The sequence below is a fragment of the Pseudogemmobacter sp. TB195 genome, from assembly GCF_058313095.1.
Window position 1 is genome coordinate 566,256 of record NZ_JBZEGG010000001.1, and the last position, 55,744, is coordinate 621,999.

The window sequence follows — 55,744 nt, forward strand, 5'->3', positions numbered from 1 at the left end:
TGCTCAGACCCGGGCTCGACGGCTTCTCGCCGATGTCGCTCCTCGCGGTGGCGGGCATGGCGGGCTTTGCCGGGCGCGATCTCGCCACCCGCGCCGCGCCGAAGACCATGTCGAACCGGCAGCTCGGAATCCTTGGCTTCTCGATGCTCGGGATCGCTGGGCTGATCGTCCTGTTTTACACCGGCGGCGCCCATTGGCCCGACCCGACCGGAGCCGGCCTGATCTTTGGCGCCACGCTGTTCGGCCTTCTGGGCTATAATGCGCTGACCGCCGCCATGCGCACCGGCGAGGTGTCGGCCGTAACCCCTTTCCGCTATACCCGCCTCGTCTTTGCGATGATCCTTGCGGTGGTCTTCCTTGCCGAGCGGCCCGATCACCTGACCCTGCTTGGCAGTGCCATTATCGTCGCGAGCGGGCTATATACCCTGATCCGCGCACGCAAAGCCGCCACAGCGGTGTGAAAAGCGCGCGCCGGAGAGGGGCGCGCTTCTTTACTCAGCGCCCGCCATCCCCTATCTCTGCCCGATCATGCAGAAGAAACACGATCCCAATTCCAAACTCATCGCTGACAACCGCCGGGCGCGGTTCGAATATCATATCGAAAGCGACCTCGAGGCCGGGATCATCCTCCAGGGGTCCGAGGTCAAGAGCCTGCGGATCGGCGGATCGAACATTGCCGACAGCTATGCCTCGGTCGAAGGCGGCGAGCTCTGGCTGATCAACGGCTATATTGCGCCTTACAAACAGTCGAATGCCTGGGACAGCCATGACGAGCGCCGCCGCCGCAAGCTGCTGGTGTCAAAGAAAGAACTGTCGCGGCTCTGGAATGCGACCAGGCGCGAGGGGATGACCATCGTACCCTTGCGGATGTATTTCAACGAGCGTGGCATGGTGAAGATCGCGCTTGGTGTGGCCAAGGGCAAGAACAATGCCGACAAGCGCGATACCAGCGCCAAACGCGACTGGGATCGCCAGAAGGCGCGGATCATGAAACAGGGTCACCAGCTCTGATCCTGCAGAAGGGCCGATCTTGTAGCCAGCGGCCGCTTTCACACAACATTTGCCAGGATGGGAAGGTTCAGGCAGTATTCCCCCTGCCCGGTGAGCAATTTTACGCCATTTTCCGGGTGTGAGGCCGGATCACACCGGCCCTTTGCAGGGATAGTCATCATGGATATGTCACTTATCATCCAGCTCGTTGCCGGTCTTATCGGCGGCAACGCGGCCGGATCTGCGTTGAAGAACCTCAACATGGGCCCGATCCTTAATTCGGTGGTAGGCCTTCTCGGCGGCGTCGGCGGCGGGCAGATCCTGTCCATGCTGGGCCTCGGCGGTGCAGGTGAGGCTGCGGCGGCTGCGACGTCTTCCGGTCTCGACATCTCGACCATCCTCCAGAGCATTGTCGGTGGTGGTGCCGGCGGCGGCATCCTCGTGGCCATTGTGGGTGCGATCAAAAAAGCGCTGGTGAAGTAAGCCGAAGGCAGATTTTGCCTGACCGCCAGCCTTTCTGGAGTCGTGATCCTGAAACCATCCCGCCCGGATCGCCTCCGGGCGGGATTTCTTGTTCCCGGGAAATGTCCGGCGCAAAACCTGGGTGCAAAATCTGCCGGGCAAGGTCCGCCGGTCCAGGTCTGTAGCCAGAAATTCCCGGCAAAGATCACCTGCTCTGCCCTGTGCCAGGCAGAGCGGGGTTGCACGCGCATACAGGCGGGCTATAGGAAACTGACCGCTTTTGGTCCGCCTGTTGATCCGCCCCCTTTGACCTGAGGCCGCCATGTCGCTGACCCCCGCCCCGAAGGATGACCCACATACCCTGGTCTCAACAGACTGGCTTGCCAGCCATCTGAAAGACCCGGATTTGCGGCTGCTTGATGCAAGCTGGTTCCTGCCCCCGTCAGAGCGCAATGCGCGCGCGGAATATGAGGCGGCCCATATCCCGGGCGCACGGTTCTTCGACCTGGACGAAATCTCGGATCACCGCTCGAACCTGCCGCATATGGTGCCACCGGTCGAGAAATTCATGTCCCGGATGCGGGCGATGGGGGTCGGCGACGGGCATCAGGTTGTGGTCTACGATTCGACCGGTATCTTTTCTGCGCCGCGGATCTGGTGGACCTTTCGCCTGATGGGCAAGACCGATGTCGCGGTGCTGGATGGTGGCCTGCCGAAATGGCAGGCGGAAGGGCGCGAGACTGAAGACCTGCCTCCGGTGATCCGCGACCGCCATATGACCACGCAGCGTCAGAACCACCTGGTGAAAGACGTGACCCAGGTCGCCCATGCCGCGAAACTGAAACAGGCTGTGGTGGTCGATGCCCGCGCGCCCGCGCGTTTTGCCGGTGAGGCGCCGGAGCCGCGTCCCGGTCTGCGCGCAGGTCACATTCCCGGGTCGCGCAACCTGCCCTGGGGCAATCTGCTGAACCAGGATGGCACCATGAAAGACCCCGCCGTCCTGCGGATGATTTTCCAGGAGGCGGGGATCGACCTTGCGCAGCCGGTGATCACCAGCTGCGGCTCGGGCGTGTCGGCGGCGATCCTCGCGATTGCGCTGGAGCGGATCGGGCATCGCAACTGGTCGCTCTATGACGGCTCCTGGGCCGAATGGGGCATGTATGAGGATTTGCCGGTCGAGACGGGCCCAGCTGCATAAGGCAAGGCCGCCGGAACGGGTGCAATGGGGCCGGGGACCGGCCCACTGATGTGAGGAAGACATGCTTGAGGCTTTGACCCAGCAGCCGCAGGACAAGATCCTGCAACTGATCGCGATGTTTCGCGAGGACAAGCGGGACGGCAAGATTGATCTTGGCGTTGGTGTTTACAAGGACGCGACCGGGCTCACCCCGGTGATGCGCGCGGTCAAGGCCGCCGAAAAGAAGATCTGGGAAGCCGAGACCACCAAGACCTATACCGCGCTCGCGGGCGAGCCCGCCTATAATGGGGCAATCACCGCGCTGATCCTTGGCGATGGGTTTGGGGATCGTGCCGCCTCGATCTCGACCCCCGGCGGCACCGGCGCGCTGCGTCAGGCGTTCGAGCTGGTAAAGCTTGCGCGGCCCGGGGCGAAGGTCTGGCTTTCGGCACCGACCTGGCCGAACCATCCATCTATGGTGAAATTCCTTGGCCTGCCGATGGCGGAATATCGCTATTTTGACGTGAAGACCTCGGGGCTGGATTTCGCCGGTCTGATCGAGGATCTCGGCCGGGTCGCCGAGGGCGATGTGGTGCTGCTGCATGGCTGCTGCCACAACCCGACCGGGGCGAACCTGTCGCAGGCTGAGTGGGATGAGGTGATTGCGGTTCTGAAGAACCGCAAGGCGCTGCCGCTGGTCGATCTGGCCTATCAGGGCTTTGGCGACGGGCTGGATGCGGATGCCGAGGCTACCCGCAAAGTCGCAGCGGCCTTTGATGAAGTTCTGATCGCGGCCTCGTGCTCGAAGAATTTCGGCATCTACCGCGAGCGGACCGGCGTGCTGATCGCGCTGACATCAGCGGATCGCAAAGCGGTGGTGCAGGGCAATCTGAACTTCCTCAACCGCCAGAACTTCAGCTTCCCGCCCGATCATGGCGCGCGGATCGTGACCACGATCCTGGAAGATGCGGCCCTGACTGCCGACTGGAAGGCCGAGCTGGAGGAAGTGCGGCTGAACATGCTGGGCCTGCGCGAGCAGCTGGCATCCGAGCTGCGCAAGGCCACCAATTCCGACCGGTTTGACTTTGTCGCGGATCATCGGGGCATGTTCTCGCGTCTCGGGCTGTCCGAGGCGCAGGTGGTGAAGCTGCGCGAAGAGTTCGGCGTCTATATGGTCGGCGATTCGCGGATCAATATCGCCGGGCTGAACAAGGGGACCGTGCCGGTGCTGGCAAAGGCGATTGCCTCGGTTCTCTGAGCGGTCTGACAGATGTGGAAAGGGCGGGACATTGTCCCGCCCTTTTGCATTTGGCCTTGGCCGCGGTGGGGGGCTCCCCCCCACACCGTGGAGTATTTCCGTCAGGGGGGAGACCGGGGCTCAGTTCAGTCCCATTGCGTCGCGAACGGCGCGGTCAATATCGTCCTGGTTTTGCGAGGCGGGAGCGCCCTGCTGGTTCGAGCCGCCCTGGTAGACGGGCGCGTTAGAGCCGTCGAAATAGGGCACTTCTTCGGGCAGGACCGGGCGGTCGACCCCACCGATATCCGGGGAGGGGCCGAAGGATCCGCCCGCCGCGACGGTGTTTGGCGGGATCTCTTTCGGAAGCGGCATCGGGGGGACGCCTTCGTTGATCCGGATCATGACCTCACGCCAGACATCTGCGGGCAGGCCGCCGCCGGTCACGCCGGTCAGCGGGCGGTTGTCGTCATAGCCGAGCCAGACGCCAACCACGTAATCCGAAGTAAAGCCCACGAACCAGGCATCGCGCGCCGAATTGGTGGTTCCGGTTTTGCCGGCAGCCTCGCGGCCGGGGAGGCGGGCGCGGGCGCCGGTTCCGGAATTGATCACCTCGGTCATCATATAGATCAGCGCATGGGCGGCCGTTTCCGAGATTACCCTTTCGCCGATGCCGCCGCCGCTGCCAAAGAGCTCGTCATTTTCGCCCCGGAGCTTCAGCGCGCGCAGACCATAAGGCGTTACCGAAGAGCCGCCGTTCAGGATGCCGGCATAGGCGCCGGTCATCTCGATCAGCGTCGATTCCGAGGCGCCGAGCGCCAGCGCCGGACCATCGGCCATCTTGGAGGCAACGCCGAATTCGGTCGCGACCTTTTTCACGAGGTCACGCCCGACCATTTCCGAAATTTTGACCGCCGGGATATTGCGGCTTTCCTTCAGCGCCTGGACCAGTGTGATCATCCCCTTGAATTTATTGTCGTAATTCTTGGGGCTATAGGGGCCGGAGCCGGGCACATTGATCGTATAGGGGCTGTCATCGACATAATCGAGCGGGCTGTAGCCCAGATCGAGCGCCACCGCATAGACGAAGGGTTTGAACGCCGACCCGGTCTGCCGCAGCGCCTGGGTCGCGCGGTTGAAATCACCCGCACGCGGGATCGAGCGCCCGCCAACCATCGCGCGCACCGCACCGTCCGAGCTCATCACCACAATCGCGGCCTGGGCGGTCGAGCCGTCTTTGACTTTCGTATCAAAGACATATTTCAGCGCCTCTTCGGATTTCCGCTGCAGATCCTGATCCAGCGTTGTCTCGATCACCACATCTTCGGTCGTGTCGCGGGCGAGGTAATCCGGCGTGGTCTCCATCACCCAATCGGCGAAATAGCCGCCCGAGCGCTGCCGCGCGGCCTCGGTCGGGGTGGCGGGATGGGCGCGGGCCTCATCGGCCTCGGCTTTGGTCAGGTAACCCTGTTCCTGCATCAGCCCGATCACCACATTGGCGCGGTTTTGCGAGCGTTCGAGGTTGGAAGTGGGCGCCAGCGCCGAAGGGGCCTGCAGCAGGCCCGCAAGCATCGCGGCCTCGGCCGGCGTCACGGTGGCGGCGGATTTGCCGAAATAGCGCTGTGCGGCGGCTTCGAACCCGCGCGCGCCGGCCCCCAGATAGGCGCGGTTCATATAGATGCCGAGGATGTCCTTCTTAGAGTATTTCAGCTCCATCGCGATGGCATAGGGCACTTCCTTGACTTTGCGCTTGATGCCGCCACCCCGGCAATCCGCTTCATATTCGGCCTCGGATTTCCATTCCGCCGGGTTGAAGGGCACGCCCAGACACAGAAGCTTGGCCACCTGTTGCGTGATGGTCGAGCCGCCATTGCCCTGGAACGCACTGCGCCCTTCGGCAAGGTTGATCCGGATCGCGCTGGCGATACCGCGGGGCGAGACGCCAAGGTGCCAGTAGAAGCGCTTATCCTCGGTTGCGACGATGGCATTGAGGAGATGCGGCGAGACCGTATCAGCGGTGATCTGGCCGCCATAGGTCTCACCGCGCCAGGCGAATGTTTTGCCGTCACGGTCAAGCATGGTGACCGAGCCGCGTGCCCGCCCGTCCAGCAGCGCCTCAAGCGGCGGCAGCTGGCTGTAGAAATACGCGACCACCGCGCCGACAACCAATGCGCCGACGGCGGTGACACGCCAAAGCACCCCCCAGATCATCCGCCAGAAGAACAGGATGGTCCCGAGGATGAATCCATGTTTGCGCCGGGCGCGGGCCGCTTTGCGGGGTTGTTTTGGTGCCTGTTTGCGCGGGGCCGGTTTTTGTGGCGGTCTGCCTCCGCCGCCGCCCCCCCCGCCGCCACGCCCCGGGCTTCCGCCCTGGCCTCTGCCGGAATTGCCACCGGACCCGCCGGAGCCGCCCGCAGAAGAGCGGGAGGGATATCGTCTGTCTGCCACCAGAGGGCTTTTGCCCCCACCACTCGTCGCCATATGCCTGCTGCCCGCCTCGAAGCGTGTTCTTTCAGAATCCGGCAGAGAATAGCGGGTTCGCCCGGCTTTGCGAAGGGCAGGAGGAAACGATTCGAATCTATCCGCTGATGAAAAAATAATCACATGCCCCGATTAGTGCAAAAATTTTGCAACTGCACCGCAAAGCACCGGTTCAGAACACGCCGTTTTCTTGTGCTGCAACTGCAAAACCCCGCCTTCTTTTGCTCAGACGCCCGCTCGCCCCGGGCTCGCTCTCAGGAAGGGGACAGATGTGAAACTCATCATTGCGGCACTGAAACCGTTCAAACTTGACGAAGTTCGCGAAGCGCTGACCACGATCGGCGTGCGCGGAATGATGGTGACAGAAATCAAGGGCTTCGGCCTGCAATCCGGTCATACCGAAATCTATCGCGGCGCCGAATATGCAGTGAATTTCGTGCCGAAGGTCCGGCTGGAAATCGTCGTGGCCGATGCGCTGGCCGAACAGGTGGTCGAGACCATCGCGAAGACCGCCAAGACCGACAAGATCGGCGACGGCAAAATCTTTGTGCTCGATGTCGAACAGGCCGTGCGGGTGCGCACCGGCGAAACCGGCGACGACGCGATCTGAACATCGACCCGAGGGAACAGGGGAAAACAGCCAAAATGAACAAACTTGTCAAATATTCCGGTCTCGCGGCGGCGATGTCGCTTCTCGCCGGACTGCCCGCCCTGGCGCAGGACGCCACTCAAGCGGCGGGAGAGGCGGTGATCGAAGTGGCCGAGGCCGCACCGGCGCTGGATACCGGCGATACCGCATGGATGATGATTTCGACCGTCATCGTGCTCTTCATGATCTTCCCGGGCATCGCGCTGTTCTATGGCGGGCTGGTGCGCAGCAAGAACATGCTTTCCGTGCTGATGCAGACCACCACCATCGCCGCGCTGATGATGGTCGCCTATGTGGTTTACGGCTACTCCTTCGCCTTTGGTGGCGCCGAGGGCCCGTATTTCGGTGGTTTCGGCAAGCTCTTCCTGGCAGGTGTGGGGCCGGAGAGCCTTTCGGGCACCATTCCGGAATATGTCTTCATCGCCTTCCAGATGACCTTCGCTTCGATCACGCCGGTGCTGATCATCGGAGCCTTCGCCGAGCGGATCAAATTCTCGGCGGCGCTCCTCTTCTCGTTGCTGTGGGTCACCGTGGTCTATTACCCGGTCGCACATATGGCATGGGACGCGAATGGCCTCTTCTTCGGCTGGGAAGTGTTTGACTTTGCAGGCGGCACGGTTGTGCACATCAATGCCGGTATTGCGGCTCTGGTTGGCGCCATCTGCGTCGGCAAGCGCCTCGGCTATGGCAAAGAGAACATGCAGCCGCATTCGCTGACCCTGACCATGGTCGGTGCCTCGATCCTCTTCGTGGGCTGGTTCGGCTTCAACGTCGGCTCCGCACTGGGAGCTGGCACGCTGGCAGGCCTTGCGATGATCAACACTTTCACCGCAACCGCCGGCGGCATCCTCGGCTGGGTCCTGGTTGAGGCGCTGCTGCGCGGCAAGGCTTCGATGCTGGGCGGTGTCTCGGGCATGATCGCTGGCCTCGTGGCCATCACGCCGGCAGCGGGCGCAGTCGGCCCGATCGGCGCGATCTTCCTCGGCGCCATCGCTTCGGCAGCGGCCTATTACTTCGTCGCCGTGGTGAAGGTGAAACTGGGCTATGATGACAGCCTCGACGTCTTCGGCATCCACGGGATTGGCGGCATCGTCGGCGCTGTTGGCGCGGGCATCTTCGCAGCACCGTCACTGGGCGGCCAGGGTTACCCGGAAGGCCGCGGCATGGGTGAGCAGGTCTATTATCAGGTCGCAGCTGTCGGCATCACCATCCTCTACTGCGCGGTGCTGTCTTTCATCCTCTACAAGGTGGTCGGCGTTCTGACCGGCGGCCTGCGGGTCAAGGAAGAAGCCGAGCGCGAAGGCCTCGACCTCACCTCGCATGGCGAGCGCGCCTATCACTCCTGATCGGCCAGGGCGTGGGGCCGCGCGGCCCCGCCTCTGACAAAAGTCAAAGCCCGCCGGTGGTTCCGGCGGGCTTTTCCCATGTTCAGCGCGCATCTTCAGCGTGGTGATCGCCGCAGCCCCTGGACGCTCCGGCGGTCGGGAGGCGCGGCCTCAGGCCCTTTGCAGATCCTGGATCAGCGCATCAATATCGCCCCTGCGTTTGTCGAGCATCGCGCCGATTTCGGTGCGCTCCGAGGCGAGCATGTTCACGCCTTCGATGATGATGTTGAAAAAGAGATCCCGCCCGCTTTTGTTCGAGACTTGCCAGCGCACCTCGAAAGGGCTTGAGCCCTTGAGATAGGCGGTTGAGATCACCTCGAAATAGCTTTTCACCGGGCGCGCGCCGGTGACTTCAATGCGGCCTCCGATGAACTCGCGGAAGCGGCGGCCGTATTTGCGGCTGATATAGCCCTGGAAGGCCTGGGTGAAGGCCTGCATCTGGGCCTTTGACGCCGATTTCGCGGCCGGTCCAAGGGCCGACCGTGCGATCTGGGGCACATCGGCGTAATTCACGAAGAGCTTTTCAAAGGCCGGATACATCTGGGCTTCGGAGCGGCCCGAGTTGATGATCGCATTGATATCCGCGACCGCCTTGTCGATCAGCGCCTTGGCCTCGGCATCCGAGAAGGCGAGGGCGGGCATGGCCCCAAGCGCGGCCGCTGCCGCAAGGCCGGTGCCGAGGAAGTGTCGGCGCGAAAGGCCGGAAACCAGATGAACAGACATGTCAGTCCTCGCAACGTCAATCCGCATAGGGATCAATGAAATCGTCTTCATAGGGGTCGATGAAATCGCCATCATCCCCATCCGCTGCGCCCTTTGCCTTCGCAATCTCGTGGCGCCGGTTCTGCAGATACAGAAGCCGGAGCTGGGCATAGCTGTCAGCGCTGTCATATAGGATCGAATCCACCGTATCGGAATAGCGGTAGCGATCATTTAGGCGTGAAAGCCCTTCAATGGCGAGCGTCGCATCGGCATCATTGCCGTCGAACACATTGTTCAGCGGGTTCATCGCGAAATCGACCACGATCCCGACCGTATCGCGTGCAGTGGAGGGCCCTTCGATGGGCAATTCGACATAGGGCCCTTCGCCGACACCCCAGACTGCGAGCGTCTGGCCGAAATCGGCATCGGTTTTCGGCATTCCCAGCACCGAGGCCACGTCGAACAGCCCGCCGATCCCGGCGGTCGCGTTGACCGCAAAGCGCAGCGTATTTGTTGTCGCCTCGCCGATTCGGGCCTGCAGCACCTGGTTCACCACCACGCCCGGCAGATCCAGCGTATCGGCAACATTCGAGACCCCCTGGCGCAGCGGATTCGGCACCACGGTGCCATAGGCCTTTGACACCGGCCGCACGATTGCCGTGTCCAGCCCTTTATTCACCGCATGGACGCCGCGATTCATCGGCTCGATCGGGTCATAGATGCCATCCGTGCGCGGCGTCTGGGCACAGGCCGCAAGCGCGCTCAGCCCGAGGACCAGCAGGAAGGGGCGGAGAGAGAGGATTTCGGTCTGGCTGGTCACGGTCATTAACGGAATCTCAGGCGTCACGAGACACTAAACAAGGAGAAGGGTGCAGAGATATTGCGTGAGAGGCTTACGGTGTGGCAATCCTCAAGACAACGGACATTTCTGCAGCGACCCCCAGGGTGGCAGGCTTCGGCCAAAATCAGACCCTTTACTGAGAGATTTATGTGACATCTGGAGAAATGCATTGGTCAAAGACACCTCGCAATCCGGGCTGAGCGAGCTTTCCTCGGTCCGGTCCCTCTCAAAGGGGGCGTTGTCGGCGGCATTTCTCTTCTCGGTCTTCGCCAATCTTCTGATGCTGACCTCGCCGCTTTACATGTTGCAGATCTATGACCGCGTGCTGCTGTCGAGATCCGAGCCGACGCTGATCGCGCTGACGGTGCTGATGGTCTTCCTCTTCGCGGTGATGGGGCTTCTGGACCATGCCCGCGCGCGCATCCTGGCCAGGATAGGGGCGCGGTTCCAGGAGGCCCTGGACAAGCGGGTGCTGGCAGCCTCGTTTCGCAGGCTCTCGGTTGCGCCGATGGATACCGAGGCTCGCGCTGCCCAGTCGGATCTGGAGGCGATTGCGCGCTTCTGGGCCTCGCCGCTTCTGCAGGGCCTGCTGGATCTGCCCTGGACCCCGATCTTTATCGCCGCCCTGTTCATTTTTCATCCAGTGCTGGGCTGGTTTGCGGTTGGCGCGGCGATCCTGTTGCTCTTGCTGGCCTGGGCCAATCAGCGCGCCACCGATACCATCACCCAACAGGCCACGCTGGCCAGTTTCGCCGCCGACCGCCAGGCCGAGAACCTTAAATCCGAATCCGAACTGGTGCGGTCCCTCGGGATGAGCGGCAATGCCTTTACCCGCTGGTATCACCTGCGCAGCCGCGCGCTGATCCGGGGGATGGAGCTGGCGGATCGCTCGGGCGGCTATTCGGTTCTGACCAAAACGCTGCGGCTGTTCCTGCAATCGGCGATCCTTGGCCTTGGCGCCTGGCTCGTGCTGAAAAACGCGCTGTCGCCCGGGGCGATGATTGCGGCTTCGATCCTTTTGGGGCGGGCTTTGCAGCCGATCGAACATACCATCGGGCAATGGCCGATGCTGGCCAGAACGCGGGCGGCGCGCGACCGGCTGGGCAAGCTTTTATCCGAAGTGCCGCGCGAGGGGAGCCGCACCGCCTTGCCGCGTCCGACAGGGCGGATCGAGGTTTCGGGTCTTGCGGTTCTGCCGCCTGGTGATCCGCGTCCGGTTCTGCGGGGCGTGTCTTTCCGGGTCGATCCCGGTCAGGCCATCGGGGTGATTGGCCTTTCGGGCTCGGGGAAATCCTCACTGGCGAGGGCACTTTGCGGGGTCTGGCCGCCTGCAGCGGGGTCGCTCAGGCTCGATGGCGCGACGCTGGATCAGTATGATCCCGATGTGCTGGGGAGCTATATCGGCTATCTGCCGCAGCGGGTGACGCTGTTTGACGGCACCATTGCCGAGAATATCTCGCGGCTCGATGAGAATGCCGATCCCGCTGAGATCGTGGAAGCAGCGAAGAAAGCGGCGGTGCATGATCTGATCCTGCATCTGCCCAGGGGCTATGACACCCCGGTGACCAGCATGGGCGGCCAGTTGTCAGGTGGCCAGATCCAGCGCATTGGCCTCGCGCGGGCGTTTTACGGCAATCCGGTGATGCTGGTGCTGGATGAGCCGAATTCCAACCTCGACAATGACGGCTCGCTGGCGCTGAACCGGGCGATCCGGCAGGCGAAAACCGATGGCTGCGCGGTATTCATCATGGCGCACCGTCCGGCGGCGATCCAGGAATGTGACCTGCTGATGCTGATGAAAGACGGGATGGTGCAGAATTTCGGTCCGCGCGATCAGGTGCTGCGTGAGGCGGTGAAAAATGCCGGCGATATCACCCGTCCTGCGCAGGGGGCCCAGACCCCCGCCAGCCAGGGAGGCGTGCAATGAGCCGCTCTGCCCCCGGCAGCTTCCCCGGCCTGCGGCAATGGCCCATGCACCGCCCGCTGACCATCGGCTTCGCAGCCCTTATCGCGCTGATCGGCGGTTTCGGCGTCTGGGGCGCTATGGCAAGCCTTTCCGGCGCTATCGTCGCCAGGGGCCAGATCGAGGTCGAGCAGAACCGTCAGGTGATCCAGCACCCTGATGGCGGGGTTGTGGCCGCGATTGAGGTCACTGAGGGCAAGCGGGTCGAGGCCGGCGATATACTGATCCGGCTGGACGGAACGCTTTTGCACAGTGAATTGGCGATTGTTGAAGGCCAGCTTTCCGAGGTGATCTCACAACGGGTGCGGCTGGAGGCGGAGCGTGACAATATTGCGGTGCTGGACTTCCCCGAGTCGCTGCGGGAAGAGGCGAAGACCCGCCCTGAGATCCAGGGTCAGATCGACGGCCAGATCAGCCTCTTTGAGGCGCGCCTTGCGACTTCGGCGAAAGAGGCAGAGCAGCTGGGGCGGCAGATCGGCCAGATCGAGGCGCGGATCACCGGCATCGATGCACAATCCGAGGCGATCCGGATCCAGCTTGACCTGATCCGCCAGGAGCTGACCAGCCAGAAGAGCCTGCTGGATCGCGGGCTGACCCAGATGGCCTCGGTGCTTGCACTGCAGCGCGAAGAAGCACGGCTTCTGGGCCAGACCGGGGATCTGATTTCGACCCGCGCCCAGGCCGAAGAGCGTATCACCGAAATCAATGTGGTGATCGGCAGTATCGACATCCGCCGTCGTGAAGAGGCGACCGACCGGCTGCGCGAGATCGCTCCGATGGAGCTGGAACTGGCCGAACGGCGGCGTGCGCTGCGCGAACAGGTGGCCCGGCTTGATATCCGCACGCCGGTTTCCGGGATCGTGCTGGGGCTTGGCGTGACCACGCCGCGGGCGGTCATCAGGGCGGCAGATCCCCTGCTCTATATCGTGCCGCAGGATCGCCCGCTGGTGATCGCGGCTCAGGTCTCGCCGATTGATATTGACCAGATTCATGTCGGCCAGCCGGTGGAGCTGGTGTTCTCGGCCTTTTCTTCGCGCACCACGCCGCATCTGTTGGGCAAGGTGACGGTGGTATCGGCCGATGCTTTCAGCGACCAGACGACCCATGCCAGTTTCTACCGGGTCGAAATCGTGCCTGATGTCGGGGAAATGGACAAACTGGAAGATCTGCAGCTGATGCCCGGCATGCCGGTCGAAGCTTTTATCCAGACCGATCCTCGCACCCCGATCGGCTATCTGGTCAAACCCTTCATGGACTATTTCAATCGCGCATTCCGTGAGAGCTGAGCCGGAGTTTTACCAAAACTCCGGACCGGAGCCTGCACAGGCTCCGGCACGATTTCTTGTAAGAAATCGTTTCCGACGCGCCCGGCTTGTCGCCCGGGCGGCCTGCGGATAGGCTCGGCCGCGACATTGATCAGCGGAGAATCCCATGTCCATCGAAGCCCGCCTGAAAGAGCTTGGCGTCACCCTTCCTGACGCGCCTGCCCCGGTCGCGAATTACGTGGGCTTCGTCCAGACCGGAAATCTCGTCCATATTTCGGGCCAGATCAGCGCCGATGAAAACGGCCCGATCAAAGGCAAACTGGGCAGTGACCTCTCGGTCGAACAAGGTGCGGCTGCCGCGCGTCGCTGCGCGATTTCGCTCCTGTCGCAGGCAAAAGCGGCCTGTGGTGGCGATCTGAGCCGTATCACCCGGCTGGTGAAACTGACCGGTTTCGTCAATTCCACCGCCGATTTCACCGATCAGCCAAAGGTGATCAACGGTGCCTCGGATTTCATGGTTGATGTGCTGGGTGACAAAGGGCGCCATGCCCGGGCTGCGGTCTCTGCAAACTCGCTGCCGCTTGGCGTGGCGGTCGAGATCGACGCAATTTTCGAGATCGCCTGATCATGACACGGGTCCCTCTGCCGCCGTCATTGCTTTGCCTGCCGGTCGCGCATCGCGCCTTGCATGATCGCAGCAGGGGGATCATCGAAAACTCTCCCGCCGCCATAAGGGCGGCCATCCGCGCCGGCTATGCGATCGAGATCGACCTGCAGCTGTCACAGGACGGCGTGGCGATGGTGTTCCATGATGAGGACCTCGACCGTCTGACGCATGAGACCGGGCCGCTGAATGCACGCAACGCGGCTGATCTGGCCCGGATCACGTTGAAAGACAGCGAGGACAGGATCCCGACCCTTACTGAAGTGCTTGATCTTGTTGCGGGACAGGTGCCGCTCCTGATCGAGATCAAAGATCAGACCCTGACCATGTCTGCCACCGACGGGCGGCTTGAGGCCGAGACGGCGCGGTCGCTGGCTGATTACCGGGGCGATGTGGCGGTGATGTCCTTCAACCCGCATTCCATCGCCCATATGGCGCGGCTCGCGCCGGGGATCGCGCGGGGGATCACCACCTCGGCCTATGACACTGAGGACTGGGCGCCGCTGGACCCTGTCATTTGCGACCATCTGCGCGAGATCCCGGATTTCACCCGCACCGGTGCGTCCTTTATCAGCCATGAGGCCGCAGATCTGTCGCGCCCGCGCGTGGCAGAGCTGAAGGCGCAGGGCGCGGCGATCCTGTGCTGGACCATCCGGTCACCCGAGGCCGAGGCAAAGGCCCGTGAAATCGCGCAGAATATCACCTTCGAAGGGTATTCCGCGCCGCTTCCGGCTTGATCTGCCCCCTGGGTGACCCATCTAAACCAGACACCTGCTCCCCGCGCCGCAAACAGGATCGCGATGGCCGATATTACCCTCGCCGAAAGCCTGACCGAAATCCCTGCTGCCACCTGGGATGCGATTGCTGCGCCGGAACAGGCGGATGGCCGCCCCATCGACCCTTTCACCACGCATCGCTTTCTGATGGCGCTGGAGGCTTCGGGCTCGACCGGGGGGAAGACCGGCTGGCTGCCAAAGCCCTTGATTCTGTCTGATGCCGGGCGCCCGGCTGCACTTATGCCGCTCTGGCTCAAGACCCACAGCCAGGGGGAATACATCTTCGATCATGGCTGGGCCGAGGCCTATGAGCGCGCGGGCGGCCGCTATTACCCGAAGCTCCAGGCGGCGGTGCCCTTCACCCCGGTCAGCGGCCGACGGTTTCTTGGCCCCGACCAACACCGCGAGGCGCTGGCCGAAGCCGCCATTTCGATCACCGCCGGCAATCAGATTTCTTCGCTGCATGTCACCTTCTGCACGCCTGAAGAGGCGCAGGCGCTGAGCGGATTTCAGGGCCTTATTCCCCGCAAGAGCCAGCAATTCCATTGGTTTAATCGAGGCTATGCCACATTTGAAGACTTCCTGGCCGATCTGTCCTCGCGCAAGCGCAAGATGATCCGCAAGGAACGCGAGGCGGCGCGCGCCCATGGCCTTACCATTCGGGCGCTCAGCGGCGATCAGATCCTGCCCGAACACTGGAGCGCGTTCTGGGCCTTTTACCAGGATACCGGCGCGCGCAAATGGGGCCGCCCCTATCTGACCCGCGCCGCCTTTACCGCCTTTCACGACACGATGCGCGACGACATGTTGCTGGTCCTTGCCTTCGATGGCGCGACACCGGTGGCCGGCGCGCTGAATTTCATCGGGCGCGACGCGCTGTTCGGGCGCTATTGGGGCGCGCTCGCAGAGTATCCGGCGCTGCATTTCGAGCTCTGTTACTATCAGGCCATCGATTATGCCATTGCGCAGGGGCTGCAACGGGTCGAGGCCGGTGCTCAGGGCGAACACAAGCTTGCGCGGGGGTATCTGCCCCAGGAAACCTGGTCACTGCACTGGATCACCGATCCCGGGTTTCGTCGGGCGGTCGCCGATTTCACCAGCCGCGAATCGCTTGCGCTGGATGAAGAGATCGGGATCCTTACGGAATACGGCCCCTTCCGTCGCAGCACCGGGGACGAATAGCCTGCCATTGATCTTCAGTTTCAGGAGGGGCCCGTTGCCATGACCGCATTGCTTACGCAGCAAGAACGCCAGACGCTGCTTCCCGATCTGGATGCGACGGGCTGGAAGGCGGCGCCGGACAAGGATGCGATCCGCAAGATCTGGAAATTCCGCAGTTTTTCAGAGGCCTGGGGCTTCGTGACCCGCGTGGCGCTAGCGGCGGAACGTGCGAACCACCATCCCGACTGGTCGAACCGCTACAATATCGTCGATGTCACCCTGACGACCCATGACGTCAATGGCCTGAGCGCGCTGGATATCGACCTGGCGAAGCGGCTCGACCGGCTCGCCCCCGGCGCCACGATCATGGAAGACCATGGTACGCCGATTCTCTGCCTGTGTGAGGTGAGGGCGCAGGGCCGCTGAAGCCCGGGCCTTTCGATTTCCGCCCGATCTTCGCGAGGGCGGGCGGGTGCCCCTGAAAGGCACCCGCGTAAGGGATCAGACCTCTGCCAGCAGCGCTTCGCCGCCCGAGATCTCGCATTGGCCCGGCGAGGCCTCAAGATGCAGCACCTTCACCACGCCATCTTCGGCCAGCAGCGCGTAGCGTTTGGAACGCCCCAGCAGACCGGCGGGCGGCGCGTCGAATTCCAGACCGATCGCTTTGGTGAATGCCCCATCCGCATCACCAAGGAAGATCAGCCCCGCCTTGTCGGCTCCGGTCGATTTCGCCCAGGCATCCATCACGAAAGGATCATTGACCGAGACGCAGATGATCTCTGCCACGCCTTTGGCGGCGAATTTTTCGGCGGTGCGGATAAAGCTCGGCACATGCGCGGTGGTGCAGGTGCCGGTAAAGGCGCCGGGCAGACCGAAAATCACCACTTTGCGACCTTTGAGCTTCTCGCCCAGATCCACCGCTTCCGGCCCGTTCGCACCCAGTTTCAAGAGCTTCGCTTCGGGCAGTTTCGCCCCGACAGTGATTTGCGACATTACGTGTCTCCTCGCGCGTTGCGCCTGTTGCCCGGGAAGTTATAGGCTGTGTCGCGTAACATTCCAGAGGGGGCGGAATATGCGGGTGGTGATAGTTGGCGCGGGCCAGGCGGGTGCGGCGCTGGCGGCGAAATTGCGCAGCCTTGGCGCTGATGGTCCGATCACGATGATCGGCGACGAATCCGCGCCGCCCTATCAGCGCCCGCCGCTGTCGAAAGCCTATCTGATGGGCGAGATGGAGCAGGAGCGCCTCTGGCTGCGCGGCCCGGAATTCTGGCAGGAAAACAACATCAGGCTGCATCTCGGCGCGCCCGTGACCGCCATCGACCGCGCAGCGAAAACCGTGACGGTCGGGGCCGAAACTATCCCATATGACCAGCTGGCGCTGACCACCGGATCCAGCCCGCGCCGCCTGCCCGCTGCCATCGGCGGGGATCTGGACGGCGTCTTCACCGTGCGCAATCTGCGCGATGTCGACCGGATGCGCGCCGAATTCACCGCCGGCCGCAGCCTCGTCGTGATCGGCGGCGGCTATATCGGGCTCGAAGCGGCGGCGGTTGCCAAAAAACTGGGCCTCACCGTCACCCTGATTGAGGCAGCACCCCGCATTCTTGGCCGCGTCGCCGCCGCCGAGACCGCTGATTTTGTCCGCAAGACCCATAGCGGGCAGGGCGTTACGATCCTTGAGGAAACCGCACTTGACCGCATTCTTGGGGACAGGGCGGTCACCGGCGTCCTGTTGAAAGACGGGCGCGAGATCGCAGCCGATTTCGTTGTGGTGGGGGTGGGCGTCTCGCCCGGGGCCGAGCTGGCCGAGGCCAGCGGCATCGCGCTGGACAACGGTATCGCAACCGATGAATTCGGTCGCACTTCGGACCCGGCGATCTGGGCTGCGGGTGATTGTGCCTCCTTTCCCTGGAGAGGCGGCAGGATCCGGCTGGAATCGGTCGGGAATGCCATTGATCAGGGCGAAATCGTCGCGGAAAACATGCTCGGCGCCGCAAAGGCCTATCAGGCAAAACCCTGGTTCTGGTCGGACCAATATGATCTGAAACTGCAGATTGCCGGGCTGAACATCGGCTATGACCGGGTGATCACCCGCGAGATCGGCGGCATCTCGCATTGGTATTACCGCGGCGATGACCTGCTCGCGGTCGATGCCATGAGCGATGCGCGCGCCTATATGGTCGGCAAGCGGCTGATCGAATCGGGCAAATCGCCGGCGCCGGAGGTGATCACCACCGCACCCGATCTGAAGGCCTTGCTGAAATAATGCGCATCATCGGAGGCGCGCGGCGCGGGTTGCAACTTACGGATATCGGGCAGGGGGATGTTGAGGCGCATCTGCGCCCCACCTCCGACCGTGTCCGCGAGGCGATTTTCAACCTGCTGCTGAATGGCGGCTACGGCAATCCGGTCCAGGGCGCGCGGGTTCTTGACCTTTTCGCGGGCACTGGCGCGCTCGGGCTTGAGGCATTGTCACGCGGCGCGGCGCAGGTCGCCTTTGTCGATGACGGCGCGGCGTCCCGCGCGCTTTTGCGCAAGAATATCGAAAAGATGCAGGCGATGGGCGTCACCGATGTCTGGCGCCGCGATGCGACAAAGCTCGGCGCCAATCGCGGCCCCGGCTATGGTCTTGTCTTCCTCGATCCGCCCTATGGCAAAGCGCTTGGCGAGGCCGCGCTCGCCTCGGCGCTGGAGGGCGCGTGGCTGACCCCGGGCGCGATCATCGTCTGGGAGGAAGGCACCGCCCCCGCCCCGCCCGGGGCATTCGGGCTGCTCGACCAGCGCCGCTATGGCGATACCTGGATTACACTGCTGCGTGCCCCCGGAGTGGCCTGAGCGTTACCGCTATCACACAATCCCGATCTGATCTCGCGCGGGCGCTGTTCGCACGGGGTCATGGGTGATAGCGCCGGGCAGAGATTGCCGCCCCCGCCAGAACCGGAGCACGACATGACCCCTCCCGCTGCTGTACTCTTCGATTGTGACGGCGTGATCGTTGACAGCGAAGGCCCGACTTTCGAGCTGATGCTGGCCGAGTTTGCCAGCTGCGGCTTTCATCTGACACTGGAAGAGCTCGAGCGCGATTATATCGGCGGTACCGTCGAGGATGTCGCAAGCCGCGCCCGTGCCAATGGCGCCGTTCTGCCCGACAGCTGGGTCGCCGATCTCTATGCCAATATGTATGCCATGCTCGAAGCAGGGGTGCCGCTGATCCCGGATATTATCCAGGTTTTCGACCGGCTGGATGCGGCGGGCATACCCTATGCGGTCGGCTCTAATGGATCACCCGAAAAGATGCAGATCACCCTGGGCGCGCGAGGTCTTATCCCGCGCTTTCGCACCGTGCTGTCGGGCCAGGCCATCGGCAAACCAAAACCGCTGCCCGATCTCTACCTCGCCTGTGCAAAAGCCTGCGGCGTGGCGCCAGAGGCCTGTGTTGTGATCGAAGACAGCCCGGCCGGCGCCCGCGCCGCCATCGCCGCAGGCATCCCCTGTCTCGGCTTTGCCGCCCATGGCGAAGACACGCCCCCCGCCAGAGGGCTCAAAGCCCTGAACGTGCCGCTCTTCCACTCCATGAAAGACCTGCCCGGCCTTCTCGGGCTTTAACCCCCGGCTTCCCCCTGTCCGAAATGGTCCGGCAGTGTGGGGGCTGCGCCCCGACCCGTTACTGCGCCCGCAAATCGCGCAGCACATCCGGGCTGGCATAGCCATCCGCGACCATCCCGCCTGCCTTTTGCCAGGCCTTGACCGCGGCCACGGTCTTTGGCCCGATCCGTCCGTCAACACCGCCCGCGTCATAGCCGGCAGCAGTCAAAAGCTGCTGGACCTCTTTGCGCTCGTCCAGTGTCAGCGCCTTCCAGTGACGTGGCCAGGTGGTCGCAATGGGCGGGCCGCCCGCGATCCGGTCCGCCAGATGGCCAATCGCGATCACATAGGCATCGGCCGGGTTGTAGCTTTCGATCGCCTGGAAATTCGGCCAGATCGCGAAAGCCGCGCCCCTGGCTCCGGCAGGCACCAGGATTGACACCCGCGCGCCCTCTGGCCAGGGCCCCGCCACCGGCTTCACCCCAAGCGCCGCCCAGTCCGCTGCCGGCTTCACCACCCGCTCTGAGGTCAGGTCGTAATCGAACCCCTCGGGCAGCTGCACCTCCATCCCCCAGGGGACGCCCGTCGCCCAGCCATGCCGGCTGAGGTAATACGCCGCCGAGGCCAGGGCGTCGGCGGGATCATCCGACCACAGGTTCCGGCGCCCGTCGCCATCGAAATCCACCGCATAATCGCGCCAGGAGGTCGGCATGAACTGGGTATGCCCCATCGCGCCCGCCCAGCTGCCCTGCATATCGGGGCGGGAGACCTCGCCCGCCTCAAGGATCTTCAGCGCCTCAATCAGCTGCGCGCCGAAAAACGCCTCGCGCCGCCCGTCATAGGTCAGCGTCGCCAGCGCCGAGATGGTGTCGGTCTTGCCGCGAAAGGTGCCGTAAGAGGTCTCAAGCCCCCAGACCGCCAGCACAATCTCTTTGCGCACGCCGTATTTCGCTTCGATCCGGGCCAGCAGTTCCGCATGTTTCTCAGCCGCCGCCCGGCCCATCGCCACCCGCTCGTCGGAAACGGCGATGTCGAGATAATCCCAGATCGTGCGGGTGAATTCATTCTGGTTGCGGTCGCGGCGCAGGACATCGGGCAGGAACTCCGCCTCGCGCATTTCGCGGTCCCAGACCGCCGCCGGAACACCGGCCTCCAGCGCCTTGCCGCGATAGGCGCCAATCCAGGCGCGGAACCCCGCGGCACTTTCGCTTTCGCGCCCCACGGTTATGCTGCCCTCCGTGTCTTCGATGGTCTGGGCGTGAACCGCCGGCCCCATGGCGGGAGGCGCCAGCATCAGCGCCGACGCAAGGGCGAGCCGTTTCATTTCCGCCGCCTTACCACCCGACGCTTTGCCGCCTCGGCCGCCCGCGCCTTGCCAAGCGCGCGTTTCGGCGCGCGGCCCCGGCCCTTCGCGGCACGCCCCGAAGGCAAAGCGCGGTCTTCCAGTTCGACAAGTTCAAGGATCAGCCCGCCGGTCACCGGCACGGCCTCGGCCAGGCGCACTTTGACCTTCTGGCCGATGCCGATGGTCAGGCCGGTATCGGCCCCCATCAGGGTCTGGCTTTCGGGGTCGAAATGGAAGAATTCGCGCCCGACTTCGCGGATCGGAACCAGCCCGTCGGCACCGGTCTCGTCAAGCTTCACGAAAAGCCCGAAACGCTGCACCCCGGCGACGCGGCCGGTAAAGACTGCGCCGACCCGGTCCGACAGATAGGCGGCCAGATAGCGGTCGACCGTGTCTCGCTCGGCCGCCATCGAGCGGCGCTCGGCATCCGAGATCAGCTTGCCGGTCTCGCCGAGGTTCTCCATGTCGAAATCCGACAGGCCATCGGGTCCGAGGCCCAGCCCCCGGATCAGCGCGCGATGCACGATCAGGTCGGCATAGCGGCGGATGGGCGAGGTGAAATGCGCATAATTCTTCAGCGCCAGCCCGAAATGGCCGAAATTCTCGGGCGCGTAATAGGCCTGGGTCATCGAGCGCAGGGTCGAGATATTGATCAGCTCGTCAAACTCCGAGCCTTCGGCCTGTTTCAACAGCTGGTTCAGATGCGAGGTTTTCAGCACCTGGCCCTTGGCCAGCGTAAAGCCGGAGCTTTCCGCCACTTCGCGAAGGCTTTCCAGCTTGTCGGGCGAGGGTTCCTCATGAACGCGGTATAGCAAAGGCTGCTTCACCCGCTGCAATTCCTCGGCGGCGGCGACATTCGCCATCACCATGCATTCTTCTATCAGCTTATGCGCGTCGAGCCGGTCCTTGAAATCGACCGACAGAACCTTGCCCTCGTCTGACAGAACGATCTGGCGTTCGGGCAGATCCAGATCCAGCGGCTGGCGCAAGGCCCGCCCGCGTTTCAGCGCGTCATAGCAGGCGTAAAGCACTTTGAGCTGCGGCAAAAGCGCCCCGGTCGCGGCATCGGGCTGGCCGTCGATTGCGCGCTGAACCTGGCCATATTCCAGGCTGCCCTTTGACCGCATCACGCCCCGCGTAAAGCGATGCGCGATCTTTTGCCCCGAGGAATTGACCCGCATTCTGACCGCCATACAGGGGCGGTCGACATGTTCGTGCAACGAACACAGATCGCCCGACAACGTATCGGGCAGCATCGGCACCACGCGGTCGGGGAAATAGGTCGAATTGCCCCTGCGCCGCGCCTCACGGTCGAGGGCTGAGCCCGGGCGGACATAATTCGCCACATCGGCAATCGCGACCCAAAGGACAAAGCCGTCCGGATTGCCCGGCTCGTCATCAACCAGCGCCAGCACCGCATCATCACGGTCGCGCGCGTCCTGGGGGTCGATGGTGACAAGGTCAAGATCCCGCAGATCTTCGCGATGCGCCATGGTAAAGGGCGGCGCGTTATCGGCCTCTTCCACTGCCTTGTCGGGGAACTGATCAGGAATGCCGTGCTGATGGATCGCGATCAGCGACACCGCGCGCGGCCCCGCCGGATCGCCCAGCCGCGCCAGGATCTTCGCCTGCGGCAGACCCATGCGGCGTGGGCCTGTGGCCTCGCCCTCGACCAGTTCGCCATCTTTCGCGCCCATATCGCCATCGGGCAGGACCCGCCATTCCTTGTCCTGGCCCTTGTCGATTGGCACGATCCGCCCGCCTTCGGATCCTTTGCGGAACACGCCCAGCACCTTCAGCGGGTTCGACCCGATCCGCCGGATCAGCCGCGCCTCCCAGACGTAATCGTCCAGATCGACCTTCGCGAGCCGGGCCAAAATCCGGTCGCCGGCGCCCAGAGTGGGATCGCCCTTTTTCGCGATGATCAGGATACGGCCGGTATCGGGATCGATGCCTTCCTCCATCGCTTCGGCGAAAAGATCGCCTGCCGCATCGGGGGGCAGCACTTTCAGCAGCGCGACCGGCGGCAGCTCGCCTTTCGGCAGGAAGCGGCGCGCGCGTTTCGCGAGATCCCCCTCGGCCTCCATCTCGCGCAACAGGCGTTTCAGCTCGTTGCGCTCATCGGCCTTCACGCCGAAAGCTTTCGCGATGTCGCGTTTCGACGACAGGCCGGGATTATCGGTGATCCATTGACGGATCTGCTCTTTGGACGGGATCTGGCTCATGTCTCAGACCTAGCACGCGCCTTGCCAGCCGGGAAGCGGATGCTTGACAGGCTGCGCCTTCCTGCGCTTATGCGGGCCAGTCCGCAGCCCCCCCGCTGCTGCGGCCCCCGCCGCAGGAGGTCGATATGGCGCCGAAAAAGCCTCAGGAAAAGACACCGGAAGAGCTGTTTCTGCAGCCGCTGGCGCGTCTTGCGGGTGAGGATCCGGAGATAGAGGCGCTGGTCTTCTGGGGCGATGCCGATGGCTGGCCGGCGCTGCCCTCCGAGGCGCTGGAAAGCGAAGAGATCACCTTCTGGGCCGAAGGGCTGATCCCCGAGGGCTTTCACCTAGAATGGCGGGTGATTGCCGGGCCGGATGGCACCAGCCCGGATCACATCCGCCTTTACGCCTGGGAAACAGGCGAGGCACCGCCCGAAGGCGACGCACCGGTCCTTGCCCGGGCCAGCTGGCCCGCATAGGGCTCAACTGCGGCGCGGATGTCCGCCGACAAAGACGTAATAGGTCTTGCCGCGCGCCACCGTGATCTCAAGCCCCATCTCAGTGATATTGGGGTTGAGCAGATTGACCAGATGCGACGGCGAATTCAGCCAGAGCCGTGCAGGCGTCGCCGAATTGGGCGCGGAACTGCTGGTCGCGAGGTTCTCGGTCGCGGTCTTCAGCCCGTAGCCCGCCCGTTTCAGCCGCGTCTTCAGCGACGAGCCGTTCGAGCCGCTATGGCTCATGAAGGCATTCACCGCCATGTCACAGGCGTGCCCCCTGGCGGCACGGTCAAGGGTTCCGTTGAGGCGCAGCGGCCCAAGCCCCCGTTCCGCGCGCAGCCCATTGACCCAATGCGCGAATTCCTGGCGGATTTGCTGCCGCTCTGACGCGGCCGTGCAGGCGAGCACGGGAAAGGACAGCGCAAGAAAGGCGGCCGTCAGAGACGGCAACAAAGAAAGGTTCATAGCAGCAGCATCCACGTTCCAGAGAAACATCAGACTGGATCAGCCCCCGCTGATCCGCTTTTGTCATCTATGGCAAAGATCGCTGAACTAAGGCGATACAAAGAAAAAAACCGGGCGCGGGGCCCGGTTTTTCGCTCGATTCAAGCCAATTGCTGCGCGGATTGCGGCTCAGCGACGGCCTGGCTCGTCATCTTCGTCCTCATCCTTGTCGCCCGAGGGCAGCGAGAAGAAGCTGTCGGCATCCGAGAAGTCCTTCTCTTCCGCCTCGTCCTCTTCGACGGGCTGCTCCTCGCCAAAGACCTCGAGCCCGGTAAGGGCGGTCTCGACCCGCGCCACCGGCTCCATGCCGAGGCTCTGCTCGGTCGAAACCAGTTTGCGACGCTCGTCATCCGACATCACGCCGCCCTCGGCTGCCTTGCGGCGGACGGCCTGCTGCACCGCGGCGTCCAACTCGGACTGGCGGCACAGACCAAGCGCGACCGGGTCAACCGGGGTGATATGCTGGATGTTCCAATGGGTGCGTTCGCGGATCGACTGGATCGTCGGCTTGGTGGTGCCAACGAGCTTGCCAATGGCGCCATCCGAGAGTTCCGGGTGGAACTTGACCAGCCAGAGGATCGCCGCCGGACGGTCCTGGCGTTTCGAGAGCGGGGTATAGCGCGGGCCACGGCGCTTTTCCTCGCCCAGAGCGGCGGCGTTGAACTTGAGCTTGAGCTTGTAAAGCGGATCTTTCTCGCCACGGTCGATCTCGACCTGTTCAAGCTGGTTATTGGCGATCGGGTCAAACCCTTTGACGCCACCACCGACATCACCATCGGCAATGCCCTGGACCTCAAGCTCATGCATGCCGCAGAAATCGGCGATCTGTCTGAAGGTCAGGGTCGTGTTGTCCACCAGCCAGACGGCGGTCGCGCGGGCCATAATCGGCTTCGACATAGGACTTCCTTTCAGCTGCTGCCCTGTTTGCAGGGCTGGCCTTTACAAATCTCTCCCGCGCCGGGAAAACGGCTGTGAACCTTTGGTTCACGTTCTCCGATGTCGGGGAATTACCCTGCCATATAGTGCGATTCCTGCGAGAGGGAAAGTAAAATTGCTGCGGATCCTGTCGCTCGTTGCCTTGTGCCTGCTGGCTGTCTCTCCGGCGAAAGCCGAGGGCGAGAGGGCGGGCGATTTCGACTATTACGTCATGGCGCTGTCCTGGTCCTCTGGCTGGTGTGAGGCCGAAGGCGATGCGCGCCGCGATCCGCAATGCGATATCGGGCGTGGATTGACCTTTGTGCTGCATGGGCTCTGGCCGCAAAAGGAAAAGGGCTGGCCATCTTATTGCCGCACGGTGGAGCGTGATCCGACCCGGGCGGAATCTGCGTCTATGGCGGATGTGATGGGCGGTGCGGGCTATGCCTTCTACCAGTGGAAAAAGCACGGACGCTGTTCGGGACTCGCGCCGCGCGATTACTATGCAAAGGCGCGGGCGGCTTATGAAAAAGTCAAAATCCCGCCGGTCTTTGCGCGCATGTCAAAGACACTGAAAGTGCCGGCCGAGGTGATCGAGGGCGCCTTTCTTGAGTCAAATCCGGGGCTGAAACCCGATCAGGTCACCGTCATCTGCCAGGGCGGTGCCATCCGCGAGGTTCGGATCTGCCTGACCAAAGACCTCGCGCCGCGCCGCTGCGGCGAGGACGCGATCCGTGACTGCCGGCTGAAAGACGCGGTGCTCGACGCGGTGCGCTGAAAGGCGTGATCCGGACGCCCCCGGCGAGAGTGTTTAAGTCAGGAGGAAGCCGCATTCTCCTGATCGAAATAGTCCCGCCGAAGGCGCAGGGTTCAGCCCGCGCCCGGATCAGGAATTCTCGACCTTCATCACGATCTTCCCGATATGGCCGGGGGATTCGATCCGCTCATGCGCCTTTGCGGCGTCGCTAAGCGTGAATTCGCTGTCGAGCACCACTTTCAGCGCCCCCCGGGCGATCATCGGCCAGACCTCGCGTTCCAGATCGCGCGCGATCCGGGCCTTGGCGATGTCGCTTTGCGGGCGAAGGGTCGAGCCGGTGATGGTCAGGCGGCGCATCATCACCTCGGCGAAGTTCACCTCGGCTTTGGCGCCTTGCAGGAAGGCGATCTGCACGATGCGGCCATCATCGGCGAGGGCTTTGATATTCCTTGGGATATAGCTGCCGCCGATCATGTCGAGGATCACATCGGCCCCGCCGATCTTGCGCATTTCCGTCACGAAATCGCGGGTGCGGTAGTTGAAGGCAGCCTCGGCGCCGAGATCGAGACAGACCTGGGCTTTCTCATCACTGCCCGCGGTTGCGAATACCCTCGCTCCAAGCGCGCTGGCAATCTGGATCGCGGTGGTGCCAATCCCCGAAGTGCCGCCATGGACAAGGAATTTCTCGCCCGGCCTGAGCCCGCCGCGCATGACGATATTCGACCAGACGGTGAAGCAGGTCTCGGGCAGGCAGGCGGCCATTTTCATCGACATGCCGGCTGGCACCGGCAGGGCATGGGTCTCGTGGCACAGCGCATATTCTGCGTAGCCACCGCCCGGGAGCAGCGCGCAGACCGTCTCGCCGATCTTCCAGCGCGAGACGCCGGGGCCGGTTTCAACCACCGTGCCCGAACATTCCAGCCCGGGCAGCGGCGAGGCATTCGCGGGCGGCGCATAGGCGCCGGCGCGTTGCAGCGCATCGGGGCGGTTTACCCCGGCATAGGCCACCCGGATCACGATCTGGCCATGGCCCGGCACCGGCACCGGCAGAGTACAGGGTTGCAGCACATCCGGGCCGCCGGGGGCGACGATCTCGATGGCCTGCATGGAATCAGAGAGTTTGTCGGAAAGGGGCATGGGCTTGCTTTGTCTTTGCGGGCAGGGATGCTGGGGGCGGATCAGAACGGGCGGGGACCTTTGCCGCCCTTTGCCTCCTGGCCCGGCAGATCATCGGGCAGGACGGGAGGGCGGATCCGGCCGAGGAATTTCAGCGGTCCCCCCATCAGTGCCTTGCCGATCGGGTTGCTGGCAAGGGCTGCTTTCGCTTTCTCGAACTGCATCACATTTTCGATGCGGCGGTCGAGGAAGTCGCGCGTTGCCTGAAGGCCGGTGCTGTCATCGCCCAGCCAGAACAGAACCGTCGCCGCATAGACCGCCGAGAGGCTGAGGCGTTTCGTGTACCAGTTCAGATCATCCGATGTATCGCCAAGCGCGGTCCAGATCGCATCCGCCGTGCCCCAGATCGCGCGGCTTCCCTCCGCACTGTATTGGGGCAGCGCGAAAAGGGTGGTGCCCCGCCGGACCGCCTCGCGATCCGCGATCTCCAGCCGCAGGAGCACCGCCCGCGCCACCCGGTCGCGAAACCTCAGCGCGGCCAGATCCTCTTCGGCAAGGATCCGCGCCATCTCGCGGTCGCCCCGCATATGCCAGGCCAGTGCCAGATCGACCCCGCCGCGCGGGAAGAGCGCGGCCGCAAGGCCCGGCGCCACGCCCGAATCAGCCGCCGCCGCCTTCAGCGTGGTCTCGGACCAGCCATCGAACGCCACATGCGCCAGGGCCGCATCCAGCAGTTTTTCCCTTGCAATCGCCGCTTCCATCATCGTCTCCGCAGGTCGAAAGGTGGACAGGAGCCCCTGCATCTGTTATGCGCGCCGGGCCTGCACAAATATGTGCAACTCTAGCTTAGGAAGGTGGTGACAACCACATGCAGGTCAGCGTCCGCGACAATAACGTCGAACAGGCACTCCGTGCTCTGAAAAAGAAGCTGCAGCGCGAAGGCGTTTTCCGTGAAATGAAGCTTAAGCAACATTTCGAGAAACCGTCGGTTAAGAAAGCTCGCGAGCAAGCCGAAGCGATCCGCCGTGCGCGTAAACTCGCGCGCAAGAAAGCGCAACGCGAAGGCGCACTCTGAGTTTTACCGCGAGGTAGCTTTGAGGCGTTTCCCGATCTGGTCCTTCCGGTTTTCCAGAGGATCAGACAGGGACGTGAACACTGGGGCCGTTCGGTCCTTACAAGGTCAACCCCCGCCCTCGTGGTTGGGGGTTTTCCTTTTTCGGGTCTCTGAAAGGCCAGGTCCCAGAGCTGTTGTCCTCCAGGGGATCACGAAACCCGCCGCCGAAATACAGAAGAGACCGTTGTTTCCGGCGACGTTCAGCAAATCCATGATCGTGTCGCCGCCCGCGTCGGGCAGGACAGAAGCTTTTTCGCCGGGCTGACGTGCAAAAGCCACGGGTCACAACCGCCCCGCGCCATCGAAAACGGCCCGCGAGAGGCGGGCCGTTCTGTCAGATCAGGCTTTCGATTTCAGCTCGACCAGGATCGCCTGAAGCAGCTCTGCCTCGGTGGGCGCGGCCGGCGCATCCGGGGCCGCTTCTTCTTTCTTCTTGCCAAGTTGCGAGACGCGGTTGATGCCTTTGACCAGCAGGAAGACCACCCAGGCGATGATCAGGAACTTGATCACGGCATTGATGAAGCTGCCGATTTTGAACTGCGCTTCGCCGAGCCCGAAGCTGACATTCGAAAAGTCGATGCCGCCGACGATCAGACCGATCAGCGGATTGACGAGGTCATCGACCAGCGAGGTGACGATGGCGGTGAAGGCTGCGCCGATGATGATACCGACGGCCATGTCGATGACATTGCCGCGCGAGATAAAGGCCTTGAACTCATTGAGCATCTGACTGTCCCTTGTTTCCTCCGGCTCTTGCGCCGGTCCGCTTCTCTGCGCTTCACGCACAGTTACCGCAGGAATATCGCACATAAATTGGGGCTTACCCACTGGGAAAAATTGCCTATCTCTTAGCAAAACAGCCGCAGGAGGCCACATTGTCCACACTTTCAGCTTTTCCGGTGACGGCGCGCTGGCCCGCCCTCAATCCCGAGGTGATCCAGCTTTATTCGCTGCCCACGCCCAACGGGATCAAGGTGTCCCTGATGCTTGAGGAGACCGGCCTGCCCTATGAGGCGCATCTGGTCGATTTCGGGAAAAATGACCAGCTCAGCCCGGAATTCCTGTCGCTGAACCCGAATAACAAGATCCCGGCGATGATTGACCCGCATGGGCCGGGGGATAAGCCGCTGCCCTTGTTCGAGAGCGGGGCGATCCTGCTCTATCTTGCCGAGAAAAGCGGGAAATTCCTGCCCGAGGCCAAACGCTGGCAGGTGATCCAGTGGCTGATGTTTCAGATGGGTGGGCTTGGTCCGATGTTCGGCCAGCTGGGCTTTTTTCATCATTTCGCGGGCAAGGAGATCGAAGATCCGCGCCCGAAGGAACGTTACCGTGCCGAGGCAGAGCGGCTTTTGAAGGTGCTCGACCAGGCGCTTGAGGGGCAGGACTGGCTGGTTGGCGACTATACCATCGCCGATATGGCAATCGGGCCCTGGCTCAATACGCTGAAAGGCTTTTACAAAGCCGCCGAAATCGCAGGCTGGGCGGATCTGAAAAACGTGCCGGCCTATCTGGACCGGATCCTTGCGCGTCCGGCCATGCAGCGTGCCATGAATATCCCCGCCCGCGGGTAAGGGCAGCGGGTGGGGTTGCCCCCGCCCGTGCATTCAGCAGGGCTTTTTCCAGCCGTCGATCACCAAAATCGCCTCTTCTGCGGTCTCGACCATGCGGAAGAGGTCGAGATCTTCCGGAGAGATCACCCCCGCATCCGCCAGTTGGCTCCAGTTGACCACACTTTCCCACCAGCTCTTGCCAAAGAGCAGGAAGGGCACGGGCTTCATCCGATGAGTCTGGATCAGGGTCAGCGCCTCGAACATTTCGTCGAGCGTGCCAAAGCCGCCGGGGAAAACCACGATGGCCTCGGCCCGCATCAGGAAATGCATCTTGCGGATCGCGAAATAGTGGAAGTTGAAGCACAGATCCGGTGAGACATAAGCGTTCGGCGCCTGTTCATGCGGCAGCACGATATTGAGGCCGATGGAATGGCCCCCGGCATCTGCCGCGCCGCGATTTCCCGCCTCCATCACACCCGGCCCGCCGCCGGTCACGATCACGCCTTTGCGCCCGTAAGACCCCAGGCTGCGTTCGGTCATGATCTTCGCGAAACGGCGCGCCTCATCGTAATAGGGCGAGAGATCGGCCAGCGCTTTGGTCTTTGCCTGATCGCGATGTTCCGGTGCGGGAATGCGGGCCCCGCCGAACAGGACGATGGTGGTCTCGATCCCGCGTTCATCCATGATCAGCTGCGGCTTCAGCAGTTCCAGCTGCAGCCTTACCGGACGCAGATCTTCGCGCGTCAGAAAATCCTGGTCGGCAAAGGCCAGCCGGTACGCCGGGGCGCGGGTCTGCAGCGTATCGGGGCATTTATCTGCCGCGACCAGATCCTGGCCACTGTCCCGGAACGGATGATTGCGCGACTCGTCGTTCATGATACCTCCCACCAGTCACCGGGCCGATTGCGTGACCCGGATACAAGCCTTATAGCCCCATGGACCTGAACAAAACCCTGTCACGAACGAAGCCTGCCAGAACAAAACTGTCCGAATAAATCTGCCCGAGGAGATCCACATGTCGAACGCCGCGCTGGAAACCGCAATCGAGGCCGCCTGGGAGGCGCGCGATACCATCACCCCGGCCACGAAAGGCGAGGCGCGTGATGCGATCGAGGCGACACTGGAATCGCTCGACAAAGGCCAGCTGCGGGTGGCCGAGCGCCAGGCGGATGGGGTCTGGCATGTGAACCAATGGGCGAAAAAGGCGGTCCTGCTGGGGTTCCGTCTGAAAGATATGGAGATCCATGAGGGCGGCTCGCAGGGCGGCACCTGGTGGGACAAGGTCGACAGCAAGTTCAACGGCTGGGGTGAGGCGGAATGGAAAACCGCTGGCTTCCGCGCGGTGCCGAACTGCATCGTTCGCCGTTCGGCCTATATCGCGAAAGGCGTGGTGCTGATGCCGTCTTTCGTCAATCTCGGCGCGCATGTTGACGAGGGCACCATGGTCGACACCTGGGCGACCGTTGGCTCCTGCGCGCAGATCGGCAAGAATGTGCACCTGTCCGGCGGCGTTGGCATCGGCGGCGTGCTGGAGCCGATGCAGGCCGGCCCGACCATCATCGAGGATAACTGCTTTATCGGCGCGCGGTCCGAGGTTGTCGAGGGCTGCATCGTGCGCGAGGGCTCGGTCCTCGGCATGGGCGTCTTCATCGGGAAATCGACCAAGATCGTCGACCGTGAGACCGGTGAAGTGATGTATGGCGAAGTGCCGGCAGGATCGGTCGTGGTCGCGGGCTCGCTGCCCTCGAAGAACGGGGTGAACCTTTACTGCGCGGTGATTGTGAAACGGGTGGATGCGCAGACACGGTCCAAGACCTCGATCAACGAGCTTCTGCGCGACTGAGCCGCAGGTGAACAGGGGCGCGGGTCGGTTTCTGATCAGAAACCGGCCCAAATCCTTTGAAGGATTTGGGGGCGCGACATGGAAGATGTTGAGAAGCCGGTAAAAGAAAAGCGTCCGCAGCAGGTCTATTCGCTGGTGGTCGAGGTTGGTCGCAAGGCCGGCGATGGTCTCCCGGAGAAAGCGACCGGTGCGGCATTGCTGTGCTATGCCTCGGGTGTGGATGAGGCAGAGGCGGTGCGCGAGACGGTGGCGATCCTGAAGGAAGCCGATCTCTCACCGCTGGAAGTCCAGGGGCTTGGCACGCTTGAAGAGCGCCGGGCCGCCGGGGATGAGATCGGCGAGGACGAGGTTGTGCTGATGGAGCGCGCTCTGGCCGAGAATTCGGTGATCGTGGCGCAGATGACGCCGTTCTTCGACTGACCTTATTCGCCCGGTTGAAAACACAATTGCGGGGGCAGAAGAGGCGCCTTCCGGGCGGGGCTGTGGAAGGGGAAATGTCGCGGCCCGCGACCCGCTGACCTGGCTTGCCGCGCGCTGGATCCAGGGTCGGGGCAGGTCAGTGCCGTCTCGCCTTGCTGAGCACAGCATCGCTTTCCCCCTCTCTGAAGATCAGCAAGGGTCAGATCGCAGTGCCCGTCTCTGTTCTGTCTCCGGGGAGGCTCTAGACGTCGCTGGCGGGAATATTACGCCAGAAGGAAAAGGCTCAGCGCAAGGCCCGGCCTTTGATGATGGCATCCTTGCCGAAACGGGCGCGGATCGCGTCGGCCGCATGTTCCGCCTTTGCGCGCTGGGCGGCAGTCGGGTCGAGAAGGTCGGGGCTGCGGTCGGCCTCAGTTCCGGGGCAGAGATCTGCAAGGCCGGTGCCGATCAGGCGGAACGGGCCCCTGACGCCCGCGCGGTCGAGCAGATCGCGCGCGGTGCGGTAGATGCGGTCGGCAAGCTGGGTCGCGTCTGACAGCGCCTGGCGGCGGGTGACAATCTGGAAGTCACCCTTTCTCAGCTTGAGCGTGACGGTGCGGCCGGCGAGGTCCTTGGCTTTCGCGCGGTCCGAGACCTGTTCGGCAAGCCGCCAGAGATGGCCGTCGAGCAGATCTGCATCGGTGGTGTCCTCAAAAAATGTGGTTTCCTTTGAGATGGATTTCAGACCGGTATCGCGGCTGACGCGGCGATGGTCTTCGCCCCGCGCCAGGTGCCAGAGGCGTTCGCCCATCTGGCCAAATCGCAATGCCAGATCGCGGCGGTCCCAGCGGAGGAGATCGGCAATGGTTCTGACCCCGGCGGCCTCAAGCGCGGTCCGGCTCGCGGCGCCGACACCCCAGATGATGCCAACCGGCTTTGGCGTCAGGAAAGCCTGGGTCTCGGCCCGCCCGATCACCGAAAAGCCGCGCGGCTTATCGAGATCCGAGGCAATCTTGGCCAGAAATTTGTTATGCGACAGGCCGATCGAGCCGGAAACGCCGATCTCGTCCTCCATCCGCTTTGTCAGCCGCGCGAGCAGCACGGCAGGCGGCGCGCCATGCAGCCGCGCGGTGCCAGAGAGATCGAGAAAGGCCTCATCCAGCGACAGGGGTTCAATGTCGGGGGTCAGCTCTTCCATCATGGCGCGGATCTGCCGCGACGCTTCGGCGTAATGCGCGATGCGGGGGGGTACCACCACGGCCTCGGGGCAGAGCTTCAGCGCCTGGAACATCGGCATGGCCGAGCGCACGCCTTTGATCCGGGCAAGATAGCAACAGGTCGAGACCACGCCACGCCTGCCGCCGCCGACGATCAGCGGCTGGTCTCGCAGCGCCGGATTGTCGCGTTTTTCAACGCTGGCGTAAAAGGCGTCGCAATCCATATGGGCGATGGAAAGGTGGTCGAGCTCGGCATGGGCGATGACCCGGGGCGAGCGGCAGGAGGGGCAGCGGCGGCCACGCCCCACCAGGCCCGGTTGGTCGATACCTGGCTGTCCTGGTTCGAATCGGGTCAGGCAATCGCGGCAGAGGGCTGGCATAATAGCGGGGATCATACCCGGAACGTCGGCCTTGGAACAGAGGTGGCGGTCCCGGTTCGGCCTTGGCGGGCAGGGGATTTGCTGTCTGGGGCCTGATGGGCGGTGATTTATGGACAGTGGCGGGAAAACCCTGTATGGCGCCCCCAGGCCTGTCTGCTCCGGGCCGCGACCGGGAGGGTTGCGGCGGTGCTCTGGGCCTTCTTTCTGGCTCATATGCGGGGGCGGCTGGCCCCCTGACAGGACAAATAATGACGATTGATTCTATCGCAGGCCCGCTTAAAGCGGCGCTGGCAGCCAAGGGCTATTCCGCGCTGACCCCGGTGCAGGAGGCTGTGCTGGCCCCCGAACTGATCGGGCGCGATCTGCTGGTTTCTGCACAGACCGGGTCGGGCAAGACAGTGGCCTTCGGCCTGGCCATCGCGCCCGAGGTTCTGGGCGGCATCGACCGGCTTCTGCCGCCGGAAAAGCCGCTGGCTCTGGTCATCGCGCCGACCCGCGAACTGGCGCTTCAGGTGCAGCGCGAACTGGTCTGGCTGTATGAGGGCGCGGTCGTGGCCTCTTGCGTGGGCGGGATGGATTACCGCACCGAACGCCGTGCACTTTCCCAGGGCGCCCATATCGTGGTCGGCACTCCGGGCCGGTTGCGCGACCATGTCGAGCGCAAGTCGCTTGATCTGTCGGAACTGGCGGCGGTCGTCCTCGATGAGGCCGATGAGATGCTGGATATGGGCTTTGCCGAGGATCTGGAATTCCTGCTGGGCGGTGCCCCGGAAGAAAAGCGCGTGCTGATGTTCTCGGCCACGGTGCCGAAAGAGATCGCCTCGCTTGCCGCGACCTATCAGCGCGAGGCGCGCCGGGTCGAGGTGAAATCTTCGGCCAGCCAGCATGCCGATATCGAATATCGCGCGATCTCGGTGTCGAACCGCGACAAGGAACCGGCGATCTTCAATCTTCTGCGCTGGTATGATGCGCAGGTGGCGATTGTCTTCGCCAAAACCCGGGCCAATGTGAACCACCTGCATGCGCGGATGGTGAACCGGGGCTTCCCGGTGGTGGCGCTTTCGGGCGAGCTGTCGCAAAGCGAGCGGCTGCATGCGCTCCAGGCGCTGCGCGACGGGCGCGCCCGCGTCTGCATCGCGACCGATGTGGCGGCACGCGGCATCGATCTGCCGGGGCTGGATCTGGTGATCCATGCCGATCTGCCGACCAATCCGGAAACATTGTTGCACCGTTCGGGCCGGACGGGCCGCGCCGGGCGCAAGGGGACCTCGGTCCTTGTGGTGCCGCAGGCCGAATTCCGCAAAGCGAACCGTATCCTGCAAGGCGCCAAGCTGGTCGCCGAATGGGGCAAGGCGCCGGGCGCTGATGAGGTGCAGTCGCGCGAGGATGAGCGTCTGATCTCGGACCCGGCTCTGACCGAGGCGCCGGGCGAAGAGGCCGGGATCGCGGCTGATCTGCTTGAGGCACATGGCGGCGAGGCAATCGCTGCAGCTTTTGTGCGGCTGTGGCGCGCCAAGCGTTCGGCTCCGGAAGAGCTGGTCGAAGACCTGCCGCCCCCCGCCGCTTTGCCGCCGCGTGAGCGGGGCGAGTTCGGGCCATCGGTCTGGTACAAGCTTTCGGTCGGGCATGAGGGCCGGGCCGAAGCGCGCTGGCTCCTGCCGAAAATCTGCGATGCCGGCGGTATTTCGAAAGACGGGATCGGCGCGATCCGGGTGCAGCAGGATGTGACCTATGTGCAGATCGCCGAGCAGCTGGCCGGGCGGTTCAAAGAGACGACCGAGATCGAGCCGGGTCTTACGATGGAGCGTGTCGCTGAGGCGCCGGAATTCGGGCCGAAGGGCCGGGTGACCGGTGGCCGGCCCGAACGCGCCCCGCGTGAAGGCAAACCGGCCTGGTCGCCGCGCCCGTCGCGTGGCGAGGGCGAAGAAGAGGCGCCGCGCCGTCCGCGCGCCCCGCGTGAGGCAGCTGAAAGCGGCGAAGCACGCAAGCCTTGGGCAAAGCGTGAGGATGGCGATGCGCCCCGTAAGCCCTATGCGCGCCGTGAGGACAGCGATGCGCCGCGGAAACCCTATACGCGCCGTGAAGACGGTGATGCGTCGGCCAAACCGCGCTGGACGCCGACCGAGGGCGAGCGCCCGATGCGCGATGACCGGCCGTCAAAGCCCGCACCGCGCTCAACCGGGTTCAAATCGCATGGTGGCAGCCCGGATCGCCCGGCGCGCTCTACCGGCTTCAAGAGCCATGCCGGCGCGCCGAAGGGCCGCGACTCTTATGCGGGCCGCGATGAGGCGCCGCGCAAACCGCGCGCCGAAGGGGGCGCCGAGGGCCGGCCTTTTGAGAAACGGGACGGCAGCAAGCCTTACGCCGGGAAATCCGCAGCGGCAAAATCGGGTGATGCGAAACCGGCCTATAGCAAAGGCGCACCGCGCGCGGCCGGCAGCAAGCCCTTTGGCGCGAAACCTGACGCAGGCAAGGGCTTTGCGCCGCGCAAGCCTGCGGCGCGTCCGGCAGATGCCACCGATACCTCAAAGCGTTTCACCCCTCCGAAACGCCCGCGCAGCTGAGCGCAGCGCTGACCGATGCCCCGCTAGGGCAACATGATATGACGGCCCCTCGCTTTCTCAGCCAGGGGCCGTTTGTTTTGCCCCCCGCAAACCGGCTGCTGGTGACGCTGGGCTGATTGGCGTTCGCCCGGACCTGCGACACAGAATTTACGTCACCCGCTCATCCGGGTGCCGGGGTATGCGTTTTCGGCAGGAAACCACTCTGCTGCCAGGCCGAGCAGCTGGGAGTAGCTCAGAGGTTTTTCCAGCGCGAGGGTGACACCTGCGGCTTCGAGGTCCCGACATTCGGACCCCAGCGTCGAGGCGGTGATGCCGATGATCTGAACATTTTTGTCAGTCTTGCGGATTTCTCTCACGATTTCGCAACCGGTACTGCCCGGCAGCAGCTGGTCGACGAGGATCAGATCGTAATTCCCGCGCGCCCACATATCCAGACCGGCTGGTCCGGTCTCGGCCCTGTCGACCAGGTGAAACAGCCGTCGCAGCCTCGTGCGGGTGATCTCGCCGACAAGGCGGTTGTCCTCGATCAGCAGAACCTTCCGGGCAAACCAGCGCGGTGCGCCGGCAGAATTGGCCGGGTCTTCTTCGCAAAGTGTCCCTGGCATCTGGGTCGGGGTGGGGGCAGTGACACTGCGCACCGGGTGGCTCAGCACGAAATGGGCGCCCCTGGGTGTTTCAAGCAGGTTCAGCTCGCCACCGAACAGAGTGATGGCCTTGCGTGCGGTATAAAGGCCAAGCCCGGCGCCGCCACGCCCCGGGCGGTGTTCGGGCGGCGTGCTGAAGGGCTCGAACATCCGCGCGCGTTCTGCAGCTGCGATGCCGATGCCATTATCGGCGACCTGCCAGGTGAGCATGACCTCGGCACCAGCCCCGCGACCTGCAATCACGCTGAGGCGGATTGCCGAGCCTTTCGAATGCAGGATCGCGTTGTGAAGTAATTTTGAAAGCGCAATGAAAACCCGCGCGAAATCGCCGCGAAACTGCAGATCGGCGCTCTCCGTCCGGCTGGCCTCAATTGTAATGCCATGGGTGCTGGCGACCGGCGAGAAAATCTCAAGCAGTTGGGATATCAGGTCGATGGGCGTAAAGCTCTGCCCGACGGGAAGGGCTGAGGCGCCAGAATCTGCCCTGAGATCTTCGATGATCGAGCTGATCCGGTCCATCGTTTGTTCAAACCCTTCTCGAACATCTTCCCAGAGCGCGCCGTTGCGCAGCTCTTCGGCGAGCATCGAGAGGATGGCGATGGGGGTGCGCAATTCATGTGCGGCAAAGGAGAGCAGCCTTTCCTCGCGCAGGACGGCATCTGCCAGCAGCCTTTCTGCACGTTCGGCCAGTTCTTTTTCATGCGAAAGGCTGAAAAGCGCGAGCCAGGCGGTTGGAAGGGTCTTCTCCAGCACCCGCGCTTCGAAAAGCTGCGACCCGCTGACCTCGCGGCGCGTTTCACCAGCGGGTTTCATCTGCAGGCGAATTCTGACCGGCGCGGACTGTGCTCCCTCTGGCTTTTGCAGCTCGCGCAGCAAATCGAGCAGCCCGCTCGAGGCGCTTTCATGGAAGATTCGATTGAAGCTGACCGGTGGCCCGCGCTCTGCCGAAAAGGCGGATCCGAAGGGGAAATGCACTATCTGCTTTTCCAGGTCGAGCAGAACGAGCCAGCTGGTCGAATCGCGGTTGAAGGCTGAGATCACCGCGGGCGGAGGGTCGCCGGCCCGGCGCACGAGAGTGCCGCCGCTGCGTCGGCTGGTGCGCATGATGCTGAAAGGAAGCGCCAGCAGAAGCGCAATGAGACCCGGGTCGCCTGTCGGATCGCTGAGCAACCAGCCGCAAAACAGCGGTGTCGAGAGGCAGAGCAGCATTCCCATAAGGGTCAGCGCTGTGAAACGCCGCATCAGAAAAACTGTGAGCAGCGCGGGCACCAGCAACAGGGTGAGGAAGCCGGAGGACGTTTCAGCAGCGACACGGTTGCCGGTAATGATCCCGTAGCCCAGCATGGCGGCTATGGCGAGAAAAACCGGGGTCAGTTCAGATGGCGCCATTTCCTTGCGGTCACTGGCGATGGTTACGGCAAGCCCGAAGAGGAGTGTAATGCCGGTTGTGAGGGCGGCGAGCGCTGCGGCCAGCAGGGCGCGTTCGGCCGAGAACGGGGAGCTGAGGCCCGGCAGCACCATGGTTGCGATAAGCCAGAACCCGGTCGTATAGACCGAACAGGCGAAAATCAGATGAATAGGGTGGATCAGTACTTTTGAAGTGGCGACGGCCTGCCAGCTGAGCACCTGCCGCGAGGCGCGGGCCAGCAAGGCGAGCAGGGCGCCGCCCCCCCAGCAGAGTGACGTCATGACAACGGGCTCGCCGGTACCGGTGCCAGCGGGCAGAAAGAGACTGCTGAATCCGAATGCAGGCTGCAAGAGCAACGCAGCTATGAGGACGAGCACCAGGGTGATCCGGCCGCCAAACCTGTCCATCGGCAAGAGTGCCGTGAGGATACCTGTCAGGACAGCGCCAAAAACTGCGGTTGCGAGTGGCTGCACGGTCGGTTGTTTGGCGAGCGGGGTCAGGATCTGACCCGCCGCCGGTATGAGGGTCAGGCAAAAGACCGTGGCCGGGCGCCAGCTCCCTTCTCCCTCACTATGTTTCCGTTTCTGGTCCATTGCGGGGGTCCTCGCCGTCAGCCGGTGGTGATCAGACGGTAGATCGCGGGCGCAAGCAGCAGGATCAGCAGCGGGGGCACAGTGAAGATCATTGTCCCGAGCCTCATCTTGGTTGGCAGCACATTTGCTCGCTCTTCGATCTGACGCACCCGGCGGTCGCGCAGATCGGCGCTGAACACCCGCAATGTATGGGCGACCGGCGTGCCCATCGTGCCGGATTGCACGATGATGGTGGCGAGCTGACGCAGATCATCATTGCCGGTCTCGAGGGCGAGCCGGCTCCAGGCATCCTGTCTCTCGGCTCCAGCGGTCAGCGCCTCGGTCAGCGCCTGGAGACGGGCGGAAAGATCGGGGTGTACCGGTTCCAGTTCTTCGGCGACGCGCAGCAATGCGAGATCGGTGGTCTGCCCGGCCTCGACGCAGACGAGCATGAAATCCAGCGCATCCGGCAGCGCGATGGCGATCCGCTTTTTCCAGGCCTTGCGCCTTCTGTCAACGATGAGGGTGGGCAGAAAATAGCCCGCGAGAAAGGCGCCCACCAAAGCGATCGCCTTTTTCACCGGGGTGAGTTCGCCGAGGGGCCCGATAAGGACCAGAGACGTCGCAACCAGGGCGACCAGCAGGACCGTCAGCCCGATTTTAACCAGAGTGAAATAGCGCGCGGCCTCGGGATGGCTGAAGCCGGCCTGGAAGAGCTGACGCCGCAGCTCGGCCGCATTGCCGGAGAGTGGCGCGGGGGCGGCCGGATCGCTCAGCTCCCTGGCGCGGAAGGCGCTTTCCGGCAGGCGGCTGACCACCAGCATGGCCAGTGAGAAAAGCGATCCGCCGAGTGTGAAGGCACCGAGGAAAAACAGGGATGAGGTCATTTCCGGTATCCGCCTGCCAGATTTCTGAACTGCCGTGTGATTCCACTTGGACCAGCCAGCGCATGAAGAGAATGTTGAGAAAGAGCAAAGTCCCCACCAGGCCCAGCATTGGCAAAAAGAAAGGTTTGTCAGATATTTCCGAGAAATAATCGGGATTCACCATAAGAAGCATCCCGGTTGCGCCCAGCGGGAAAAAAGACAGGAACCGCCCGGACCATTTCGCTTCCGAGGTGATGGAACGCACCTTGCGGTGCAATTGCTGTCGCCCGCGCGCGATGGCGGCGAGCCGGTCCAGCACTTCGGCGAGATTACCGCCGGTGTTGGACTGGATCGCAACTGCCGCCGCGAAAAAGCGCAGGCCCTGACAGTCCGTTCTGTTTGCCATGTCGCGCAATGCGCTCACCGGTTCCTGGCCATAGCTGATCCGCGCCGAGGTTTCAGAGAACTCTTCCGCAATCGGGCCGCTGAGCTCTTTCCCGGCGGTCTGAACAGCCGGACCCACCGGCTGGCCCACCCTGAGCGAACGCACGATCAGATCCATAGCTTCGGGAAGGGCTTCCTCGATGGCCAGGGCGCGACGGTGGATCAGACGCCGGACCTGCAGGATCCAGATGGTCACGGCGAGGATCAGGCCGCAGGCAACCCCGATCGCGAGCCCGAGTCCAAGGATGACATGCGCCAGCAATGTCACAACCGTGGTAACCGTGAGGACGAGGATCAGGGCGAGATCGCGGGGCAGCACATCTGCTCGCCCGCCGGCGGCCGCACCAGACAGGCCCAGCCAGTTTTTGTGCAACCCGTCCCGGCGGAGTGCGATGGCATCGGCCGCTTCCAGCAGCGGGTCCTCGCTGCGGACCTGCCCCGAGAAACGCCGGATCGCCATAAGCCGCCTGCGCCGTGGGCCAAGCTCCGAAATCTGCCACAGAGCCAGCAGGAGGAGGCCGCAGCCGAGGGTCAGGATCAGGCCGAAGGTCAGGGAAAGGGACATGGTCATACCCCGTAGAGATCAGGGGGAAGGGAAATCCCCCAGCGTCGGAAGCGGTCGGACCAGGCCGAGCGCACCCCCGACGAGCCGTAACCGCCCTCGACCCTGCCATCCGGGGTGACGCCGGTATGCTCAAAGAAGAAAAGCTCCTGCATGGTCATAACCTCGCCTTCGCAGCCGGTGACTTCTGTGATGGAGGTCACTTTGCGGCTGCCGTCTTGCAGCCGGTTGACCTGCACGATCAGATTGACCGCGCTTGCGACCTGGCGCCGCAACGCGCCGAGCGGGATCTCAACGCCCGACATCGCGACCATGTTTTCCAGCCGGCTGGTGGCGTCACGGGCGGAGTTGGCGTGGATCGTGGTCATCGAGCCATCATGACCGGTATTCATCGCCTGTAGCATGTCGATCACCTCATCGCCGCGGGTTTCGCCCACGATGATCCGGTCGGGGCGCATCCGCAGGGCATTTCTCAGGCAGTCGCGCTGGGTAATGGCGCCTTTGCCTTCGATATTCGCGGGCCGGCTTTCCATCCGGCCGATATGCGCCTGCTGCAATTGCAGCTCTGCGGTGTCTTCGACGGTGATGATCCGCTCTCGCTTGCCAATAAAGGCCGAAAGCGCGTTCATCAGCGTGGTTTTCCCCGATCCCGTGCCGCCCGAGATCACGATATTCAGCCGGCAGGCGACGGCGGCCCGCAGGTATATGGCCATCTTATCGCTCATGGCGCCAAGAAAGGTCAGCTGTTCGAGGCTCAGCTTGTCTTTGCGGAACTTGCGGATCGAAACCAGCGTGCCGTCCAGCGCAATCGGCGCGATGACCGCATTGAGCCGCGACCCGTCAGGCAGACGGGAATCGACATAGGGCGTTGATTCGTCGAGCCGCCGCCCCGCCATGCCGACAATCTTTTGCAGGATGCGCCGCAGATGCGCCTCATCCTGGAATTGCACATCGGTGATCTCGAGCAGACCACCTTGTTCTACGAACACCTGTTCCGGCCCATTGATCAGAATGTCGGAAACCGTCTCGTCATTGATCAGGATTTCAAGCGGGCCAAGGCCCATCACCTCATAATAGAGGTCTTCGACCAGTCCATCCCGTTCCGACCGGCTGACAGCGACGCTTTGTGACGGGATCAGTGCTTTGAGGACCGCGGCGATTTCGGCCTTAATGTCGTCCTCAGAGGCCTGCACCAGCGCGGAAAGGTTCAGGATTTCCAACAGTTGCTGATGTGCCTGCTGCCGGATTTCGGCAAGCTTCCGGCGCCGTTGCCTGGCTGTAGTAACGTCAGGCGAGGGGATGGGCTCGGCTTCGGCTATCCCTGACAGGGGAAGATTCTGTGCGGCGACCGGCGTGGTCTCGCCGAATTTGCTCTGGCGGAATTTGTCGAACATCAGGCGGGTCCCGTTTCATTCAGATGACGGCGCCCGATCTTTGGCGCCAGGAGTTCACCGAGGCCGAGGATCCCCTTGCGCAGCGGATTGTCCGGAGCCGCCCGCCACAGGGGAGTGCCGGAATTGCAGGCCGCCCCGACCTCAGGACCGCCATCGGGCAGAAGGCGGAAGAAGCCTGCGCCGAGACCGGTTTCAAACCCGTTTCGCGAGGCGGTCCAGCCCGCATCGGGCCGGGCCGGCACCATGTTCAGCAGATGAAAGAGCCGGCCATCGGCGAGTCTTTCGGACCGCAGCAGGGCGAGCAGCCGCGCCATATTCTGGGCCGAGCGCACATCGGCCCGGCTGGTGGTGAAAATGGCGTCAGCCTCGGCCCAGGCGGTTCCGCTCCAGTCGGTGATCAGATGTGGCAGATCGAGAAGGATCAGATCGGCACTGTCGCGGGCAAGCGCGAGAATGCGGCGCAGATCCCGTTCTGAAATCCCATCGACCGGCAGGATTTCCGCAGGGGCTGTGAAGACCCGCAGATGGTCAGAATGACGCAGCAGACAGGACTGAAAGGAGTCGTAGTCCAGCGCCGAAAGCTGCCGATAGGCGTCGGTCACCCGCGAATTTGCCGGCAGATCAAGATAGGTGCCGACGTTTCCGAATTGCGGATTGAGGTCAATCAGACAAATTTCCGAAGGCGGAGACAGGCGAGAGAGCTCGATCGCAAGGTTGACCACTATCGTAGTGGCGCCGACGCCGCCGGCAACCGGCTGAAAGGCCAGAATTCGGCAAGGGTGCTGCGGCAGCTCGGGCGCGGTGAATGCCTTGATCTGCGGCGCGGCATTCACCGACTGCCGGCGCAACAGGCGGCTCACCAGGGTTCTGCCGGTCTGGGGCGCAACCTCATCCGGGCGTCGGGCCGAATCTGGCGAGGGTAAGGTTTCATCGCGCGCGATGCCTGGAAGGTCAGCTTCGTGTTCAGCGCGACGATCTGGCGGGGCGAAGGGGGGGCCGTAATGGATTTGCATCTCGGGGATTTGTGGCAGGGTCAGCCTCGCGCCGGGTGGCAGCAGCAACGCAAGTTCACAATTGAGGCTGGCCGCAGCCTGCAAAACACCGGTCACCAGTTTTGGCGCGGCCGATTTGCCGGTATCCGGGGCGAGGATGATCTGGTCGAAATCCTGCGCTTCTGGCTGATGCAGCATTTCCAGCGCCTCGGTCAGGCTCAGATCGGAACGGATGGCATTCGCCGGCAGATGCACAAGCCAGGCCGACATCCGTAAAAGCGCATCGAACCCGTCGCAGATCGCACAGATCCTGAGCGGCGCGTCGTCTTCAGCTGTTGGGGCAGGATCCTCTGTCAGCATGGCACATCCATCACCGACCGTGCTCCGCCACGCACGATGGCGGTCTGGCACCTTGCGCGGGCCGAGACCTGCGCGATCCCGTCGGTCTGTCCCTCGCGTACCACCAGTGGCAAAGTTGCCAGATCGGCCGGGCCAACCACAAATTCTTCGTGCTCAAGGCTCAGCTTGCGCGCTGCGGGCAGGATGCTGAACACGCCTGAAGACGATGCCTCCACCACACGCATCGCGTCCTGCGAGGCGCCTTCGAGCATCATTTTATCGGCCAGCGGCCCCTCGCCGCTGTTGCCCGGAAGCGCGAGGATCCGCAGGGCCGAGCCGATCATCCGCGTCTCGGTGGTGCCGCCACCGATATTGCGGGTCCATAACAGGTCGACGGGATCACCCGGTTTCAGCCGATCAATAAAATCCAGCAGATTTTGTGCCTTGATGGCGATGGCCCTGGCATCGCCGGAGAGAATAAACCCGTAATCAGGGCCCCCGGCAGATGTGGCAATATCGCCATTCAGGACGAGCGCCCCCTGACGCATTGCGGCCAGCGCGATAAGGCCGCCCTCACTCGGGGGAGGGAGCTTTTGCAACACATTGGCCGGAAGGAAGCTGCCCGGCATCCTGACCGGCAGGAAATCTTCCTGGCTGAGGATACTGCCCGGGGCGAGGTCGCGGGCCGGTACCGGCACCTGCACGGTGTCACCAAAGGCGCGCAGGCTGACCCTGGCGGTGGCGAGTTCCGTTTCCAGCGCGCGTGAATACTGAAACGTCCCGAAACCCGCGGCCACAGAGAGCAGGATGCCAAACAGGATAAGCATCAGAATCCTGACTTTCACGGTATGTCCTCCCCTCCTGGCGGCAGGTCGGGCACTGGCCCTTCCTCGCGGCCGATTTCATACACCGCATCCGAGATGATGCCGCGCAGACCGAGCGTGACCTGATCCGCGCCGCCCGAACTCAGCCAGATGCCTATAAAGGTTGTAAGCGCCGCCGCTGCCACGCTGAGGAGCAGCCAGTCGTCACGCCCGGTGCCGGTTTCGAGCCGGAGGAAGAGATGGAGCGGATACATGCCTGCCGGCCCTTGCTGAAAATCAGGGGCATTGTGCAAGCCAGAGCGTTTAGAATGGGTTTATGCGGGATCTGTTCTTTCAGCGCAGAGAAGGATCGCGCCAGACCTCCTGTCCCCGGAACAGGGTCAGAAGGACGCGGGTGGCAGAAATCCGCGCGGGCGCACAGCTGAAAATATCCTGATCCGTCACGATCAGATCGGCAGAAAAACCCGGAGAGAGCCGGCCGCTATAGTCGTCACGCCAGGAGGCGCGGGCGGCGTTAATCGTATAGCCCGCTACACATTCGGTCACACTGAGCGCCTGAGCAGGAAGGAAGGGCGGGCCGGGATGATCCTGGGCGCGTGGCTGGCGGGTAATGGCGGTTTCGATGATCTCGAACGGGTTCAGGGTCGAGACCGGCCAGTCCGACGACATGGCGAAACTGGCTCCCAGATTCACCATGTCGCGAAACGCATAAGTCTGCGACAGGCGCGCGGGCCCGATCATGTCGAGCGCGATATCGGGGATCTTCGGGTCGAATCGCGCCCAGAGCGGCTGAATATTCGCCATTGCGAGCCGCGCGAGGCGGGGGAAATCGGCGGGGGCCACCAGTTGCAGATGAGTGATCTGGTGGCAGGCGGGCCAGGGTCCATTGGCGGCCAGCGCCGCTTCCAGCCCGTCCAGCGCGCGGGCGCAGGCGGCATCGCCAATCACATGGACATGGATCTGAAAGCGCGCGGCATCCAGTGCTGTCATCAGCGCCAGCGTCTGATCATGGCGGAACATGCAGGGCGCAGTGCCGCCCTCTGCATCGGCATAGGGGACGAGGCAGGCGGCGGTTCGGTTCTCGAACACGCCGTCCATGAAGAACTTCGCGGCATTGATGTGGAAATCGGGGCCTGGATGGGCGGTGCGCAATGCGCTCAGCCGTGCCAGTGCGGTTTCCGGCGTATCGGCCTCGGAGACATGGGCCGCCCCGGCGACGCGCAGGGTGAGGAGGTTTTCGCGCGCGGCACGGGCATAGATCCGCGCCTCGATCGCGGTGATTTTGGCGTCGATCACGCCGGTGATGCCATGGCGATTGGCATGGGCCTGGCCTGCCATCAGCCCGGCGAACAGCTGGTCATCGGTGAAACCGGGCAGGCGTTCCAGCGCCCAGGGGATCGCTTCTTCATGCAACATGCCGGTGGCCTGGCCGGTCGCATCCCGCAGGATATGGCCATTGGGCGGATCGTTTGTGTCATCGGTGATCCCGGCGATCACCAGCGCGGCAGAGTTGAAACAGGCGGAGTGGAAGCTGGAATCATAGATCAGCGCCGGGCGGGAACCGGTCAGCGGATCAAGCCAGGTAGTGGTCAGGTTGTGATCGCCGAAAAGCCCGGGCTGCCAGCCTGCACCGACCAGCAAAGGCAGGTCGGGATGAACTGCGGCATGGCTGCGGATCAGCTGTGCCAGCATGTCGAGGTCTTCGGCCTCGTAAAGCTGTGCGGCGGTGGCGAGATCGGTGCCGCCGGAGAGAAGATGGGTATGGGCATCCTGAAACCCCGGCAGGACGAGCCGCCCGCCAAGATCGGTGATCCGTGCTCGGGGGTGGGCGAGGGCGGCGATGTCATCGCCTCCGACGGCTGCGATAATGCCGTCGCGGATCAGGATCGCGCGCGCCTGCGGCAAAGCCGGGTCCATCGTATGGATGCGGCCATTGATCAGGAGGTGGTCACTCATAAAGGCTCCAGTCGCTGGCCGGCAGCACATGGGCGGGCTGGTCGACATCGCGGGTCCAGGCGAAGAGGCTGAGGAAGGGCAGGGCCCCGGTCAGGGTCGCATGCGGCTTTAACGCCGGGTTCCAGACCGGCTGCAGCGCGGGAAGCGTGCGGAAGACTCCGTCAGGGGTGAAACGCCAGCGATGCGGGCCGGTGAGCGGCAGGTAAAGCTCGGGCGCGGGATGGGCATGATCGCGGTAGAGAATGCCGGGCGCGACAATGAAAAGGCCAAGGTCGAAATCGCTGGCTGTCCAGGGCGCGGCCGCGCCGATCAGCGAGCAAAAGGCATGCGAGCGCGCAAAATGTGGCCCGATCTGATCGGGCGGATAGGCGTCATAGGTGATCCAGGTCAGATCCCCGGTCGCGGCGGCGATGGCGGCGGCCAGTGTCGGGTCGATGGTTTTTGCGGCCTCCAATGCGGTATCCATATGGGTTTCGACCACCAGGTTTGCGCGCCCGGGGCGTGGGTCTGGCTTTTGCAGCAGGGCGGGGGCGAGAAGCGTTCGGGTCTCGGCAATCCCCGGGCCGGAAAGGGCGGCAAGGCAGCGGTCTGTCTCGGCCATGAGATGCGCGAGGCGGGCGGCGGCATCGGGCGCGGGCGGGGCGGGTGGCGCGAGCCCGCGATCCGCCATGACGCGGAACGGCTCGACGGCATCGGCGGTGGCCGCCTCGCGGTAAGCCTCGAGCTGGGCGGTGCTCAGCGCGCCGGTTGCGTGGAGCGCCATCGCCGCGCCGTAGCGGCGGCGCCCGGAGCCGGGCGGGCCGGCGGGCTCAGTCAGCGCAAGCCAGAGCACGCTGGTTCTGAGATCCATCATCCGTTGGCCCTGTACGCGAGCCGCTCCTCAGCGAGGCGGCGCCTTTCGGCCCGGCTCATCAGCCAGCCGGCAATGGCGACACAGATCCCCACAATCACCACGATCAGCGTGGCGAGCGCGTTGATATCGGGCGTGACGCCCAGCTTGACCTTGGACCAGATCAGCAAAGGCAGCGTGGTCGATCCCGGCCCCATCACGAAGGTGGTGATCACCACATCATCAAGCGAGATGGTGAAGGCCAGCAGCCAGCCCGACAGCAGCGCGGGCGAGATCACCGGCAGGGTCACGTCCTTCAACACCTGCCAGGGGCGCGAGCCGAGATCCATCGCGGCCTCTTCGATCGAGCGGTCCATCTGAATCATCCGCGAATGGACCACGGTGGTGACGAACACCATCGAGAAGGTGATATGCGCCAGCGTGATCGTGGTGAACCCGCGCTGCCCCGGCCAGCCGATCCAATTCGCAAGCAGCGTGAAAAAGATCAGGAGCGAGATGCCGGTGATCACCTCGGGCATGATCAGGGGGGCGGTGACCATGCCGGAAAACGCGGTGCGGCCCCGGAATTTGCGAAACCGCGCCAGCGTGATCCCGGCCATGGCACCAAGCACCGTCGCGACCGAGGCCGAGATCAGCGCGATCTGCAACGAAAGCCAGAGCGCGGCGCCGATCTGGCGATTGGAAAACAGCGAGACATACCATTTGGTTGAGAACCCGCCCCAGACCGTCACCAGCCGGCTTTCGTTGAAGGAATAGATGATCATCGAGAGGATCGGGATGTAGAAAAAGGCGAACCCAAAGCACATCACGGTGATCAGAAAGACGGGGCGGCGGGTCATGGGCGCTCCTCCGCCCGGCCCTCGGCTTTTTGCTGATAGCGCGAATAAAGCATGGTCGGCCCGACCATCAGGATCAGAAGCGCCACGGCGACGGTCGAGGCCATGGGCCAGTCCCTGACCTGCGCGAATTCATCCGAGATGATGCGGCCGATCATCGGCGAAGAGGGGTTGCCGACGAGGGCGGGGATCACCAGCTCTCCCGCTGCCGGGATGAAAACGAGCATGGCGCCCGCGATGATGCCCGGTATCGATTGCGGCAGGGTGACATCGCGGAAGACCTGGAAAGGCCTTGAGCCGAGATCCATCGCGGCCTCGTCCAGCACCGGATCGAGCCGTTCGAGATTGGCGTAAAGCGGCAGGATCATGAAGGGCAGGTAGCAATAGACCATGACGAGAACCACCGCGAAATTGCTGTTCATCATCGGGATCGAGGTCAGCGCGTAAGATTGCGGGGTGAGGAGATTCCAGATGTCGGTCAGGAGCCCGTTGAACCAGGAATTCCGCCCCATCATCCCCATCCAGGCGTAGACGCGCAGCAGGAACGAGGTCCAGAAGGGCAGGATCACCAGCATCAGAAGAATATTGCGCCAGGATTTCGAAACCCGCGTAAGGCCGAGCGCCATCGGATAGCCGATCAGCAGGCAGATCACCGTGGCGACGGCGGCATTCAGCAGCGAGGTGATAAAGGCGCGGATATAGAGGGTTTCGGTGAAAAGCCGCGTATAGCCTTCAAAATTAAGGATCGGGTTCTCGCCGCCATAGCCAAAAGGCGGCGCGGTGGGGGTGCGGGTCGCGAGGCTCATCGCCACAACAATCAGGAAGGGGATCAGGAAGAAGACGATCAGCCAGAGATAGGGGATGCCGATGATCAGATCGCGCCAGCCGCGGCGGTGGAACCAGGAGGCGAGGGATTTCATGGCAGGCCTCGTGTTCTGGGGCTCGCGGGGGGGGGCTGCCTGCCCCCCGCACCCCCCGGGAGTATTTGTGTCAGGAGGAAGGGGGCGGCTTTTCGCATAGCGTCAATCCGTCAGGAGGATGGCTGAGGCAGGCTCGAAGGACAGCCAGACGCGGTCGTCCCAGTCGGCGGGGCGTCCGGATTCCGAGGCGCGCCGCGCATTGACCGTATGGACCGAGATCAGATCGCCCCCCGGCAGGATCACCCGGTAGAGGCTGTCCTTGCCGAAATAGGCGAGGTCTTTCACCTGACCTTCGACCACATTGACGGCATCGGGGCATGTTTTCGAGATGGAGACTTTCTCGGGGCGCAGGGCTACGGTGACGTTCTGGCCCTCGGTCAGGCCGGGGAGGGATCGGGCCGCAAAGGTGCCGCCCATGGCGGGGATGTCGATCTCGGTGAGATCGCCGGTCAGGCGGATGACGCGGGCCGGATAGGTCGAGATCGCGCCGATAAAGCCGGCAACAAAGCGGGAATTGGGGTATTCGTAAATCTGGTTCGCCGGACCGACCTGTTTGACCTCGCCCTTATCCATCACCGCGATACGGTCGGCGAGGGTCATCGCCTCTTCCTGATCATGGGTGACCACGACAAAAGTGACGCCGGTATTCTGCTGGATCGACATCAGTTCGAACTGGGTATGTTCGCGCAGTTTTTTGTCGAGCGCCGCGAGCGGCTCGTCGAGCAAAAGCACCTTGGGCTGCCGCGCCAGCGCGCGGGCCAGGGCCACGCGCTGGCGTTGTCCGCCGGAAATCTGATGCGGTTTCCTTTTGGCGAAAGGCGTCAGCTGTACCAGCGCCAGCATCTCTTCGACCCGGGCGGCACGCCGGGCGGCGGTCATTTTTTCGTGCTTCAGCCCATAGGCGATGTTTCTTTCGACGCTCATATGCGGAAAGATCGCATAGCTCTGGAACATCATATGGACCGGGCGATCCCAGGGCGGCGTATTGGCCATATCCTGGCCATCGATAAAGATACGCCCCGATGTCGGGGTTTCGAAGCCCGCCAGCATCCGCAAAAGCGTGGTCTTGCCGCAGCCGGAGCCGCCGAGCAGGGCGAAGATCTCGCCCTTGCCAATGGTCAGACTGACGTCACGCACCGCCTCGAACTGGCCAAAGCGTTTGGAGACGCCCTCGATACGGATGAAAGGGGCGTTTTCCGACAGGACAGGCTCTGACATGACGGGCCTCGCCTCAACTGCCACTCTTGATCGTCTGCCAGGCGCGGTTCAGGTCGCGCTCCTGGTCTTCGGTCATCGGGCGTGTGGTGAAGAGGCGCGAGAGGGTCTCGTCATCGGGATAGATCGCCGGGTCGCTGGCGATTGCGGGATCGACCAGCGGCGTCGCCGCCTTATTGGCATTGGCATAGCCGGTGAAATTGGTGCAGGCCGCCGCCACTTCGGGCCGCAACAGATAATCGAGCAATATGTAGGCATTTTCCACATTCGGCGCATCGGCCGGAATGCCCCAGAGATCGAACCAGGCCGGCGCGCCGGTTTCGGGAACGAAATAGGCCAGCTCCATTTCGATCCCGGCTTCGGCGGCGCGAGCCTTGGCGACAGCGTAATCACCGGACCAGGAATTGATCACGCAAAGCTCGCCATTGGGGATCGCGTTGAGGTAATTCGCATTGTCAAATGTGGTAATATATTTCCGGATCGGCGCAAAAGCCTCGGTCATTTTCGCATATTCGGCGGGGCCGGCAGTATTGGGGTCGAGGCCCAGATATTTCAGCATCATATAGCCGGCATCGCTTGGGCTATCGAGAACCGAGATGCCGCAATCGGCCAGTTTCGACGCATTCCCGGGCTTGAACAGAACATCAAGGCTGTTCAGATCAGCATCCGGCAGCCGCGCGCGTACCATCTGCATATTGTAGGCCATACCGACCGATCCCCACATATAGGGGACGCCATGGACCTGCCCGGGATCGTAATCTTCGATGATCCTCAGGATGTCGGGGTCGAGATTGCTCCATCCCGGCAATTTGGAGCGGTCGAGTTTCTGATAGACACCGGCCGCCACCATCCGCGGATAGGACATGCCCGATTGCAGCACGAGGTCATAACCGGTGCCGCTGACCAGCATTTTGGCATCCACCTCTTCGGCGCTGGCATAAAGGTCATAGGTGACCGAGATTCCGGTTTCGGCCTCGAAATCGGCAATTGTGGTTTCGCCGATATAATCCGACCAGTTATAGACATTGACTGAGCCGGCGCTCGCGCGGGCCGGGCGGATGAAGGGCGCAGACAGCGGCCCGGCAAGAACGGCACCGGAAAGGGCGGTAAGTGCGTGGCGACGGGTCAGCTTCATCTTAGTCTCCCTGGCGTTTTATTGTCTGATTTTTAAGAAAGCCTATGCCCGGCTTGCCTTTGCACAAAGCAAATCCTTGTTGAGGGCGCGCATTTCACCCTCTGCGGGTGCGGCGCTGCGGGTCATCACCGGAAGCAGGCGGCGCAGCTGATCATGATGGCGGCGCAACCCGTATTCGAGGTCCGAGAGGTGGAAGCCTTCGAAATTTTCAGACCGCATTGATTCGTTCGACCAGATCGACAGCTGCTGATCTTCGGCCGAGGTGTCGCGGTCGATCCGCTGCGCGAGATAGCGGGCGACGCGGGTCTGGCGGTCTTCATCGGCCAGGCGATACTGGCGGCCGGTCAGGAGCGTTTTGCCCGGTGACAGCGGCAGGTCATGGTAGAATTGCGCGCTTTCCGGCGTGAAGGCGATCACCGTATTGGGAAAGAGGCCGTAATAGGCCCAGTTCCGTCGCAGATGCGGCGGCAGATCTGCACGCTGCGGCGAATGCCTGACATAGTTCTTCACCGACCAGCTCCGGCCCGGGCGGTCGCCGTAAAAGCCGTAACTGATATGCAGGCCGCCGGGCAGGTAAAGGTCGCGGTAATCGCGGCCATAAAGATCCTGCAAAGACGGATGGGCGAGGGCGACGTGATAGCCCTCATTGTCCACATCGCGCACCGATTTCCAGTTCACTGCAAGCTCCGCCGACCAGCCGGAGATATCGAGCGGCATCAGTCTCTCGGCCCCCCAGTCGGCGAAATCGGACGCATAGGGCGCAAGGAGGTCACGCACCGCCGGCTGAGGTCCGGGGCGAAAGCGCAGGAACAGGAAGCCTGCGAAAATCTCCAGCTCCAGCGGTTTCAGCCCGAAGGCGGATTTGTCCAGGCCATCGCCGAAGGTTTCGGGGCGCGAGACGCCACGAAGCGTGCCGTCAAGGTTATAGACCCAGCCATGGAAGGGGCAGACCAGCGCGCCCCGGCACTTGCCCTGCGCGCCATCCACCACCCGCGCGCCGCGATGGCGGCAGAGGTTCATGAAGGCGCGGACCTCGCCCTCCTGGCCCCGGATGATCACTGCACGCTCGCCCAGAAGGTCAAAGGAGAGCCAGTCGCCCGGTGCCGGGATGTCGGAGATATGGCCCGCGACCTGCCAGTGGGTCAGAAAAATCTCTTCACGTTCCAGATCGAACAGGGCCTGGGAATGATAGGTCCAGGCGGGCAATCCGCGCCGGTCCCAGCCTGTCGGGATCGGGTCAGAGCGCAGCGGAGTATCGGGAAATATGGTCATGCAGCCCCCCTCTTGCCGCCGGTCGCCATGGCCGCCAGCACCCATTGGTGGAAACGGTGGATCTCATATTCTTCGGGCATCAGCGTGCCGCGCGTGAAGGCGGGCGAGGCGATGCCGCGCTGGTTCATTTCGGAGGCGGCGCCGTCCTGCTCCATCACCAGTTTCGCGAAAGCCGCGATGGCAGCGGCGTCAAAACCGGGCTGTGCCAGTGTTTCGGGTGGGAAATACCACTCCGCCACCAGCCTTGTGCGGGTGGGCGAGACCGGCTCCAGCCGCACGGCGCGGACATAATCGACATGCGCGACGATATAGGTCGAGGGCCAGAGTGTGACGAAGGTATAGCCGCGCGCGCGTTCCTCAGGTGTCAGCCCGGGAAAGACCGGCCCGCAGGGCGCGCCCGAAGGTGTCCAGCTTTCTGCCCCTGCTTTGAGGTTCGGGCTGACGGGCCGATCCGGCGTCCAGTCCCGCGCCTCATTCGCGCCCATGATGCCCTGGCGGTAGACCGGCACCATGTCGCAGAGTTCGGGATGGATGCCGGGGCAGTGGAGGCATTCCGAGTAATTCTCCCAGAATGCCTTCCAGTTGCAGTCGAGGTCCGAGACCCAGCGATGCCCGGTGACAAGCCCCGCCATTGGCCAGTTGTCATAGGTTTCCAGCGGCATATCGGCAGTCAGCGGGCCGGGATCGGAGGCGAGGTTCAGGAAGATGAAGCCGTTCCAGATCTGCACGGCGACCGGCTTGAGCGCGTGGTCTTCCTTGCGGAAATCCGAGGTTGGCACGGCATGGGCGGTCGAGACAAGTCGCCCGTCTTTGGCGGCATAGGCCCAGGCGTGATAGGGGCACGTGATCAGCTTGCTGAAGGACCGCTCTTCCCCCTCGCGACACAGTTCAGACCCGCGATGGCGACAGCTGTTGTGAAAGGCCGAGACGCTGCCGTCAGGCGCCCGCGCCAGCAGAACCGGGGCTTCTCCCACTCTGGTTCCGCGCATGGTGCCGGCGGGCAGATCGGCCAGTCGCCCGATCATCACCCATTCGTGCGCGAAAATCGTCTCCATTTCCCGGGCGAACCACTCGGGAGCGATCCAGGCGGCGCGGGGGAGCGTTTCGGGGCAATGGCTGAGGCGGGGGCTGTCGGGATGGGGGCTTTGGGCGATGTCATGCGGCATCAGAACCTCCCCGGTGGGGTGGCACGGCGGCGTTCGGGGGCGAAAAACGGTCGGGTGGTTTTGGTAACGGGCAGCATAAGCTTTTGATATTGCAGCTCGCGCAGCGCGTAGATTTCGACCCAGAGATACTCGCAACTGGCATGACGCGCCTCGACCTGGGCGATGGCGATGTTGCGTTTTAATGTCGGAGACCAGCAGGCGGCGGTGATGAACCCCGCCTCGCGGCGCTTGTCGAAGTAGAGGATCGCGCCCTCGGCACTGATATTACCGGGGATGTCGAGCCCGACCAGAGCCCATCGCGATGATCTTCCGTCGCGCTCGGCCATCAGGGCGCGGCGCCCGGTGAAATGCCCTTTATCCCAGGCGATCATCCAGTCGAGGCCGATTTCGAACGGCGAGCGCGCCCGGTCTTCGCGCACCGCATGCTGGACAGGGACGAAATCCATGCCGGTGGTGATGAACCCGGCCTCGAGCCGCGCCAGCATCACCGCCTCGGACCCGACCGGTATCAGCCCGTAAAGCCCGCCCGCCTGCATCAGGTGATCCCAGAGCGGCAAAGCGAGATCGGGGCTGATCCAGAGCTCATAGCCCAGATCGCCGGTAAATCCGGTGCGCGAAATCATCACCTCGCCGGACCGGAACGGGAAAGTCGCCAGCCGGAAGGGTTTCAGCGCCTGGATGTCAAACCCGGCCTGAGCCAGCACGGTCGCCGAAACCGGCCCCTGCAGCGCCAGCGCGGCGAGATCTTCGGTCTCGTCCCGGAGCCGCACCTCCAGACCCCAGGCGCTGTCGAGCAGCCAGGGCAGGTGGCGTTCCTGGCAGCACAGCCGGAAATCATCAGGCCCAAGGCGAAAGACGGTGCCATCATCCATCACCTTGCCCAGATCGTCACACCAGGCGGTATAATGCACCTGACCCACCGCCAGCCGCCCCACATCGCGCAGCGTCAGGCGGTTGAGATAGACCACCGCATCCGGCCCGGTGATGCGGTATTTCACCATGGGCGAGATATCATACAGCGTCGCCGCATTGCGGATCGCGGTATGTTCCATGGTGCTGTCGCCGAAACAGGTGGCGGTCATGTAACCGGCCCAGGGCGCCCAGCCCTGTAAGCGGTTCGCGGCTTCGGTGCGCGGATGGAACGGGGTCTGCGCCAGCGGGGTGGTGAAATGAGTCAATGCGCTCATGCTTTCGCCTCCAGCACGGCGTCGGCGGCGTTCCGGCCGGAGGCGCCCGACATGCCGCCCGGATGGGTTCCTGCGCCGGTGAGCCAGAGCCCTTTCAGCGGTGTTGCATAGCGCGACAGCGGCGCGATCGGGCGGTTGAACAGCATCTGTTCAACCGCCAGCTCGCCATGATGCCAGTTGCCACCCGCCATGCCGAACTGTCGTTCGATATCATAGGGCATCAGGATCCCGGCGCGGGTGATCAGCGCGCTGATCCCTGGCGCCGCCTCCTCCAGCCGCGCGATGCAGGCCTTGAGCATCGCCTCACGCGCCGCGTCTTCGCCCGCCCTTAGCGCATGGGGGGCGAATTGCACATTGGCCGACAGAAGATGCGGGCCAGTGCCGCCGGAAAACGCCGTGGGGATCACGACTTCCATCACCGGGCGGTCAGGCACCTCGCCATATTTGACCGGGTTGAAGGCGGTTTCAACCTCATGCTCATCTGCGGACAGCAGCAGGCGGGAGCGCAGGTCGGCGCCCTGAAAATCCGGGCGGGCGGAAAGCGCGAGATGCAGTTTTGCGGTGCCGCCCCGCGATTTCTGATGGCGCAAAGCGGTGACAAGGCCGGTGTCGAAATGCTCTGTGCCAGCGAGGGACAGGATCGTCGCCTTTGGCCCGATCGCCGAGACCACCACCGGCGCGCCAAGGGTTTCGCCGCTGTGAAGGATCACGCCGGTGACGCGATCATCGGCGATGCTGATCCGGCTGACGCGGGAATTGCTGCGCAGCGAAACACCTGCTGCGGTCGCTGCATTTGTCATGGCCATCGCCAGCGCGGGCATCCCGCCTTTGGGTAGCCCGAGTGCCCCCTTACGTCCCGCGATTTCTCCGGCCAGCCGATCCAGAAGCAAAATCAGTGTATTGGGAGAGCGCGGTCCCGCCCAGGTGCCCAGCACGGCATCGAAACACAGGGCGGCGCGCAACCGGGGATCTGTCAGTTCATCCTGAGCCACATCATGGGCGTTGATCAGGATCACCCGCAGCAATTCGCGAAAATCCTTCGTGCCGAGCGCGCGGATACCGATCAGGTTCTTTGCAAGCCTGGCCCAGGAATTGCCGCCGGCCTGCAGGCGCGGCGGCGCCATCCGGCGGAAAGGCTCCAGCGCGGCAGCAAAGGAGAGGAGGCGCTGGTAAAGCGCCTTCCAGATCGCCGCGTCAGGGCCCTCGGTCAGTGGCCCCCGGATCACCAGGTTGCCGTCGCGCCCGATCACTGTGGTCGCAATATCTGTGGCCTCCCATGTGAGGCCGTGGCGCGACAGATCCATCGCGGCCTCGACCCTCGGGTCGATCTGCCAGACGAGATGCGCCAGCGAAGGCGTCAGGCCGGGCGCCAGATCCGGAAGCGCACGGATGCCGCCACCGGGCGTGGCCTCGGCCTCG

The 55,744-nt window shown here is 63.4% G+C and carries 52 protein-coding genes and 1 pseudogene (2 of these 53 only partly in view); 23 read left to right on the forward strand and 30 right to left on the reverse strand.

Annotation, left to right across the window (positions count from 1 at the left end; translation table 11 throughout):
* The 5 genes from AC4FS3_RS02660 to AC4FS3_RS02680 all read left to right on the forward strand — a co-directional run.
* Nucleotides 1-461: the 3' portion of a DMT family transporter gene (locus tag AC4FS3_RS02660; protein ID WP_491019245.1), read on the forward strand. Its footprint begins 421 nt before the window's first position; the window shows 461 of its 882 coding nt (coding positions 422-882); its start codon lies off the left edge, out of view; its stop codon occupies nucleotides 459-461.
* 67 nt (nucleotides 462-528) lie between these two features.
* Nucleotides 529-1,011: an SsrA-binding protein SmpB gene (gene smpB, locus AC4FS3_RS02665; RefSeq protein WP_198835398.1), complete on the forward strand. Its 483-nt coding sequence runs from the start codon at nucleotides 529-531 to the stop codon at nucleotides 1,009-1,011.
* A gap of 159 nt (nucleotides 1,012-1,170) precedes the next feature.
* Complete coding sequence (locus AC4FS3_RS02670) at nucleotides 1,171-1,473, forward strand: hypothetical protein (RefSeq protein ID WP_491019246.1); 303 nt, start codon at nucleotides 1,171-1,173, stop codon at nucleotides 1,471-1,473.
* A gap of 301 nt (nucleotides 1,474-1,774) precedes the next feature.
* Nucleotides 1,775-2,650, forward strand: coding sequence for a 3-mercaptopyruvate sulfurtransferase (gene sseA / locus AC4FS3_RS02675; RefSeq protein WP_491019247.1), 876 nt, complete (start codon nucleotides 1,775-1,777; stop codon nucleotides 2,648-2,650).
* A 61-nt stretch (nucleotides 2,651-2,711) separates the two neighbouring features.
* Nucleotides 2,712-3,887 carry an amino acid aminotransferase gene (locus AC4FS3_RS02680; protein WP_491019248.1) on the forward strand — a complete coding sequence of 392 codons (1,176 nt, stop codon included), beginning with the start codon at nucleotides 2,712-2,714 and terminating at the stop codon, nucleotides 3,885-3,887.
* Between the two features lie 120 nt (nucleotides 3,888-4,007).
* On the opposite strand, the gene AC4FS3_RS02685 is transcribed toward AC4FS3_RS02680, so the two are convergent.
* Nucleotides 4,008-6,344, reverse strand: coding sequence for a transglycosylase domain-containing protein (locus AC4FS3_RS02685; RefSeq protein WP_491019249.1), 2,337 nt, complete (start codon nucleotides 6,342-6,344; stop codon nucleotides 4,008-4,010).
* A 271-nt stretch (nucleotides 6,345-6,615) separates the two neighbouring features.
* Between AC4FS3_RS02685 and AC4FS3_RS02690 the strand changes: the two genes are divergently transcribed.
* Nucleotides 6,616-6,954 carry a P-II family nitrogen regulator gene (locus tag AC4FS3_RS02690; protein WP_112310129.1) on the forward strand — a complete coding sequence of 113 codons (339 nt, stop codon included), beginning with the start codon at nucleotides 6,616-6,618 and terminating at the stop codon, nucleotides 6,952-6,954.
* A 35-nt stretch (nucleotides 6,955-6,989) separates the two neighbouring features.
* Nucleotides 6,990-8,339, forward strand: coding sequence for an ammonium transporter (locus AC4FS3_RS02695; RefSeq protein ID WP_491019250.1), 1,350 nt, complete (start codon nucleotides 6,990-6,992; stop codon nucleotides 8,337-8,339).
* A 150-nt stretch (nucleotides 8,340-8,489) separates the two neighbouring features.
* Here the strand turns inward: AC4FS3_RS02695 and AC4FS3_RS02700 are convergent, their stop codons facing one another.
* Together AC4FS3_RS02700 and AC4FS3_RS02705 are read right to left on the reverse strand one after the other, a co-directional pair.
* Nucleotides 8,490-9,101, reverse strand: a complete 612-nt coding sequence (locus AC4FS3_RS02700; protein WP_283176431.1) for an MlaC/ttg2D family ABC transporter substrate-binding protein — start codon at nucleotides 9,099-9,101, stop codon at nucleotides 8,490-8,492.
* A gap of 16 nt (nucleotides 9,102-9,117) precedes the next feature.
* Complete coding sequence (locus AC4FS3_RS02705) at nucleotides 9,118-9,906, reverse strand: MlaA family lipoprotein (RefSeq protein WP_491019251.1); 789 nt, start codon at nucleotides 9,904-9,906, stop codon at nucleotides 9,118-9,120.
* Between the two features lie 184 nt (nucleotides 9,907-10,090).
* Between AC4FS3_RS02705 and AC4FS3_RS02710 the strand changes: the two genes are divergently transcribed.
* The 6 genes from AC4FS3_RS02710 to AC4FS3_RS02735 all read left to right on the forward strand — a co-directional run bounded on the left by AC4FS3_RS02710 (nucleotide 10,091) and on the right by AC4FS3_RS02735 (nucleotide 16,176).
* Nucleotides 10,091-11,848, forward strand: a complete 1,758-nt coding sequence (locus AC4FS3_RS02710) for a type I secretion system permease/ATPase (RefSeq protein ID WP_491019252.1) — start codon at nucleotides 10,091-10,093, stop codon at nucleotides 11,846-11,848.
* Nucleotides 11,845-13,170 carry an HlyD family type I secretion periplasmic adaptor subunit gene (locus tag AC4FS3_RS02715; RefSeq protein ID WP_491019253.1) on the forward strand — a complete coding sequence of 442 codons (1,326 nt, stop codon included), beginning with the start codon at nucleotides 11,845-11,847 and terminating at the stop codon, nucleotides 13,168-13,170. The genes AC4FS3_RS02710 and AC4FS3_RS02715 overlap by 4 nt, the downstream gene beginning before the upstream one ends.
* A gap of 145 nt (nucleotides 13,171-13,315) precedes the next feature.
* A complete protein-coding gene (locus tag AC4FS3_RS02720; protein WP_283176427.1) occupies nucleotides 13,316-13,774 on the forward strand; it encodes a RidA family protein in 459 nt (152 codons plus the stop codon).
* A 2-nt stretch (nucleotides 13,775-13,776) separates the two neighbouring features.
* Nucleotides 13,777-14,550, forward strand: a complete 774-nt coding sequence (locus tag AC4FS3_RS02725; RefSeq protein WP_491019254.1) for a glycerophosphodiester phosphodiesterase family protein — start codon at nucleotides 13,777-13,779, stop codon at nucleotides 14,548-14,550.
* Nucleotides 14,551-14,613: 63 nt separating this feature from the next.
* Entirely contained in the window at nucleotides 14,614-15,771 is a 1,158-nt protein-coding gene (locus AC4FS3_RS02730) for a GNAT family N-acetyltransferase (protein WP_491019255.1), read from the forward strand.
* A 39-nt stretch (nucleotides 15,772-15,810) separates the two neighbouring features.
* Nucleotides 15,811-16,176, forward strand: coding sequence for a 4a-hydroxytetrahydrobiopterin dehydratase (locus tag AC4FS3_RS02735; protein WP_491019256.1), 366 nt, complete (start codon nucleotides 15,811-15,813; stop codon nucleotides 16,174-16,176).
* A 75-nt stretch (nucleotides 16,177-16,251) separates the two neighbouring features.
* Here AC4FS3_RS02735 and AC4FS3_RS02740 read toward each other — a convergent pair whose 3' ends face one another.
* The gene (locus tag AC4FS3_RS02740) at nucleotides 16,252-16,743 is read right to left on the reverse strand and encodes a peroxiredoxin (RefSeq protein WP_491019257.1); all 492 of its coding nucleotides are present in this window, start codon (nucleotides 16,741-16,743) and stop codon (nucleotides 16,252-16,254) included.
* A 79-nt stretch (nucleotides 16,744-16,822) separates the two neighbouring features.
* Here AC4FS3_RS02740 and AC4FS3_RS02745 point away from each other — a divergent pair, with 79 nt between their 5' ends.
* The 3 genes from AC4FS3_RS02745 (at nucleotide 16,823) to AC4FS3_RS02755 (ending at nucleotide 19,356) form a co-directional block, all read left to right on the forward strand.
* Nucleotides 16,823-18,016 carry an NAD(P)/FAD-dependent oxidoreductase gene (locus AC4FS3_RS02745; RefSeq protein ID WP_283176424.1) on the forward strand — a complete coding sequence of 398 codons (1,194 nt, stop codon included), beginning with the start codon at nucleotides 16,823-16,825 and terminating at the stop codon, nucleotides 18,014-18,016.
* Nucleotides 18,016-18,585, forward strand: a complete 570-nt coding sequence (rsmD, locus tag AC4FS3_RS02750) for a 16S rRNA (guanine(966)-N(2))-methyltransferase RsmD (protein ID WP_491019258.1) — start codon at nucleotides 18,016-18,018, stop codon at nucleotides 18,583-18,585. Before AC4FS3_RS02745 ends, rsmD begins: the two co-directional genes overlap by 1 nt.
* 114 nt (nucleotides 18,586-18,699) lie before the next feature.
* Nucleotides 18,700-19,356 (forward strand): HAD family hydrolase, encoded by a 657-nt coding sequence (locus AC4FS3_RS02755; protein WP_491019259.1) that lies wholly within the window; start codon nucleotides 18,700-18,702, stop codon nucleotides 19,354-19,356.
* Nucleotides 19,357-19,414: 58 nt separating this feature from the next.
* Here AC4FS3_RS02755 and AC4FS3_RS02760 read toward each other — a convergent pair whose 3' ends face one another.
* Both AC4FS3_RS02760 and rnr read right to left on the reverse strand, forming a co-directional pair.
* Nucleotides 19,415-20,659, reverse strand: coding sequence for a lytic murein transglycosylase (locus AC4FS3_RS02760; protein WP_491019260.1), 1,245 nt, complete (start codon nucleotides 20,657-20,659; stop codon nucleotides 19,415-19,417).
* The gene (gene rnr, locus AC4FS3_RS02765) at nucleotides 20,656-22,905 is read right to left on the reverse strand and encodes a ribonuclease R (protein ID WP_491019261.1); all 2,250 of its coding nucleotides are present in this window, start codon (nucleotides 22,903-22,905) and stop codon (nucleotides 20,656-20,658) included. Before rnr ends, AC4FS3_RS02760 begins: the two co-directional genes overlap by 4 nt.
* A 125-nt stretch (nucleotides 22,906-23,030) precedes the next feature.
* On the opposite strand from rnr, the gene AC4FS3_RS02770 reads away from it, so the two are divergent.
* On the forward strand, nucleotides 23,031-23,363 hold the full coding sequence (locus AC4FS3_RS02770) for a hypothetical protein (protein ID WP_491019262.1): 333 nt from the start codon (nucleotides 23,031-23,033) through the stop codon (nucleotides 23,361-23,363).
* A 3-nt stretch (nucleotides 23,364-23,366) separates the two neighbouring features.
* Here the strand turns inward: AC4FS3_RS02770 and AC4FS3_RS02775 are convergent, their stop codons facing one another.
* Nucleotides 23,367-23,849: a CAP domain-containing protein gene (locus AC4FS3_RS02775; protein ID WP_491019263.1), complete on the reverse strand. Its 483-nt coding sequence runs from the start codon at nucleotides 23,847-23,849 to the stop codon at nucleotides 23,367-23,369.
* 168 nt (nucleotides 23,850-24,017) lie between these two features.
* Complete coding sequence (locus AC4FS3_RS02780; protein ID WP_283176419.1) at nucleotides 24,018-24,785, reverse strand: DUF1013 domain-containing protein; 768 nt, start codon at nucleotides 24,783-24,785, stop codon at nucleotides 24,018-24,020.
* Nucleotides 24,786-24,939: 154 nt separating this feature from the next.
* Here AC4FS3_RS02780 and AC4FS3_RS02785 point away from each other — a divergent pair, with 154 nt between their 5' ends.
* Nucleotides 24,940-25,581 (forward strand): ribonuclease T2 family protein, encoded by a 642-nt coding sequence (locus tag AC4FS3_RS02785; RefSeq protein ID WP_491019264.1) that lies wholly within the window; start codon nucleotides 24,940-24,942, stop codon nucleotides 25,579-25,581.
* 108 nt (nucleotides 25,582-25,689) lie between these two features.
* Here the strand turns inward: AC4FS3_RS02785 and AC4FS3_RS02790 are convergent, their stop codons facing one another.
* Nucleotides 25,690-26,697 (reverse strand): NAD(P)H-quinone oxidoreductase, encoded by a 1,008-nt coding sequence (locus AC4FS3_RS02790; protein WP_491019265.1) that lies wholly within the window; start codon nucleotides 26,695-26,697, stop codon nucleotides 25,690-25,692.
* Nucleotides 26,698-26,738: 41 nt separating this feature from the next.
* Nucleotides 26,739-27,437 (reverse strand): COQ9 family protein, encoded by a 699-nt coding sequence (locus AC4FS3_RS02795; protein ID WP_491019266.1) that lies wholly within the window; start codon nucleotides 27,435-27,437, stop codon nucleotides 26,739-26,741.
* 107 nt (nucleotides 27,438-27,544) lie between these two features.
* Between AC4FS3_RS02795 and rpsU the strand changes: the two genes are divergently transcribed.
* Nucleotides 27,545-27,751: a 30S ribosomal protein S21 gene (rpsU, locus tag AC4FS3_RS02800; RefSeq protein ID WP_082400860.1), complete on the forward strand. Its 207-nt coding sequence runs from the start codon at nucleotides 27,545-27,547 to the stop codon at nucleotides 27,749-27,751.
* 378 nt (nucleotides 27,752-28,129) lie between these two features.
* On the opposite strand, the gene mscL is transcribed toward rpsU, so the two are convergent.
* Entirely contained in the window at nucleotides 28,130-28,516 is a 387-nt protein-coding gene (gene mscL, locus AC4FS3_RS02805; protein WP_092899989.1) for a large conductance mechanosensitive channel protein MscL, read from the reverse strand.
* Nucleotides 28,517-28,665: 149 nt separating this feature from the next.
* Here mscL and AC4FS3_RS02810 point away from each other — a divergent pair, with 149 nt between their 5' ends.
* Nucleotides 28,666-29,361: a glutathione S-transferase N-terminal domain-containing protein gene (locus AC4FS3_RS02810; RefSeq protein ID WP_491019267.1), complete on the forward strand. Its 696-nt coding sequence runs from the start codon at nucleotides 28,666-28,668 to the stop codon at nucleotides 29,359-29,361.
* A gap of 33 nt (nucleotides 29,362-29,394) precedes the next feature.
* On the opposite strand, the gene AC4FS3_RS02815 is transcribed toward AC4FS3_RS02810, so the two are convergent.
* The gene (locus tag AC4FS3_RS02815; protein WP_491019268.1) at nucleotides 29,395-30,216 is read right to left on the reverse strand and encodes an LOG family protein; all 822 of its coding nucleotides are present in this window, start codon (nucleotides 30,214-30,216) and stop codon (nucleotides 29,395-29,397) included.
* 139 nt (nucleotides 30,217-30,355) lie between these two features.
* Between AC4FS3_RS02815 and dapD the strand changes: the two genes are divergently transcribed.
* Nucleotides 30,356-31,183, forward strand: a complete 828-nt coding sequence (gene dapD, locus AC4FS3_RS02820; protein ID WP_092899983.1) for a 2,3,4,5-tetrahydropyridine-2,6-dicarboxylate N-succinyltransferase — start codon at nucleotides 30,356-30,358, stop codon at nucleotides 31,181-31,183.
* A 78-nt stretch (nucleotides 31,184-31,261) separates the two neighbouring features.
* Nucleotides 31,262-31,603 (forward strand): DUF8846 family protein, encoded by a 342-nt coding sequence (locus AC4FS3_RS02825; RefSeq protein WP_092899981.1) that lies wholly within the window; start codon nucleotides 31,262-31,264, stop codon nucleotides 31,601-31,603.
* A gap of 283 nt (nucleotides 31,604-31,886) precedes the next feature.
* Here the strand turns inward: AC4FS3_RS02825 and AC4FS3_RS02830 are convergent, their stop codons facing one another.
* Nucleotides 31,887-33,179, reverse strand: a complete 1,293-nt coding sequence (locus AC4FS3_RS02830; protein ID WP_491019269.1) for a DNA polymerase IV — start codon at nucleotides 33,177-33,179, stop codon at nucleotides 31,887-31,889.
* Nucleotides 33,180-33,427: 248 nt separating this feature from the next.
* Between AC4FS3_RS02830 and AC4FS3_RS02835 the strand changes: the two genes are divergently transcribed.
* Nucleotides 33,428-35,743 carry a DEAD/DEAH box helicase gene (locus tag AC4FS3_RS02835; protein ID WP_491019270.1) on the forward strand — a complete coding sequence of 772 codons (2,316 nt, stop codon included), beginning with the start codon at nucleotides 33,428-33,430 and terminating at the stop codon, nucleotides 35,741-35,743.
* Nucleotides 35,744-35,895: 152 nt separating this feature from the next.
* Here the strand turns inward: AC4FS3_RS02835 and AC4FS3_RS02840 are convergent, their stop codons facing one another.
* From AC4FS3_RS02840 to AC4FS3_RS02920, 17 genes and pseudogenes are all read right to left on the reverse strand, one after another.
* Nucleotides 35,896-38,388 carry a hybrid sensor histidine kinase/response regulator gene (locus AC4FS3_RS02840; protein ID WP_491019271.1) on the reverse strand — a complete coding sequence of 831 codons (2,493 nt, stop codon included), beginning with the start codon at nucleotides 38,386-38,388 and terminating at the stop codon, nucleotides 35,896-35,898.
* Between the two features lie 17 nt (nucleotides 38,389-38,405).
* A complete protein-coding gene (locus AC4FS3_RS02845) occupies nucleotides 38,406-39,254 on the reverse strand; it encodes a type II secretion system F family protein (protein WP_491019272.1) in 849 nt (282 codons plus the stop codon).
* A 223-nt stretch (nucleotides 39,255-39,477) separates the two neighbouring features.
* A pseudogene (locus AC4FS3_RS02850) lies at nucleotides 39,478-40,248 on the reverse strand (type II secretion system F family protein); the annotation flags it as partial.
* Complete coding sequence (locus tag AC4FS3_RS02855) at nucleotides 40,245-41,633, reverse strand: TadA family conjugal transfer-associated ATPase (RefSeq protein ID WP_491019273.1); 1,389 nt, start codon at nucleotides 41,631-41,633, stop codon at nucleotides 40,245-40,247. The gene AC4FS3_RS02855 and the pseudogene AC4FS3_RS02850, both read right to left, overlap by 4 nt.
* The gene (locus AC4FS3_RS02860) at nucleotides 41,633-42,985 is read right to left on the reverse strand and encodes a CpaE/TadZ family protein (RefSeq protein ID WP_491019274.1); all 1,353 of its coding nucleotides are present in this window, start codon (nucleotides 42,983-42,985) and stop codon (nucleotides 41,633-41,635) included. The genes AC4FS3_RS02855 and AC4FS3_RS02860 overlap by 1 nt, the downstream gene beginning before the upstream one ends.
* Nucleotides 42,979-43,809 carry a Flp pilus assembly protein CpaB gene (gene cpaB, locus AC4FS3_RS02865; protein WP_491019275.1) on the reverse strand — a complete coding sequence of 277 codons (831 nt, stop codon included), beginning with the start codon at nucleotides 43,807-43,809 and terminating at the stop codon, nucleotides 42,979-42,981. The genes AC4FS3_RS02860 and cpaB overlap by 7 nt, the downstream gene beginning before the upstream one ends.
* Complete coding sequence (locus AC4FS3_RS02870) at nucleotides 43,806-44,042, reverse strand: hypothetical protein (protein WP_491019276.1); 237 nt, start codon at nucleotides 44,040-44,042, stop codon at nucleotides 43,806-43,808. Before AC4FS3_RS02870 ends, cpaB begins: the two co-directional genes overlap by 4 nt.
* Before the next feature lie 79 nt (nucleotides 44,043-44,121).
* Nucleotides 44,122-45,744 (reverse strand): amidohydrolase, encoded by a 1,623-nt coding sequence (locus tag AC4FS3_RS02875; protein ID WP_491019277.1) that lies wholly within the window; start codon nucleotides 45,742-45,744, stop codon nucleotides 44,122-44,124.
* Entirely contained in the window at nucleotides 45,737-46,597 is an 861-nt protein-coding gene (locus tag AC4FS3_RS02880; RefSeq protein ID WP_491019278.1) for a dimethylsulfonioproprionate lyase family protein, read from the reverse strand. The genes AC4FS3_RS02875 and AC4FS3_RS02880 overlap by 8 nt, the downstream gene beginning before the upstream one ends.
* A complete protein-coding gene (locus AC4FS3_RS02885; RefSeq protein ID WP_491019279.1) occupies nucleotides 46,594-47,433 on the reverse strand; it encodes an ABC transporter permease subunit in 840 nt (279 codons plus the stop codon). The genes AC4FS3_RS02880 and AC4FS3_RS02885 overlap by 4 nt, the downstream gene beginning before the upstream one ends.
* Nucleotides 47,430-48,350, reverse strand: coding sequence for an ABC transporter permease (locus AC4FS3_RS02890; protein ID WP_491019280.1), 921 nt, complete (start codon nucleotides 48,348-48,350; stop codon nucleotides 47,430-47,432). Before AC4FS3_RS02890 ends, AC4FS3_RS02885 begins: the two co-directional genes overlap by 4 nt.
* A 102-nt stretch (nucleotides 48,351-48,452) precedes the next feature.
* Entirely contained in the window at nucleotides 48,453-49,568 is a 1,116-nt protein-coding gene (locus tag AC4FS3_RS02895) for an ABC transporter ATP-binding protein (RefSeq protein WP_491019281.1), read from the reverse strand.
* A 13-nt stretch (nucleotides 49,569-49,581) separates the two neighbouring features.
* Nucleotides 49,582-50,700, reverse strand: coding sequence for a polyamine ABC transporter substrate-binding protein (locus tag AC4FS3_RS02900; protein WP_491019282.1), 1,119 nt, complete (start codon nucleotides 50,698-50,700; stop codon nucleotides 49,582-49,584).
* 42 nt (nucleotides 50,701-50,742) lie between these two features.
* Nucleotides 50,743-51,972 (reverse strand): aromatic ring-hydroxylating oxygenase subunit alpha, encoded by a 1,230-nt coding sequence (locus AC4FS3_RS02905; protein WP_491019283.1) that lies wholly within the window; start codon nucleotides 51,970-51,972, stop codon nucleotides 50,743-50,745.
* A complete protein-coding gene (locus tag AC4FS3_RS02910) occupies nucleotides 51,969-53,138 on the reverse strand; it encodes an aromatic ring-hydroxylating oxygenase subunit alpha (protein WP_491019284.1) in 1,170 nt (389 codons plus the stop codon). Before AC4FS3_RS02910 ends, AC4FS3_RS02905 begins: the two co-directional genes overlap by 4 nt.
* Nucleotides 53,138-54,325 carry an aminomethyl transferase family protein gene (locus AC4FS3_RS02915; protein ID WP_491019285.1) on the reverse strand — a complete coding sequence of 396 codons (1,188 nt, stop codon included), beginning with the start codon at nucleotides 54,323-54,325 and terminating at the stop codon, nucleotides 53,138-53,140. Before AC4FS3_RS02915 ends, AC4FS3_RS02910 begins: the two co-directional genes overlap by 1 nt.
* Nucleotides 54,322-55,744: the 3' portion of a phytoene desaturase family protein gene (locus AC4FS3_RS02920; protein ID WP_491019286.1), read on the reverse strand. The gene runs 107 nt beyond the window's last position; 1,423 of the gene's 1,530 nt are visible here — the last part of the coding sequence; its start codon lies off the right edge, out of view — the gene reads right to left on this strand; its stop codon occupies nucleotides 54,322-54,324. Before AC4FS3_RS02920 ends, AC4FS3_RS02915 begins: the two co-directional genes overlap by 4 nt.

Coding starts and splice junctions, on each gene's coding strand:
- dapD (WP_092899983.1), top strand. CDS start 30,356: ATGTCGAACGCCGCGCTGGAAACCGCAATCGAGGCCGCCTGGGAGGCG.
- AC4FS3_RS02845 (WP_491019272.1), bottom strand. CDS start 39,254: ATGACCTCATCCCTGTTTTTCCTCGGTGCCTTCACACTCGGCGGATCG.
- AC4FS3_RS02815 (WP_491019268.1), bottom strand. CDS start 30,216: ATGAACGACGAGTCGCGCAATCATCCGTTCCGGGACAGTGGCCAGGAT.
- AC4FS3_RS02795 (WP_491019266.1), bottom strand. CDS start 27,437: ATGGAAGCGGCGATTGCAAGGGAAAAACTGCTGGATGCGGCCCTGGCG.
- AC4FS3_RS02700 (WP_283176431.1), bottom strand. CDS start 9,101: ATGTCTGTTCATCTGGTTTCCGGCCTTTCGCGCCGACACTTCCTCGGC.
- AC4FS3_RS02730 (WP_491019255.1), top strand. CDS start 14,614: ATGGCCGATATTACCCTCGCCGAAAGCCTGACCGAAATCCCTGCTGCC.
- AC4FS3_RS02780 (WP_283176419.1), bottom strand. CDS start 24,785: ATGTCGAAGCCGATTATGGCCCGCGCGACCGCCGTCTGGCTGGTGGAC.
- AC4FS3_RS02855 (WP_491019273.1), bottom strand. CDS start 41,633: ATGTTCGACAAATTCCGCCAGAGCAAATTCGGCGAGACCACGCCGGTC.
- mscL (WP_092899989.1), bottom strand. CDS start 28,516: ATGCTCAATGAGTTCAAGGCCTTTATCTCGCGCGGCAATGTCATCGAC.
- rpsU (WP_082400860.1), top strand. CDS start 27,545: ATGCAGGTCAGCGTCCGCGACAATAACGTCGAACAGGCACTCCGTGCT.
- sseA (WP_491019247.1), top strand. CDS start 1,775: ATGTCGCTGACCCCCGCCCCGAAGGATGACCCACATACCCTGGTCTCA.
- AC4FS3_RS02685 (WP_491019249.1), bottom strand. CDS start 6,344: ATGGCGACGAGTGGTGGGGGCAAAAGCCCTCTGGTGGCAGACAGACGA.
- AC4FS3_RS02885 (WP_491019279.1), bottom strand. CDS start 47,433: ATGACCCGCCGCCCCGTCTTTCTGATCACCGTGATGTGCTTTGGGTTC.
- AC4FS3_RS02725 (WP_491019254.1), top strand. CDS start 13,777: ATGACACGGGTCCCTCTGCCGCCGTCATTGCTTTGCCTGCCGGTCGCG.
- AC4FS3_RS02770 (WP_491019262.1), top strand. CDS start 23,031: ATGGCGCCGAAAAAGCCTCAGGAAAAGACACCGGAAGAGCTGTTTCTG.
- AC4FS3_RS02680 (WP_491019248.1), top strand. CDS start 2,712: ATGCTTGAGGCTTTGACCCAGCAGCCGCAGGACAAGATCCTGCAACTG.
- AC4FS3_RS02790 (WP_491019265.1), bottom strand. CDS start 26,697: ATGCCCCTTTCCGACAAACTCTCTGATTCCATGCAGGCCATCGAGATC.
- AC4FS3_RS02705 (WP_491019251.1), bottom strand. CDS start 9,906: ATGACCGTGACCAGCCAGACCGAAATCCTCTCTCTCCGCCCCTTCCTG.
- AC4FS3_RS02875 (WP_491019277.1), bottom strand. CDS start 45,744: ATGAGTGACCACCTCCTGATCAATGGCCGCATCCATACGATGGACCCG.
- AC4FS3_RS02760 (WP_491019260.1), bottom strand. CDS start 20,659: ATGAAACGGCTCGCCCTTGCGTCGGCGCTGATGCTGGCGCCTCCCGCC.
- smpB (WP_198835398.1), top strand. CDS start 529: ATGCAGAAGAAACACGATCCCAATTCCAAACTCATCGCTGACAACCGC.
- AC4FS3_RS02720 (WP_283176427.1), top strand. CDS start 13,316: ATGTCCATCGAAGCCCGCCTGAAAGAGCTTGGCGTCACCCTTCCTGAC.
- AC4FS3_RS02695 (WP_491019250.1), top strand. CDS start 6,990: ATGAACAAACTTGTCAAATATTCCGGTCTCGCGGCGGCGATGTCGCTT.
- AC4FS3_RS02910 (WP_491019284.1), bottom strand. CDS start 53,138: ATGCCGCATGACATCGCCCAAAGCCCCCATCCCGACAGCCCCCGCCTC.
- AC4FS3_RS02775 (WP_491019263.1), bottom strand. CDS start 23,849: ATGAACCTTTCTTTGTTGCCGTCTCTGACGGCCGCCTTTCTTGCGCTG.
- AC4FS3_RS02735 (WP_491019256.1), top strand. CDS start 15,811: ATGACCGCATTGCTTACGCAGCAAGAACGCCAGACGCTGCTTCCCGAT.
- AC4FS3_RS02880 (WP_491019278.1), bottom strand. CDS start 46,597: ATGATGGATCTCAGAACCAGCGTGCTCTGGCTTGCGCTGACTGAGCCC.
- AC4FS3_RS02860 (WP_491019274.1), bottom strand. CDS start 42,985: ATGCTGACAGAGGATCCTGCCCCAACAGCTGAAGACGACGCGCCGCTC.
- AC4FS3_RS02755 (WP_491019259.1), top strand. CDS start 18,700: ATGACCCCTCCCGCTGCTGTACTCTTCGATTGTGACGGCGTGATCGTT.
- rsmD (WP_491019258.1), top strand. CDS start 18,016: ATGCGCATCATCGGAGGCGCGCGGCGCGGGTTGCAACTTACGGATATC.
- AC4FS3_RS02715 (WP_491019253.1), top strand. CDS start 11,845: ATGAGCCGCTCTGCCCCCGGCAGCTTCCCCGGCCTGCGGCAATGGCCC.
- AC4FS3_RS02670 (WP_491019246.1), top strand. CDS start 1,171: ATGGATATGTCACTTATCATCCAGCTCGTTGCCGGTCTTATCGGCGGC.
- AC4FS3_RS02830 (WP_491019269.1), bottom strand. CDS start 33,179: ATGCCAGCCCTCTGCCGCGATTGCCTGACCCGATTCGAACCAGGACAG.
- AC4FS3_RS02890 (WP_491019280.1), bottom strand. CDS start 48,350: ATGAAATCCCTCGCCTCCTGGTTCCACCGCCGCGGCTGGCGCGATCTG.
- AC4FS3_RS02905 (WP_491019283.1), bottom strand. CDS start 51,972: ATGACCATATTTCCCGATACTCCGCTGCGCTCTGACCCGATCCCGACA.
- AC4FS3_RS02745 (WP_283176424.1), top strand. CDS start 16,823: ATGCGGGTGGTGATAGTTGGCGCGGGCCAGGCGGGTGCGGCGCTGGCG.
- AC4FS3_RS02895 (WP_491019281.1), bottom strand. CDS start 49,568: ATGTCAGAGCCTGTCCTGTCGGAAAACGCCCCTTTCATCCGTATCGAG.
- AC4FS3_RS02900 (WP_491019282.1), bottom strand. CDS start 50,700: ATGAAGCTGACCCGTCGCCACGCACTTACCGCCCTTTCCGGTGCCGTT.
- rnr (WP_491019261.1), bottom strand. CDS start 22,905: ATGAGCCAGATCCCGTCCAAAGAGCAGATCCGTCAATGGATCACCGAT.
- AC4FS3_RS02825 (WP_092899981.1), top strand. CDS start 31,262: ATGGAAGATGTTGAGAAGCCGGTAAAAGAAAAGCGTCCGCAGCAGGTC.
- AC4FS3_RS02840 (WP_491019271.1), bottom strand. CDS start 38,388: ATGGACCAGAAACGGAAACATAGTGAGGGAGAAGGGAGCTGGCGCCCG.
- AC4FS3_RS02740 (WP_491019257.1), bottom strand. CDS start 16,743: ATGTCGCAAATCACTGTCGGGGCGAAACTGCCCGAAGCGAAGCTCTTG.
- AC4FS3_RS02870 (WP_491019276.1), bottom strand. CDS start 44,042: ATGTATCCGCTCCATCTCTTCCTCCGGCTCGAAACCGGCACCGGGCGT.
- AC4FS3_RS02915 (WP_491019285.1), bottom strand. CDS start 54,325: ATGAGCGCATTGACTCATTTCACCACCCCGCTGGCGCAGACCCCGTTC.
- AC4FS3_RS02835 (WP_491019270.1), top strand. CDS start 33,428: ATGACGATTGATTCTATCGCAGGCCCGCTTAAAGCGGCGCTGGCAGCC.